Annotated in this window: 48 protein-coding genes (2 of these 48 cut by a window edge); 25 read left to right on the forward strand and 23 right to left on the reverse strand. The window is 73.8% G+C overall.

Annotated elements, in window-relative coordinates:
* The 3 genes in view from ACFYZR_RS28745 to ACFYZR_RS28755 are tightly spaced (at most 38 nt apart) and all read right to left on the reverse strand, a layout consistent with a single transcriptional unit that may run on beyond the window.
* Positions 1 to 270, reverse strand: the 5' portion of a protein-coding gene (locus tag ACFYZR_RS28745; protein WP_391915365.1) for a pyridoxal-dependent decarboxylase. 2583 nt of this gene lie to the left of the window's left edge; the window shows 270 of its 2853 coding nt (coding positions 1-270); it begins with the start codon at positions 268 to 270; its stop codon lies off the left edge, out of view.
* Complete coding sequence (locus ACFYZR_RS28750) at positions 254 to 1072, reverse strand: hypothetical protein (protein ID WP_391915368.1); 819 nt, start codon at positions 1070 to 1072, stop codon at positions 254 to 256. Before ACFYZR_RS28750 ends, ACFYZR_RS28745 begins: the two co-directional genes overlap by 17 nt.
* Positions 1073 to 1110: 38 nt before the next feature.
* Complete coding sequence (locus tag ACFYZR_RS28755) at positions 1111 to 2550, reverse strand: pyridoxal phosphate-dependent decarboxylase family protein (protein ID WP_391915371.1); 1440 nt, start codon at positions 2548 to 2550, stop codon at positions 1111 to 1113.
* A gap of 213 nt (positions 2551 to 2763) precedes the next feature.
* Between ACFYZR_RS28755 and ACFYZR_RS28760 the strand changes: the two genes are divergently transcribed.
* From ACFYZR_RS28760 to ACFYZR_RS28800, 9 genes are all read left to right on the forward strand, one after another.
* A complete protein-coding gene (locus ACFYZR_RS28760; protein ID WP_391915374.1) occupies positions 2764 to 3843 on the forward strand; it encodes a trypsin-like serine protease in 1080 nt (359 codons plus the stop codon).
* A gap of 304 nt (positions 3844 to 4147) precedes the next feature.
* Positions 4148 to 6511 (forward strand): nitrate- and nitrite sensing domain-containing protein, encoded by a 2364-nt coding sequence (locus tag ACFYZR_RS28765; protein WP_391915376.1) that lies wholly within the window; start codon positions 4148 to 4150, stop codon positions 6509 to 6511.
* Entirely contained in the window at positions 6508 to 6912 is a 405-nt protein-coding gene (locus ACFYZR_RS28770) for a roadblock/LC7 domain-containing protein (protein ID WP_391915379.1), read from the forward strand. Before ACFYZR_RS28765 ends, ACFYZR_RS28770 begins: the two co-directional genes overlap by 4 nt.
* Positions 6912 to 7280 carry a DUF742 domain-containing protein gene (locus tag ACFYZR_RS28775; RefSeq protein ID WP_391915382.1) on the forward strand — a complete coding sequence of 123 codons (369 nt, stop codon included), beginning with the start codon at positions 6912 to 6914 and terminating at the stop codon, positions 7278 to 7280. Before ACFYZR_RS28770 ends, ACFYZR_RS28775 begins: the two co-directional genes overlap by 1 nt.
* Positions 7267 to 7872 (forward strand): ATP/GTP-binding protein, encoded by a 606-nt coding sequence (locus ACFYZR_RS28780; RefSeq protein ID WP_391915385.1) that lies wholly within the window; start codon positions 7267 to 7269, stop codon positions 7870 to 7872. Before ACFYZR_RS28775 ends, ACFYZR_RS28780 begins: the two co-directional genes overlap by 14 nt.
* A 145-nt stretch (positions 7873 to 8017) precedes the next feature.
* Positions 8018 to 8425 (forward strand): hypothetical protein, encoded by a 408-nt coding sequence (locus ACFYZR_RS28785; protein WP_391915388.1) that lies wholly within the window; start codon positions 8018 to 8020, stop codon positions 8423 to 8425.
* The gene (locus ACFYZR_RS28790) at positions 8422 to 9171 is read left to right on the forward strand and encodes a hypothetical protein (RefSeq protein WP_391915391.1); all 750 of its coding nucleotides are present in this window, start codon (positions 8422 to 8424) and stop codon (positions 9169 to 9171) included. Before ACFYZR_RS28785 ends, ACFYZR_RS28790 begins: the two co-directional genes overlap by 4 nt.
* Positions 9168 to 10301 carry a catalase family protein gene (locus tag ACFYZR_RS28795; protein WP_391915393.1) on the forward strand — a complete coding sequence of 378 codons (1134 nt, stop codon included), beginning with the start codon at positions 9168 to 9170 and terminating at the stop codon, positions 10299 to 10301. The genes ACFYZR_RS28790 and ACFYZR_RS28795 overlap by 4 nt, the downstream gene beginning before the upstream one ends.
* 56 nt (positions 10302 to 10357) lie before the next feature.
* Complete coding sequence (locus ACFYZR_RS28800; protein WP_391915396.1) at positions 10358 to 10915, forward strand: hypothetical protein; 558 nt, start codon at positions 10358 to 10360, stop codon at positions 10913 to 10915.
* Positions 10916 to 10975: 60 nt separating this feature from the next.
* Here ACFYZR_RS28800 and ACFYZR_RS28805 read toward each other — a convergent pair whose 3' ends face one another.
* The 3 genes from ACFYZR_RS28805 to ACFYZR_RS28815 all read right to left on the reverse strand — a co-directional run bounded on the left by ACFYZR_RS28805 (position 10976) and on the right by ACFYZR_RS28815 (position 13346).
* Complete coding sequence (locus tag ACFYZR_RS28805; protein WP_391915398.1) at positions 10976 to 11536, reverse strand: LysM peptidoglycan-binding domain-containing protein; 561 nt, start codon at positions 11534 to 11536, stop codon at positions 10976 to 10978.
* A gap of 255 nt (positions 11537 to 11791) precedes the next feature.
* Positions 11792 to 12937, reverse strand: coding sequence for a HEAT repeat domain-containing protein (locus ACFYZR_RS28810; RefSeq protein ID WP_391915401.1), 1146 nt, complete (start codon positions 12935 to 12937; stop codon positions 11792 to 11794).
* A gap of 34 nt (positions 12938 to 12971) precedes the next feature.
* A complete protein-coding gene (locus ACFYZR_RS28815) occupies positions 12972 to 13346 on the reverse strand; it encodes a hypothetical protein (protein ID WP_391915404.1) in 375 nt (124 codons plus the stop codon).
* A 285-nt stretch (positions 13347 to 13631) separates the two neighbouring features.
* Here ACFYZR_RS28815 and ACFYZR_RS28820 point away from each other — a divergent pair, with 285 nt between their 5' ends.
* The gene (locus ACFYZR_RS28820) at positions 13632 to 14030 is read left to right on the forward strand and encodes a hypothetical protein (RefSeq protein WP_391915406.1); all 399 of its coding nucleotides are present in this window, start codon (positions 13632 to 13634) and stop codon (positions 14028 to 14030) included.
* 406 nt (positions 14031 to 14436) lie between these two features.
* Here ACFYZR_RS28820 and ACFYZR_RS28825 read toward each other — a convergent pair whose 3' ends face one another.
* Entirely contained in the window at positions 14437 to 15318 is an 882-nt protein-coding gene (locus tag ACFYZR_RS28825; protein WP_391915408.1) for an SDR family NAD(P)-dependent oxidoreductase, read from the reverse strand.
* Between the two features lie 58 nt (positions 15319 to 15376).
* Here ACFYZR_RS28825 and ACFYZR_RS28830 point away from each other — a divergent pair, with 58 nt between their 5' ends.
* Positions 15377 to 16048, forward strand: a complete 672-nt coding sequence (locus ACFYZR_RS28830) for a TetR/AcrR family transcriptional regulator (RefSeq protein ID WP_391915410.1) — start codon at positions 15377 to 15379, stop codon at positions 16046 to 16048.
* Positions 16049 to 16267: 219 nt separating this feature from the next.
* On the opposite strand, the gene ACFYZR_RS28835 is transcribed toward ACFYZR_RS28830, so the two are convergent.
* From ACFYZR_RS28835 to ACFYZR_RS28845, 3 genes are all read right to left on the reverse strand, one after another.
* A complete protein-coding gene (locus tag ACFYZR_RS28835; RefSeq protein WP_391915412.1) occupies positions 16268 to 17248 on the reverse strand; it encodes a tectonin domain-containing protein in 981 nt (326 codons plus the stop codon).
* A 152-nt stretch (positions 17249 to 17400) separates the two neighbouring features.
* Positions 17401 to 18657, reverse strand: coding sequence for a hypothetical protein (locus tag ACFYZR_RS28840; RefSeq protein ID WP_391915414.1), 1257 nt, complete (start codon positions 18655 to 18657; stop codon positions 17401 to 17403).
* A gap of 83 nt (positions 18658 to 18740) precedes the next feature.
* Complete coding sequence (locus tag ACFYZR_RS28845) at positions 18741 to 19628, reverse strand: universal stress protein (RefSeq protein WP_391915549.1); 888 nt, start codon at positions 19626 to 19628, stop codon at positions 18741 to 18743.
* Between the two features lie 277 nt (positions 19629 to 19905).
* Here ACFYZR_RS28845 and ftsH point away from each other — a divergent pair, with 277 nt between their 5' ends.
* Complete coding sequence (gene ftsH / locus ACFYZR_RS28850; RefSeq protein ID WP_391915417.1) at positions 19906 to 21711, forward strand: ATP-dependent zinc metalloprotease FtsH; 1806 nt, start codon at positions 19906 to 19908, stop codon at positions 21709 to 21711.
* A gap of 23 nt (positions 21712 to 21734) precedes the next feature.
* Here the strand turns inward: ftsH and ACFYZR_RS28855 are convergent, their stop codons facing one another.
* Entirely contained in the window at positions 21735 to 22604 is an 870-nt protein-coding gene (locus ACFYZR_RS28855) for a universal stress protein (protein WP_391915420.1), read from the reverse strand.
* A gap of 197 nt (positions 22605 to 22801) precedes the next feature.
* Here ACFYZR_RS28855 and ACFYZR_RS28860 point away from each other — a divergent pair, with 197 nt between their 5' ends.
* The gene (locus tag ACFYZR_RS28860) at positions 22802 to 25756 is read left to right on the forward strand and encodes a BTAD domain-containing putative transcriptional regulator (RefSeq protein WP_391915422.1); all 2955 of its coding nucleotides are present in this window, start codon (positions 22802 to 22804) and stop codon (positions 25754 to 25756) included.
* A 23-nt stretch (positions 25757 to 25779) separates the two neighbouring features.
* Here ACFYZR_RS28860 and ACFYZR_RS28865 read toward each other — a convergent pair whose 3' ends face one another.
* The 6 genes from ACFYZR_RS28865 to ACFYZR_RS28890 form a co-directional block, all read right to left on the reverse strand.
* Positions 25780 to 26007 carry a hypothetical protein gene (locus ACFYZR_RS28865; RefSeq protein ID WP_391915425.1) on the reverse strand — a complete coding sequence of 76 codons (228 nt, stop codon included), beginning with the start codon at positions 26005 to 26007 and terminating at the stop codon, positions 25780 to 25782.
* Between the two features lie 100 nt (positions 26008 to 26107).
* On the reverse strand, positions 26108 to 26335 hold the full coding sequence (locus tag ACFYZR_RS28870) for a hypothetical protein (RefSeq protein ID WP_391915427.1): 228 nt from the start codon (positions 26333 to 26335) through the stop codon (positions 26108 to 26110).
* A complete protein-coding gene (locus ACFYZR_RS28875) occupies positions 26332 to 27312 on the reverse strand; it encodes a JmjC domain-containing protein (protein ID WP_391915430.1) in 981 nt (326 codons plus the stop codon). The genes ACFYZR_RS28870 and ACFYZR_RS28875 overlap by 4 nt, the downstream gene beginning before the upstream one ends.
* Positions 27313 to 27346: 34 nt before the next feature.
* Complete coding sequence (locus tag ACFYZR_RS28880; RefSeq protein WP_391915433.1) at positions 27347 to 28639, reverse strand: lanthionine synthetase C family protein; 1293 nt, start codon at positions 28637 to 28639, stop codon at positions 27347 to 27349.
* A 20-nt stretch (positions 28640 to 28659) separates the two neighbouring features.
* Positions 28660 to 31848, reverse strand: a complete 3189-nt coding sequence (locus ACFYZR_RS28885) for a lantibiotic dehydratase (RefSeq protein ID WP_391915435.1) — start codon at positions 31846 to 31848, stop codon at positions 28660 to 28662.
* A 96-nt stretch (positions 31849 to 31944) separates the two neighbouring features.
* The gene (locus ACFYZR_RS28890; protein ID WP_391915437.1) at positions 31945 to 32073 is read right to left on the reverse strand and encodes a hypothetical protein; all 129 of its coding nucleotides are present in this window, start codon (positions 32071 to 32073) and stop codon (positions 31945 to 31947) included.
* A gap of 257 nt (positions 32074 to 32330) precedes the next feature.
* Between ACFYZR_RS28890 and ACFYZR_RS28895 the strand changes: the two genes are divergently transcribed.
* On the forward strand, positions 32331 to 32882 hold the full coding sequence (locus ACFYZR_RS28895) for a hypothetical protein (protein WP_391915440.1): 552 nt from the start codon (positions 32331 to 32333) through the stop codon (positions 32880 to 32882).
* 19 nt (positions 32883 to 32901) lie between these two features.
* Here the strand turns inward: ACFYZR_RS28895 and ACFYZR_RS28900 are convergent, their stop codons facing one another.
* Complete coding sequence (locus ACFYZR_RS28900) at positions 32902 to 34143, reverse strand: hypothetical protein (RefSeq protein WP_391915442.1); 1242 nt, start codon at positions 34141 to 34143, stop codon at positions 32902 to 32904.
* Positions 34131 to 34991 carry an alpha/beta fold hydrolase gene (locus tag ACFYZR_RS28905; protein WP_391915444.1) on the reverse strand — a complete coding sequence of 287 codons (861 nt, stop codon included), beginning with the start codon at positions 34989 to 34991 and terminating at the stop codon, positions 34131 to 34133. Before ACFYZR_RS28905 ends, ACFYZR_RS28900 begins: the two co-directional genes overlap by 13 nt.
* A 171-nt stretch (positions 34992 to 35162) precedes the next feature.
* Here ACFYZR_RS28905 and ACFYZR_RS28910 point away from each other — a divergent pair, with 171 nt between their 5' ends.
* The 8 genes from ACFYZR_RS28910 to ACFYZR_RS28945 all read left to right on the forward strand — a co-directional run bounded on the left by ACFYZR_RS28910 (position 35163) and on the right by ACFYZR_RS28945 (position 51240).
* Positions 35163 to 36032 carry a universal stress protein gene (locus ACFYZR_RS28910; RefSeq protein WP_391915446.1) on the forward strand — a complete coding sequence of 290 codons (870 nt, stop codon included), beginning with the start codon at positions 35163 to 35165 and terminating at the stop codon, positions 36030 to 36032.
* A gap of 124 nt (positions 36033 to 36156) precedes the next feature.
* Complete coding sequence (locus ACFYZR_RS28915; RefSeq protein ID WP_391915552.1) at positions 36157 to 43023, forward strand: SDR family oxidoreductase; 6867 nt, start codon at positions 36157 to 36159, stop codon at positions 43021 to 43023.
* Positions 43011 to 47597, forward strand: coding sequence for a beta-ketoacyl synthase N-terminal-like domain-containing protein (locus ACFYZR_RS28920; protein WP_391915449.1), 4587 nt, complete (start codon positions 43011 to 43013; stop codon positions 47595 to 47597). Before ACFYZR_RS28915 ends, ACFYZR_RS28920 begins: the two co-directional genes overlap by 13 nt.
* On the forward strand, positions 47594 to 47893 hold the full coding sequence (locus ACFYZR_RS28925) for an acyl carrier protein (protein ID WP_391915451.1): 300 nt from the start codon (positions 47594 to 47596) through the stop codon (positions 47891 to 47893). Before ACFYZR_RS28920 ends, ACFYZR_RS28925 begins: the two co-directional genes overlap by 4 nt.
* Positions 47890 to 48687 (forward strand): alpha/beta fold hydrolase, encoded by a 798-nt coding sequence (locus tag ACFYZR_RS28930; RefSeq protein ID WP_391915455.1) that lies wholly within the window; start codon positions 47890 to 47892, stop codon positions 48685 to 48687. The genes ACFYZR_RS28925 and ACFYZR_RS28930 overlap by 4 nt, the downstream gene beginning before the upstream one ends.
* Complete coding sequence (locus ACFYZR_RS28935) at positions 48684 to 49889, forward strand: glycosyltransferase (protein WP_391915458.1); 1206 nt, start codon at positions 48684 to 48686, stop codon at positions 49887 to 49889. The genes ACFYZR_RS28930 and ACFYZR_RS28935 overlap by 4 nt, the downstream gene beginning before the upstream one ends.
* 5 nt (positions 49890 to 49894) lie before the next feature.
* Positions 49895 to 50965, forward strand: coding sequence for a class I SAM-dependent methyltransferase (locus tag ACFYZR_RS28940; RefSeq protein WP_391915460.1), 1071 nt, complete (start codon positions 49895 to 49897; stop codon positions 50963 to 50965).
* A gap of 107 nt (positions 50966 to 51072) precedes the next feature.
* Entirely contained in the window at positions 51073 to 51240 is a 168-nt protein-coding gene (locus ACFYZR_RS28945; RefSeq protein ID WP_391915462.1) for a hypothetical protein, read from the forward strand.
* Positions 51241 to 51334: 94 nt separating this feature from the next.
* On the opposite strand, the gene ACFYZR_RS28950 is transcribed toward ACFYZR_RS28945, so the two are convergent.
* Complete coding sequence (locus ACFYZR_RS28950; protein ID WP_391915465.1) at positions 51335 to 51790, reverse strand: hypothetical protein; 456 nt, start codon at positions 51788 to 51790, stop codon at positions 51335 to 51337.
* Between the two features lie 28 nt (positions 51791 to 51818).
* A complete protein-coding gene (gene ctaD / locus ACFYZR_RS28955; RefSeq protein WP_391915467.1) occupies positions 51819 to 53483 on the reverse strand; it encodes a cytochrome c oxidase subunit I in 1665 nt (554 codons plus the stop codon).
* Positions 53484 to 53797: 314 nt separating this feature from the next.
* Here ctaD and ACFYZR_RS28960 point away from each other — a divergent pair, with 314 nt between their 5' ends.
* Entirely contained in the window at positions 53798 to 54223 is a 426-nt protein-coding gene (locus ACFYZR_RS28960) for a pyridoxamine 5'-phosphate oxidase family protein (RefSeq protein WP_391915469.1), read from the forward strand.
* Here the strand turns inward: ACFYZR_RS28960 and ACFYZR_RS28965 are convergent.
* A complete protein-coding gene (locus ACFYZR_RS28965; protein ID WP_391915471.1) occupies positions 54186 to 54326 on the reverse strand; it encodes a hypothetical protein in 141 nt (46 codons plus the stop codon). The genes ACFYZR_RS28960 and ACFYZR_RS28965 overlap by 38 nt on opposite strands.
* Positions 54327 to 54416: 90 nt before the next feature.
* Complete coding sequence (locus ACFYZR_RS28970; RefSeq protein ID WP_391915473.1) at positions 54417 to 54983, reverse strand: TetR/AcrR family transcriptional regulator; 567 nt, start codon at positions 54981 to 54983, stop codon at positions 54417 to 54419.
* 124 nt (positions 54984 to 55107) lie between these two features.
* Here ACFYZR_RS28970 and ACFYZR_RS28975 point away from each other — a divergent pair, with 124 nt between their 5' ends.
* Together ACFYZR_RS28975 and ACFYZR_RS28980 are read left to right on the forward strand one after the other, a co-directional pair.
* On the forward strand, positions 55108 to 56058 hold the full coding sequence (locus tag ACFYZR_RS28975; RefSeq protein ID WP_391915476.1) for an SDR family oxidoreductase: 951 nt from the start codon (positions 55108 to 55110) through the stop codon (positions 56056 to 56058).
* Between the two features lie 123 nt (positions 56059 to 56181).
* Positions 56182 to 57122, forward strand: partial view of a dynamin family protein gene (locus ACFYZR_RS28980; protein ID WP_391915478.1) — the 5' end (the start) only. Its footprint extends 1207 nt past the window's final position; only the first 941 of its 2148 coding nucleotides appear in the window; the start codon lies at positions 56182 to 56184; its stop codon lies beyond the right edge, outside the window.

Genomic DNA, 57122 nt, shown 5'->3' on the forward strand with positions numbered 1-57122 from the left:
AGCGAAGGACACGCAGACACGGCGTGGATCGGGCGGGCACGGCCGTCGGCCGGGCACGGGGTCCCGCAAGGGCTGCCAGGCGGAGACCGGCTCGTGCCGGAGCCAGGCGGGCGCAGGCTGGAACGAGGCGCTCACGGCGGGGCAGTGGTCGAGCCACACGACCTCGTCGACCAGACCGGCCAGCAGCCGCAGACCGGTCCCCGCGGCTACGCCCTCGATGTCCCCCACGGCCCGCGACGCGGGGCTCGTCCACTCACTCGCATGCCGCACGGCCGCTCCTCCGCCGGGTGGTGTGCCGAGACAGGAGCGAGGCACCGTCCGGCACGCAGCGCTCACAGATCGCCGCGTGCGCCTTCCGGTTCCGTCGCTGTGCCGCCCGCAGCAGAGCCTCCTCGTCACGGATCACGGCGAGGAAGGGCGCCGGCGCCGGCAGATTTCCGAGCGCGGTCCTGAGGGCGCGCGTCCGCTCGGTCATGACGCGATGCTCCTGATTGAGCACTCCGGAGAAGCCCGGTGCGGCGAACGGCGGCTCCATCGTGGGCCGTACGTCGTTCGCGTAGACGGAGGCGGGGAAGTCCGAGGCGTAGGCCATGGCGGCGGTGGCCGCGTCGTACAGCGTCCGCAACCGCTCCAGGCCGTGGCGGACGGACACCCACCGTGCCGCGCCCACCGCGGCCAAGGTGTCGTCGAGGGTGCTGTTCATGGTGGTCAGCAGGAGGTGGAAGAGCTGATGGCCGAGTTTCCAGCGGCGCAGCGCGTCGCCGGGGCCGTCGGCGGCGGCCTGGCCGCCGGCCGGCTCGCCGTCGCCCGGCGCCGGGTGCAGCCACGCGGCCAGCGTGGCGTGGGAGGTGTGCAACAGGCCGGTCAGGACCGCGGCACGCTGGGAGTCGTCCAGACCGGTGTGCGGAAGGTCGGCGAGGACGGCTTCCTGGAGCCGTAGCACGCCGCACGTCCAGGACGCCAGGTCCGGCGCCTGCCGCGCGATGTGGAAGTACCGGTCGTAATCGGCGGTCGTGGCGGCCGCCTCCCGGACGGGGACGCGCGAGTCGGTGGCCAGGGTCAGCGGGTCCAATGGGGCCGGCGGTGCGGGCCTCCGTGGCATTCCACTGTTCATGGGCGGCACCTCCGAGGAGCGGGCCACGATGCCTTGGCCAGCTGCTCCACCCGCTGGTGGAGGCGCTCCAGATACAGCTCGCTCTCCGGTTTCATCAGCGCGCTGCGCAACACACGGGTGTGGTCGCTGTCCGCGACGGCATCGGCGCGGCGGGCGGTGAACGCGCCGGCGGTGACACGGGCGACGCTGAGGAAGACGGGATCCGCCTCGGCGTTCATCCCCTGGTGCAGTACCTCCTCGCTCGCCATGCCGACACGGGACAGGCGAGGCGGCGAACTCCCCGGAGCGGCCGGGTAGTACGTCACGATGTCGAGTTCGGGAGGCTGGTACGGATCCAGGTACGGAGAGGCGCTGATCAGCTCGGTCCAGCGGACGGCGGCCCGACGCCCGGCGGCGAGCACCGCCCCGAGCCCGTCAGGGGTGAGCGGCAGCAGCTTCAGCGTCAGCCACAGAGCGGCGGCGGCCGCGCCGGAGCGGGAACACTCGAGGCTGATCTCCCCCAGATGGAGTCGGCGGGACGTGAAGTACGTGTAGGGCGAGTCGTGCCGGAAGTACCGGGCGACGTCCGGGTCCCCGAACAGCACTGCCCCACAACCGTAGGGCTGTAGACCGTGCTTGTGCGGATCGATCGCCACCGAATCGCACTGCGCGATCGCCCGCAGAGCGTCCCCGGTCTCCGGCGCGACGTGCGCCTGATTCCCATCGGCCGGCAGTCCATCGGCCGACAGCCCATCGGCCAGCAGCCGGAAGAAGCCGCCGTAAGCGGCGTCGGCATGGACGCGCACCCCGTACCGGCGCGCCAGCGGGACGATGCGGTGCAGCGGATCGACGGCACCCAGCGCCGTCGTGCCCGTGGTGGCGACGACCGTGCCGGCGACCCCGGTGGACAGCAGCCGCTCCAGCCCGGCCGTGTCCATGCGCCCACGATCGTCCACCGGCACCGTGTACACGGGGACGCCCAGCAGATGACACATCCGGGCGTGGGTGTAGTGCGCCTCGGCGCTGACGGCCACCCCCGTGCCGGGACGGCTCTCACGGGCGACGAACAGGGCTTCGAGGTTCGCCTGGGTGCCGCTGCTGGTCAGATGCCCCAGGTGGGCCGTGAAACCGGCCATCTCCGCGAGCTGCTCCACCACCTCCTCCTCCAACACGGAGGTCGCCGGACCGCCGTCCAGCGCGTGGTTGTTGGAGTTGACCAGCATGGCGGCCGCATAGCCGGCGACCGCCACCGGGTGCGGCGGCTTGAGCATCTGCCCCGCGTAGCAGGGGTGGAAGAAGGGGTAACTGCCGCGCAGCCGGGCGGTCAGCTCCTCGAACGCCACCTCACAGGCCGCTTCGTCGACCTCCATCGCGGTATGCGTCGCGAACTCGCCGTACGTTCGCGCCCATTCCCGGAAGGTTTCGACGCCCCGCCCGAGCCAGTACCCCAGCTCCATACCTACCCCCGACCCCGACCCCGGCCCCAATGACCCGATCACCGTAGCGGCGGAAAATCACCCCATCACGACAATCATCGGTAATCACCTGAAAGAGGCGATGGGGCCGCTGCGCCGAGGCCGGTCGTTCAGCGACCCGTCAATCGCGTGTTGAACACGTCCACCTACGGTCCGGGCACCACCACCCGCACCCGTAGATGGATGGAGCATCCGTTGCGCAGACATGCCGTCACGCTGGCGCTCGCCACAGCCGGTCTGGCCGCCGTTCTCCCCACGGCCCAGGTGTACGCCGACACCTCGACCCCGACCACACGTCCCGCCGCGTCCGCGCCGCGCGCGGCGGACGGCGGTGCCCAGGCCCTGGCCACGGTCACCGACGCCCAGCAGCGCGCCTTCTGGACCGAACACGAAAAGAACGGCACCTTCCGCCAGTTCACGGGGAAGATGCCGGACTGGAAGCCGACGGCCGAGCCGCCGCGGGCGAAGGAGCAGGGTGCCGGGCAGGCCGTGAAGGCACCCGCCGTCGCGCCACAGCAGAACGGGAAGAGCCGGTTCGCGGCCGGCTCCCCGGGCGAGAACCTGCTGCGCGCCACCACCGGCCGCATCCGGATCGCCTGGCCCGACGAGAAGGACCCCAACCTCTGGTGGGTCGGCGCGTGCACCGGCAATGTGGTCACCAGCTACAGCAAGGACGTCGTCGCCACGGCGCGCCACTGCATTCCCCACGACGACCAGGGGCGCGTCAACTCCAAGGCGACGTACGAGTTCACCCCGGGCTACTCCAAGGACGCCGACGGCACCGAGCACGCCCCGTACGGCAAGTGGACCTTCCGCTCCGTCGGTGTCGTCAGTGACAGCGCCGGCCGGCAGACCAGCGACACCGCGTTCCTCGCGCTCAACACCCAGAACGGCACCCACGTCCAGGACAAGGTCGGCGCCTCCGGCTACCGGTTCGGGACCACCTCCCTGCCGAGCCGGGTGGTGATGGCAGGCATACCCGCCAATTCCAACCAGTTCCACACCTGTGTGAAGGAGCCCTACTGGGGTCCGGACAACCCGCCGCAGATCCTGGGCCGTGGCGGGCCCTGCACCGGTGACAGCGATCTCTCCGGCGGCGCGAGCGGTGGCCCCCTCCTCGACGGCGACACCTTCGACAGCGGCGGTCCCGTCCAGATCGGCGACTTCTCCGGCAGCCTCGGGGACGACGCGGCCGCCGCGGTGTGGCGCGACGAGGCCTTCGCCGTCTTCCGTTCCGTGCAGGGCGGCGGCACGGGTGGTGGGAAGCTCCGGTAGCGGGGCGCGACGCGTGTAGTTCACGCGAGCGGGTCCGGCCCCGGCCGGACCCGCTTTCGGGCACAGTCGGCAATCGTCGCAAACAGCCATGAGCGTCTCTTGAGCGCCTTTACCAATCCTGTGCGCAACCTCCACCGACCTGACTGAAACTTGGCTGGTTATGATCGGCACTCACTTCGAAACGGTCGGCTGTGTTTGACGAGGACTGATGACTCCCACAGGATCCGAAGGCCCGGGCGAACCGGTGGGCGAGCCGGTCGGCGAGTCGGCGGGCGAGCCGGCGCGAAGAAGCCGACGACGGGTCGTGCGCCTGCGTACCCTGCTCGTCTGGCTCGCGGTGGTGCCCACCGTGGCGATGGGCGTCCAGGTCCTCATCAGCTCCGACCGGTCGGTCCAGGAGTCCCGGCACCTGCGCAAGGACGTGGTGGCCGGCCGGCAGACCGGCGTACCCCTGTACCAGCTCATGACCAGGCTTCAGGAGGAGCGCGCGATCACCGCCGCCTGGTGGTCGGGCACCCCCGTGCCCGCGGCCGATGTGCGTGACCGCCGGGCCGAGACCGACCGGGCCGTGACCGTGTTCCTGAAGTCTTCGGACCCCGACCAGCTCCACTCCGACCGGGCGAAGGACCGCCTCCGCGACGTCGCCGGGCGACTGGCCGACCTGGGCGCCCAGCGCGAACGCGCCGACGCGCGCCACGGCAGCCCGGACGACACCGTCGACTACTACACCGACGTGATCAGCGGAACGATCCGTTGCTTCGGAGACTTCAACCACGTCGACGACGGCGCGCTCACACAGGAGACGACATCGCTCGTGGCCCTGTTCTCGGCGGCGGAGGTGGTGGCTCGCGAGGACGCCATCCTCGCGCTGGCGGGCCCCTCCGGAAAGCTGACGTCCGCCAGGTTCGGTGAATTCGTCCAAGCCGTCGGCGCGAGCGACTACCTGTACGACACGGTCACCCTCGATCTGCCCCTCGACGACCAGGACGCCCTCCAGCGGATCCTCACCTCGAACGCCTGGCAGACCAAGTCCCGCATCGAGAAGGCGGTCGTCTCCGAACACCGGGACGTCCCCTCCGGCGTCGTGCTGCCGCCGGACGTCAGCGACTGGCGGGCGGCCTACGCCACCTTCTCCGCCCAGCTGAACACCCTCGACGAGAGCGAGCTGCGGGAGCTGCTCGCCCACGCCGACGACCGGGCGGCGGAGCTGGAGAACCAGGTCGTCCTCCTGGTGGCCGCCAGTGGCGCCGCCCTCCTGCTGGTCGTCGCCGTCGTGGTCTTCACCACGCGTTCGGTCCTGCGCCGCCTGCGCCGTCTCCACGACCGCACGGTCGCGGTCGCCGAGAAGACCCTGCCGGACGTCGTGGACCGCCTCCAGCGCGGAGAGGCCGTCGGCACCGACGCACTGCCGCAGCCCAGGGGCGATCAGGACGAGGTCGGACGGATCAGCGACGCCTTCGCCCACGTCGTCGCCGTGTCCGTCGAGGGACACCGCAAGCTCGCCGACGAGCGCGAGGGCTTCAGCGTGTTCGCGTCCGGCATCGCCGCACGGACCGGGAACCTGGTCAGCCGGCAGCTCGCCCTCACCGAGCACATCCAGGACGCCTTCGGCCAGGACGAGGCGCTCCTCGCCGAGCTCATGAGGTCCGATCAGCTCACGGTGGGCATGCGGCGGCAGATCGAGAACCTGCTCATCCTGGCGGGCGGCGAGATCCCCGACCCGCACATGGAGCCCATGCGCATCGCCGACCTGCTGCGGGAGGCGGCCGCCGAGGTCGAGGACTTCCGGCGCATCGACCGGCACGCCATGGACGAGACCAGTGTCGAAGCCGGTGTGATCAGCCAGCTCAGCCACCTCCTGGCAGAGCTGCTGGACAACGCCACCCGCTTCTCCCCGCCGACGGCGAGGGTCGCCATCCGGGCCGAACTGGTCGGTGACGGCCTCTGCGTCGAGGTCGAGGACCGCGGCCCACGGGTGACCACCGAGCGGTACGAGGAGATGAACGGCCGGCTCCACTCGGCCCCGCCGTACTCCGTGCTGGCCAGCAACGCCCACCGGCTCGGCCTGTTCGTGGTCGGCCACCTCGCCGACCAGCTCGGGGCGACGGTCACACTGCGCCGCTCGGCGTTCGGCGGAACGTCCGCCGTGGTGATCGTCCCGGGTGAGCACCTCGTGCCGACCCGGAAGGGCACCGCGGTGGACGGGCCGGCCAAGGAGTCCGCCGAGCCGGTCGAGGAGTCCGTGCCCGTGCCGCGGCCCGCCGAGGAGCTGCGGCCGAAGCTCGTCGCACGGCAGCGGGCCGGTGAGCCGGCGGACGACCCCGCTCCCGTGGACCACCCCGCTCCCGGCGCTGCGGGACTGCCGCGCCGCCGGCGGAAGGAACAGGCGCGGCAGGCCGGGAACACGGCGCCGGAGGTGCCAGCGGCAGCACAGACACCGCAGACACCGCAGACACCGTCCCGGTCCGGCTCCGGGGACGCCCCCGGCCGGCCGGCCCTCCCCGAGCGCGTCCCCCAGACCCATATGACCCAGCGGCTCCGCGAGCCGCGTGCGGCCGAACCCGTGGGCCAGGACGCCGCCACACCCGAAGAGGTGGCCGACGCCTGGGCGGACTACGAAGACAGCACCAGGCAAGTGGAACTCGAGCTCCGACAGGACCAGCCATGACGACGACACAGAACGATGCGATCTACAGCATCCTGGACAACAACCTGAGCAGGATCGCGGGGATCCAGGGAGCCGTGCTCCTCTCCAACGACGGGCTCAAACTCAGCGCCTACATGCTGGAGCGGGACCAGGCCGAGAGGGTCGCCGCGGCGGCCTCCGGCATCGCCTCCACCATGAAGGCCATCTCGCGGGAGATCGACGGCGGCGGAGTGATCCGCCAGCTCGTCGAGATGGACGAGCGGTACCTGTGCATCGTCGGGTGCGGATCGGGCAGCACGCTGATCGTGGTGGCCTCCCGCAAGGCCCGCCTCGGCGAACTGGGCGGTGAGACGGTCCGCGCCGCGCAGGCGCTCGGCGAGTGGCTGGGCACCCCCGAGCGCTCCCAGGCGCCCACCGCGTAATGACGGCCGCCCCCCAGCCCGGACGGCGCCGCCGGACGCGGCTGTACGCCCTCACCGACGGGCGTACCGCCGCGTCCCGGCACGGCCTGACGATGGACACCGTGATCACGGCGACCGCCGACGCGGGCCACGGTCACGGCGGTCTGCCCACCGAGTGGCAGGAGATCCTCGCCATGTGCCCGCCGCCGAGCGGACGGGCCGTCGCCGAGATCGCCGCCCGGATGCGGATGCGTCTGACTCCCATGGTGGTCCTCCTCGGCGAGCTCCTGGAGCGCGGCCTGATCCGCCACCGGCCGCCGCTGGACGCCTCCGAGACCTCCAATGTCCACCTGCTCATGAAAATCAGGGACAACCTTGCCCGGCTATGACCCCGCCCATGACACCGCCGCCGCACCGGAGGCGTCCCCCGTCAAGATCCTCATAGCCGGGGGCTTCGGAGTCGGCAAGACGACTCTGGTCGAGGCGATCTCCGAGATCGATCCGCTGCGCACCGAGGAGCGGCTGACGTCCGCCGGCGTCGGCGTCGACGACCTCGACGGCATCGAGGGCAAGACGGCGACCACCGTCGCGATGGACTTCGGCCGCCTCACCCTCACCGACGCCGGAGTGGTCCTGTACCTCTTCGGCACGCCGGGCCAGGAACGCTTCTGGTTCATGTGGGACGACCTGCTGAACGGGGCGCTCGGGGCGATCGTCCTGGTCGACACCCGGAGGCTGGACCGCGGCTTCGCCGCCATCGACTTCTTCGAGAACCGCGGACTGCCGTTCGTCGTCGGCGCGAACTGCTTCGACGGCGAGCAGGCGTACACCGCCGAGGAGATCAGGGCGGCCCTCCACCTGAGGGACCCGGACACCCCCGTCCTCCTGCTCGACGCCCGCTCCCGCGAGGACGTCCGCGGCTGCCTGCTCTCGCTGCTGGAGCGAGTCATCGCCCGGGCGCGCGTCACCGCGCTTGTCTGACGACAGTCGGCCGGCGTCACCATCGCGACACGGTGCGGGGATTCCCGCCGGGACCGACACCCACGGTGCATAGTATGTCCGTATTTATGAAATGCGGAGGAGGTCCCCGGATGCTTGCCGCCACCCGGCAGTCCGACCCGCGAGGGTGAGCGGACTCGGCCAGGGCGCGGGGCCGGTGACGGCGCCGGCCCTGGAACTGGACGACATCCAGGGCACCGTGCTGCGGCGTCGCCCGGACGACTACCACGGCGTCTACCTGCTGTACCGGATCGAGGACCCGGCCGCGACGAAACGGTCGCTGCGCGAGGTCCTGCCGAAGGTCACCAGCGCGGTGGACTGGGAGCGGCCCCGCCCGTTCACCCTCAACATCGCCTTCACTTATCGGGGGCTGGCCCGGCTGGGTGTGCCGCAGGACTCGCTCGCCTCCTTCTCCGAGGAGTTCCGGGCCGGCATGGCCGCCCGCAAGGAGGTGCTCGGCGACCTCGGCGCCAATGACCCCGGCCACTGGGTCCCCCCCCGTTGGGCGGCCCCGATGTCCACATCGGGGTCATGATCATCGCGCGAGCCCCCGAAGGGCTGCGCGAGCCGGTGGACGCGGCCGGGCGCCTGGCCGGGGTGAGCCTGGTCTACCGACTGGACATCGGCGTCCCGGTCACCGGGCGCGAGCACTTCGGGTTCCGGGACGGCATCTCCGGCCCGTATCTGGTCGGCAGCGCCGATCAGCCGCTGCCGGGTCAGGACGCCGTCCAGCCGGGCGAGTTCGTCTTCGGCTACCCGGACGAGTCGGGGACGCCGCCCAAGGGGCCCGCCCCGGACGTGCTCGGCCGCAACGGCTGCTATCTGGCATTCCGGCAGTTGCACACCGACGTCGCCGGGTTCCGCCGGTACGTGCGCGACAACGCCCGCTCGCCCGAGGACGACGGCGTGGAGCGCGGGATCATCTTCGTCTTCATGGGCGCCAGCCTGTCCCGTCAGTTCGAGTTCGTGCAGCAGGTGTGGCTCAACGACGGTGACTTCGCGGGCCTCGGCACCGAGCGGGACCCGCTGGTCGGCGACAGCGACGGGAGCGGCGTGCACGTCATCCCGGCCACGCCGGTCCGCCGCCGGCTCACCGGGCTGCCCCGGTTCGTGACCGTGCGCGGTGGCGAGTACTGCTTCCTGCCCGGCCCCACCGCGCTCGAGTGGCTCGCCACGCTGCCCGACCCGGCCGGGGAACCGTCCACCACGCAACCCTCCACGCAACCCACCTCGCAACCCTCGTCGAGACCGGAGGACGCCCCGTGGCGCCATCCAGGATGACCTTCACCCCTGTGCGGTACTCACCCGACGTCGTGCCGCCGGAACCGGACTTCGACCGTCACCTGCGGCAGGTCATCGACGTCATCGAGGAGTTCGAGAAGGGCTCGGTGGCGGGCGAGGGCGAGAACCGCGCGGTCCGCTTCGCCCACGCGAAGGCGTACGGACTGGTACGCGGCACGTTCGAGATCCTCGACGGCGTCCCGCCCGAGTACGCCCAGGGCGTCTACGGCAGGCCCGGGACGCACGACGCGCTCGTCCGCTACTCCAACGGGCTGTCCCATCTGGGCGCCGACCGGATGCTCGGCAACGTCGTGGGCATGGCCACCAAGGTCTTCGGGGTGGACTCCTCCACCACCCTGCCGGACGAGGCCACGAGCCACACCATGGACTTCAACATGATCAACGGGCCGGTCTTCTTCTGCAATACCGCCGCCCACTACACCTTCCTGGCGAAACTCTTCATCGATCTGCCGAAGTACCGCCTCGACGGCCGTCGGGGCAACCACCGGATGTACTACGACTGGGTCACCGGGTACGGCACGCTGCCGCCGGAGGAGTGGGCCTGGGACGAGCTCGGTGCGATGCTGCGGCTGGGTGCGCGGGCCCGCTGGCAGAACCTCCTCCTCAGCTCGTTCTTCTCCATGGGCGCGGTGCGCCACGGCGACTACATCGCCAAACTGCGCGTCCGCCCGACGGACGGGTCGGCGGCCGGCGTACGGGCCCGCGACCTCGACCCGGCGAGCGGGGACGAGGTCTTCCGGCCCGCCCTGGTCGGCGAGCTCGCCCGGTCCTCGTACGAGTTCGACTTCCAGGTGCAGCTGTGCGCGTCCCTGGAGACCATGCCCGTCGACGACCTCACCGTCGAATGGGAGGAACACGAGTCCCCGTTCGTGACGGTCGCCAGACTCCGCTTCCCCCGCCAGGACATCGGCGCCGAGGAGAACCTCGCCGCCGCCGACGCCCTCTCGTTCACTCCGTGGCGCTGCCCTCCGGAGCACGTACCGATCGGCGCGATCCAGACCGTCCGCAAGGAGGTGTACCGGCACTCGTCCGTGTTGCGGCACGAGTTGAACGGCCAGCACCGCGCCGAACCGGCCACGGCGGCCGACGTGCTTCCCGACCGGTCCTGACGTCTCCTGATGTCTCCTGACGTCCTCCTGTCGAATCCTGCCGAAAGGGAACCCAGATGTACGACTTCGACCCGTCGACCTACCGGCCGATCTCCCCGGACGTACCGGTCGAGGAGATCGCCGAGCACTTCCAGCACCCGCGCACACAGACCGACGGTGTCGGCCTGCGAGCGGTGAACCGTTCCGAGTTCACCCTGCTCGCACCCGTCATCCAGCCCACCGGGCCCGCCGTCTTCCGGGAGCGCGCGGAGAAGGCCTGCATCGAGGCGCCCTACTGGGAGAGCCGCCTCGGGACGGTCCACGACCTCCGTGTCGCGCTCGTCGACGACGGCCGACAGGTCCTCTTCTGCGCGACCTACAGCGACGAATTCAAGCCCTACGTCGTCGACGTCATCCGCTTCGCCACCCCCTGGATCGACTACATGTTCACCGACGTCGCGGTCGGCTACCCGGGCCTGGCCTCCGACGACGCGATCCCCTACATCGCGAAGTACCAGGTACAGGCCGACGTCTGGTACGGCGGCCCGAACCCGGAAGCCAGTCCCAGGGACATCGCCAAGAGCCTTGCGGTGGCCGCCGCGCTCGACAAGCTGCTGGACGCCGTCCAGGCCTGACGACCCCCACTTCATGGCAGGCCGTGGCAGGTCATGGCAGGCCGGACCGGCAGCCCGGGATCACGGAATCGTGAGCACCTGGCCGACGTCCACCACGTCCGGGTCGTCGATGCCGCTGGCGGCGGCGATGTCGCGGTAGCGGTTGCCGTCGCCGTAGAAGCGTTCGGCGACGGCCCACAGGGTGTCGCCGGGTTCGACGGTGTAGGTGCGCGCCTCGAGGGTGGGCGGGGGCACGGGCACGTCGTCGGTGACGGGGTCCGTGGCCGGTTCGTCGACGACGAGGGGGTTGTCCGTGTCGGTGTCGGACGCCCACAGGGGGATGTCGTCCTTGGAGTACAGCACCACGTTGCGGTCGGCCTGCACGATCAGCCGGTCGGCGTCCTTGCCGTCGGTGTCGGTGGCCCACACCGGGCCGTCGTCGGTGTAGAGCACGAAGTTGCCGTCTTCCTGGAGCACGGCTTGCCGGACTTCCTGCTCGTGGGTGCCGGTCGCCCACACGACGCCGCCGCCCGGCTCGGAGAGCACCAGGTTGCCGTCGGTCTGCAGCGTCAGCGTGTAGGCGCCGCCCTGCAGGGACTGGCCGAGACCGAGTTCCTCGCCCACGTACAGCGTGTCACCCATGAACGTTCCTTTCGGAGAAGGGGATTCGCTTCGTCGCGCGTCGTCGCCTCGTGCATCGACAGCGGGGAACCGCACTCGCCGTCGTCCGCCGTCGTCCCGCCATCGTCCGCGAACGTTACCGCTCGCTGCGAGGCGGTCCGCAGGCATCGCGCGCAGTTCACCGATTCGTGGACCGCCCTCTCCTCCGACCGTCCATGAGCAGCCCCGCAGTATGCGGTATATGGACCGCTCGAACCTGCACCGGAGACAGGCCTTTCAGAAACCCTCCTGTTCCCGCCGTCGACGGCGGGCCCACACGCTGTACAGCTCCCAGTGGTACGACGAGTCCTCGCCGAGGCCTTCATAGAGGCGCAGCACGTCGTCGGCGCGCGGGTCGTCGCTCATGCCGAGTCCGAATGCCGCTGTGACCCGTACGTCCTCCTCCTCGTCGCTCAAGCAAGCGGCAAGGGTGTCCAGGCGCAGGGGGCCGGCAGGGGTGTGGGCCACGGTGATGTCCGGATGGCCGGCGGGCACGGCTCCCAGGACCTGGCACGCGGAGCGGCGGACCGCGGGCACCTCATCACGCGCGCGTTCCACGACGGCCGCCACAGCCTCCTCGTCCCCGGCGTTCACCGGGAACGACAGCCCACTGACCGCCCCCGCGCGCACGTGGGGATCGGCGTGGCGCGTCAGCGCCGTCAGCAGTGGCACGGCCCGGGCGCTGGTGCCCGAGAGGCCGTTGGCGAGGACCCGCAGCACACGGGAGTCTTCCTCCCGTGCCGCCCAGGACAGGAAGAGATTCCCCAACGGTCCGTCGAAGGGGAAGTCGTCGCTCTCGTCGAAGAGGTCTATGCAGTACAGCACGTCGGCGCCGAAGCGCCGCTCCAGGGGATCCGGACTGTCGGCGAGGGCGGCTGCCGCGTTCCAGACGGCATTCGGATCCGTGGGAGTGCGCAGTTGCCGCTGCCACAGCACAGACGTGGTCTCCAGCCACACCACGTGCTCGACGTCCCCCTCGGCCAGCGCACGGTGCTTCAGCTCCTCGAAGGAGGGCGCGATCCCGTACTTCGACTCCAGGTAGGTGAGGATCGCGGCATGCCCGGTGCGGACTTTGAGGCCTCCAAGGGACAACTCATGCGACACCCAGTCGCCATCATGTCGCACGGCCATCCGTTCCGCCGGTCCCGTCACCCCGGATCTGCGCCGCAGTTCGGCTTCGGCCCCTGCCTCGCACCAGTATCGTGCGAGGTCCAGGGCTCGCCGTCCCTCTGTACCCGGCCCCGGTCCGTACGGGACCGGGTGGTTCGTGACGAACTCGTAGTCACCGCGGTCGACCGCGAGCAGCAGGGGCGACGCGCCCTCCGCCTGGTCGTGGAGCCGACTCTTCGACTGGCCGGAATCGGTCGATTGTTCGCTTGACATGTCGAAAGCGGCTTACTCGCCCAAGGTGGGGCGGTCAGACGAACAGACGTACCTTCGTCTCGATCGGCTGTGGCGCGCGGTCCTCCGTCACGCAGCGCAGCGCCTCTCGTGCCGCGAGGGCGCCCAGTTCGAGGAACACCTGGTCGCAGGAGTCGGTCCAGTGCCAGATCAGGTCGCGCACGACGACGCGAGCGCTCACCGGTCCCGCGCAACCGGTCTCCGGGGTGGGGGAGGCCAGCCCCTCCAGCACGCCTTGGACGAGCGCTCGCTCGTACTCCGCCATACGCTCCGGCCGGGGGTCGCGGGCGAACTCGCAGAAGGACTCCTCGCCTTCGAGCAGTGGCTCGAAGTCGAGCTCCGCCCGTCCGAAGGTCGGCACGCACGCGCCGAGCGTCTGACGGGAATACACCTTCACTCCTCGGACCGGACGAGAGAGTCCGGTGAACTGTGCGGCATCCATGAGCGGCACCGTATGCGGCGGTCGTGCGGAGACGCCACCGCGTTTCCCACGGACGGGAGCGTTCGGAATGCGGGTTCCACGCTGCCGGCCCGCGCCGGCCGGCGACCTTGGCGGCGGGAATGGCGGGAATGGCGGGGATGCCGGGGGTGGCGAACGGGTGACGTGTCCGGGAGCCGCTCCGGCTCGTTCTTGCCGCAAAGACCTGTCTTGCCGGAATTGACTGAAGGAGTCCGGATGCGACGAGTCCTCGCGCTGACCGTCCTGACCGCGGCCGCGCTGAGCGCGGGCGCCACCGGCCCGGGCGCCGTCGCCCATGCGGAGGACGGGGTGGGTGTCGGCATGGCCGGCGCGGGCATCGACCCGGAAACGGTGACCGCGACGGCGGACAACGCCCTGCGGAAGACGACAGCGGAACTGGGCCGCGTGGCGGGCGGCGATCTCGGGAGGACCCTGCCCGCGCTCGGTCGAGCGGGTGGCGGCACCCTGAGCGGGACGACATCCGGCGTCCAGCGGTTCATCGGAGGGACGGCGGGATCGGCGGGACAGTCCATCGGGCGCGCCATGACCACGGGGGCGAGGCGCGGCCTGCCGGAGGGAAGCCTCCCGGAGCCGGGCTCGGTCCCCGGATACTGAGCCGGGCCGGCGCTCCGCCGGGCCCCCGGCGGGCCCAGCGGGCGGGCCGCGTCGGCTTCTACGCGGGCCGGGCCGCGCCGCACCAGCCGCCGGTCCGGGGCGCGGTCGTGGTGGAAGAGACCGGCGGTCGCGGTGGCGTCCAGGGACGAGCGCAGGGACGAACGGCCGAGCTCGTCGCGCCGTATCCGGGGGATGTGTTCCCGCATCGGTTCGGTCGTGCCGGGCCGCAGGACGAGGGAGCGGGCCGCCGGGTTGCCCGTGGTGCCACCAGGCCGCTCATCGAGTGCGCGACGAGAACGGCCTCGTAGTGAGGCTTGAGGGCGTCCGCGACATCGGGCGGCGGCTCCGGCGTCACCACCCGGTGGCCATGCGCGCCGAGGTGCGTGCCCACCTCGTTCCGGTCGGATTATGCGGCGCGGCCGGTCTGTTCGGTGTCGGCCGGGAACCCGACGGGGTATTCCGCGCCGAAGTCGGCGGAGACGGAGACTGCCTGCCAGGCCCCGGCCTCGGCGATCTGCTGCCGTGAGTATTCGAGTGCCATTCGGGCCGCGGTCGCGCCCAGGGGCAGGTGAGTGGGGAGGTGGTCGCGCTTGACCACGCGTACCAGGATCTCTGCGGCACGGTCCGGGTCGCCGGCGGCCAGGCCGCGGCCGGCACGGTTGTGGAAGGCGCCGACGGTCTCCTGGTACTCCGGCGGGACGTCCTGGACGTCCATGGAGGCGCCGGCCCAGTCGGTGGCGAAGCCGCTGGGCTCGACCACCATGTAACGGATGCCGAATGGCGTGGTCTCGGTGGCGAGTACGCGGGTGAGGCCGTCGATGGCGAACTTGGCCGCCTGGTAGGAGCCCAGGCCGGGGCTGCCGCCGACCCGGCCGCCGATGGAGGAGAACTGGACGACGACGCCCCCGCCCTGCGCCTTGAGCAGAGGCAGGGCGGCCTTCGAGACGTTGTACACGCCCCAGAAGTTCGTCTCGAACTGGCGGCGGAAATCGTCCTCCGGAGCGGTCTCCACCGGGGCGAGGTTCGCGTAGCCGGCGTTGTTGACGACCACGTCGACGCGGCCGAAGCGGTCCCGGGCGGCGCCGAGCGCGGCGGCGGCCGCGGCGGGGTCGGTCACGTCGAGCGCGACCGGGAGGACCTTGTCGCCGAACCGCTCGACCAGGCCGGCGATCTGTTCCGGCCTGCGGGCGGTGGCGACGACCTGGTCGCCCGCCTGCAGGGCGGCGAGGGTGAGGGAGCGGCCGAAGCCGCGGGAGGAGCCGGTGATGAACCACGTCTGGGTTGCCATACAGATAGCAAAACACGGTTGCGTTAATAGTGCAACCTGGTTGCGTTAGGATGCGCGTATGGCCACCCGCAGTCAGTCCACAAGAGCCCGGAGTCCCGAGGCCAAGCGCGCCCGCGAGGCCGCGATCCTCGACGCGGCGGCCCGGCTGGCCATGACGAGCGGCATCCGGGCGGTGACCTTGACCGACATCGCGGTAGAGGTCGGCATGCACAAGTCGGCGATGCTCCGCTACTTCGAGACCCGGGAGGAGATCTTCCTCCGCCTGGCCGCCGCCGGGTGGATGGAGTGGTCGCGCGCGGTCCGCGAGCGGCTCGACGGTGCGACGCCCGGCACGGACCGGCACGCCGTCGCCGGTCTGCTGGCCGAGTCGCTGGTGGCGCGGCCCCTGTTCTGCGACCTGCTGGCCCATACGCCGATGAACCTCGAGCGCAACGTCTCGCTGGAGAGCGTCCGGTGCTTCAAGCTGACGGCCATCGCCGAGGTCGGGGCCGTGGGCGAGGCACTGTGCCGGGTCGTCCCGCTGAGCCCGGCACAGGCCGGCGACGTCGTCGCCACGGCCACGGCGATGGCGGGAGCGCTGTGGCAGATGGCCGCCCCGGGAACCGAACTGCGCCGCCTCTACGAGTCGGACCCGGATCTCGCCCACGCCGTCGTCGACGTCGCCCCTCGGCTGACCGGCATCCTGGGCGCGATGCTCCGGGGCTACGACGCCGGCAGCGAAGCCGGGTAGGCGAAGGTGTCACTCTCCGCTCCGTGAACGTGCCGCCGACGAGGTCGGCTCCGGCTCCGCCCGGGGTGAAGTGAGCCCACGGCGGCCGCATGCCCCGTGCGCAAGGCGGGTCAGCGCGTGCACCGGCAATGTGGTCACCGGTGACAGCGGGGCCGGCCGCCGGCGACACGGGTCGCGTGGCGGACGGCCCCCTGGGGCTCAGGCGGGTGTGCCGGCTCCTCAGGGTCGCAGGGCGCCGTCGAACTGCGCCCATCCGGACCAGCCGTTGCCGGTGGGAATCTGCCAGCGGTGGAAGACGGCACCGCCCCGGTTGACACCGAAGAGCTCGATGCGGCCGTCCATGTTGGTGGTGGCGGCCACCTGGGTCAGGGCACCGTCGAACTGTGCCCAGGGCGACCACGGTCCGGCGGCCGGGACGGTCTGCCAGCGGTGGAACACCGCGTCACCGGAGTTGGCGCCGAAGATCTCCAGCCGGCCGTCCGCGTTGCGGGCGGCGGCGATGGAGGTGAGGTTGCCGTCCAATTGTTCCCACCCGGACCAGGAGCCGCGGATGGACGTCTGATAGCGGTGGTAGATGTACCCCGCGCTGTTCACGCCGAAGACCTCGACCCGGCCGTCCGCGTTGGTGGCGGCGGCCACCTGGGTCAGGGCGCCGTCGAACTGCTCCCAGGCCGACCACGAGCCGCCGATGGAGGTCTGCGAGCGGTGGTAGATCCCACCGGCGCTGTTGGTCCCGAAGAGCTCGATGCGGCCCTCCGCGTTGCGGGCGGCGGCGATGGAGGTGAGGTTGCCGTCCAGTTGCTCCCACCCGGACCAGGGGCCTCCGGCAGCGATGGTCTGCCAGCGGTGGAAGATGTTCCCGGCGCCGTTGACACCGAACAGTTCCATCCGGCCGTCGGCGTTGGTCTCGGCGGCCACCGCGCGCAAGGCGCCGTCGAACTGTGCCCAGGGCGACCAGTCGCCGGTGGCGCCCTTGGTCTCGTAGCGGTGGAAGACGGCGTCACCGCTGTTGGTTCCGAAGAGTTCGAGCCGGCCGTCCACGTTGCGGGCCGCGGCGACGGAGGAACCGAAGACGATCGCGGCCGTACGGTCGGCGGAGCCGGCCGCCGTGGCGACGCCCGGTGCGGCGACGGTCGGTGCGGCGACCACGAGCACCAGGGCGCCGAACAGTTGAAGAGCGCGTCTGTACCTCTTGCCCATGCGACTGTCCTTTCCTGACCGAGGAACGGAACACCCACGGGATCGGGGCACGCGCACCGTATAACGGTGCCGCGGCTCCTGCACAGCCGGACCGACAGTGCTTTCCAGCCGATCGACGGGGCGGTGAACGCCTCGCCGCTCGGGGCCGGTGCTCAGTGCGGGTCGCCCTCGATCCGGCCGGTCAGGGCCCGGGCGGCGGGTAGGAGTGCCCGCCGCCGCGTGGCGGGCAGGACGAGCAGGAGGGACAGCCCCAGGTAGACCCAGCTCAGCACCAGCCGGGCGTTCTCGCCCGGCAGCGCGAACTGCACGCCGAACAGGACGAAGAGCAAAGCCGCCTTCCACGGCAGGAACCGCAGGTCGAGCAGGAGCACCACCGCCAGGACGGTCTGCGCCGCCGTCAGGAAGACCTCGTCCACCTGACGTTCCACCAGGGGCAGCGCCGCCCCTCCGCCGCCCGCCAGGTACGCCAGCGGGAGACAGCCGACCAGCAGCGTCCACTGGTTGACCTTGCTGGAGAGCAGCGCGCCGAGTCCGTCGTCGCCGCGCAGCCGCCAGGCGAAGACCACGGCGACGATCAGTTCGGGGGCCTCGGAGGCCAGTGGCGCCAGCCATTGCACGAGCAGGAAGCGGTCGATGCCCAACGACGCCCCGGCCTCGACGAGCGAGGTCGCGAACGGCTCGGCGCAGGAGAAGACCACCCCGGCCGCGACGGCGAAGACCAGCACCGTGACGGTCTTGCGCGCACCGCCCGGCAGCAGGGCCAGCCGGGCGGGCACACCGATCAGCTCCTCCTCGTCCGTCTCGCCGCACCGGCTGATCCGGAACAGGTAGTACGCGTACCAGGCGATCAGCACGACAGCCAGGAGCCAGGAGATCTCCCTGGTCAGCGGCATCACAAAGGCCACCAGCGCCGCCGCGCCGAGGAACGCCACGTCGATCAGCCGGTGCGCGCGCAGCCCGATCCCCGGCGGAACGCGCCGCCTGCGCGCGGCGAACCAGGCGGCCAGGGCCACGAGGGGCCAGCCGACGCCCACCAGCAGCCGGTTGGCGCCGGTCATGTTGGCCGCCGCGTACGCCGTGTACTCGGGGCGACTGCCCGCGGTGTAGGCGAAGTACAGGTCGACGGCGTATTCCGGCAGCACCGCGATGAACGCCAGCAGGGCGAGCGCGAGCGGCCCGGAGATGTCCACCCGCGCGGTCTCCGCCGCCCACATGAGCAGCACCGCCGCCGACAGGACACCCAGGCCGAAGACCACGATCCCCGCCACCGGGCCCGGCTCGGTACCGGTGAGGCGCATCACGACCGCGGGCGCCGCCCCGGCGCACGCCCCGGCCGCGCGCAGCAGGGTCGCGAGGCCTCCCGGCGGCACGGCCGGGGGGCCTGTCGCCGTCGGCCGGATGTCAGACATTCGTGGTACTCCCTCCTGCACGGCCCCGCCGCCACGCGTCCCGCACCGCGGATGCCTGCCCGCCCGGGCGAAGCGGCCCGCGCTCACTCCGGGGCGGGCGGGTGCGGGACGGCGATGACGGGGCACCGCGCGTGGTGGAGCACGCCCTGGCTCACGGAGCCGAGGACCATGCCGGTGAAGCCGCCGTGGCCCCGGGTGCCCACCACCAGGCCCAGGGCCTGGGCGGACGCCTTGGTCAGCGTCTCGACGGGGTGGCCGGTCAGGAGTTCTTGCCGGAGTTCCACTCCGGGGTGCGTCGCGGTGCGGCCGGCCACCGTCTCGGAGAGCAGACGTTCGCACGCCTGCCGCGAGGCCTCCTCGTCCAGCACCTCGAAGCGCCCCGGCCACCACGCGTACACCGCCCGCAGCGCGGCGCCGTGCAGGGCGGCCTCCTCGAAGGCGAAGTCGAGGGCCGCGGCGGAGTGGGCACTGCCGTCCACCCCGACGACGAAGTACGGCGGCTGCTGTGCGCTGTGCTCCGGCTCGGGCACGACCACCACCGGGCAGGACGCGTGGGCCATCAGGGGCAGGGCTACCGAAGCGCTGCCGAACGCCTCCTCCACCCGGCTCAGGTGCTGCGCTCCCACCACCAGGACGGCGGCGTCCCGCGCCTGCTCGCGCAGCACCCACACCGGGTCACCCTCGGCCAGCACCCCGGACACCTCCAGCCGCGGCTGCCGGGTCTCGCCGAACGCCGCCGCCTCCTGGAGCACATGCTCCCCGGCCGCATGGAGGGCCTCGTTCCATTCCTCCCAGGACGGCCGGACCTCGCGCTTGCGGTAGCCGCGCGTAGGCGTTCCCTCGGCGTGGACCAGGCGGAGCGGTACCCGGCGCCGTGCCGCCTCGTCGGCCGCCCAGGCGAGTGCCATGCGCTTGGCGGGGTCGGGGTCGACGCCGACGACGACCGGTCGGCGGTCCGCGGACGAGACCATGTGCATCTCCCAGCCGGTCGTGGTTTCCGGGGCTGTCACCCATACTGGTGCAGCGGCGTGGCCCCTGCATGCCGGGCGGAAGAGGCCAGGCCAGAGGCCGACCGCCGTGGAAGTACCTCTCGTAGGGGAGGAGCAGGCGGTGATCACTCGAATTCGGCTGCCGCACCGGCACCGGGCGCCTCCGGCACGGCCCCGGCCGCCGGGGGAGCCACCCAGGCCGCAGCCCGGGCAGCAGCCCCAGCCCCCGACGCCTCCCGCGTCGCCATGGCGGCGCTGGATGGTGCCCCTGATCCTGCTGAACCTCTTCCTGGTGGTCCTGCTGGCCCGAGGACTCTCCGGCCCCGCCGCCGCACAGCTCTCGTACAGCGACTTCGTCGGCAAGGTGGACGCCGGCCAGGTGCGGACGGTGGACGTCGGCGACAAGGGAACCGTGGAGGGCACGCTCAAGAACGGGAAGAAGTTCACCACGCAACTTCCCACGGCCCTGGGCAACGGCGGCCTCGAACAGCGACTCCAGGCCCAGCACGTGACGATCACGGCCACGCGCAGCGGCGGCAGCGTCTGGACGTCCGTGCTGGTGGGCCTGCTGCCCTTCCTCGTCCTGATCGGCATCCTCATGTGGAGCATCCGCAGGACGGCGGGCTCCCTCACCGGCGGCATCAGCGCCATCGGCCGCTCCCGGGCGAAGATCATCGAGGCCGAGCGGCCGACCACGGGCTTCGACGACGTCGCCGGGTACGACGGAGTGAAACAGGAGATCGGCGAGGTCGTGGACTTCCTGCGCAACCCCGGCCGCTACGCCGCCGCCGGGGCCAAGGGGCCGCGCGGCGTCATCATGGTCGGGCCCCCGGGCACCGGCAAGACACTCTTCGCCCGTGCCGTGGCGGGCGAGGCGGACGTACCGTTCCTCTCGGTGACCGGCTCGGGCTTCGTCGAGATGTTCGTGGGAGTCGGCGCCTCACGCGTACGCGACCTCTTCGACGAGGCCCGCAAACGAGCGCCGTCGATCATCTTCATCGACGAGATCGACGCCGTGGGCGGACGCCGCGGCGGAGGCACCCGGCTCGGCGGCAACGACGAAAGGGAACAGACCCTCAATCAGCTCCTCGCCGAGATGGACGGCTTCGACCAGAGCAGCGGCATCGTCGTCCTGGCCGCCACCAACCGCCCCGACGCCCTCGACCCCGCCCTGCTGCGCCCCGGCCGCTTCGACCGGCAGGTCACCGTCCCCCTGCCCAACCAGAACGAACGGGCCGCGATCCTCGCGGTCCACGCCCGGGGGAAGACGCTCGCCCAGGACGTCGACCTGGGCACCGTCGCCCGCGCCACACCCGGGTTCTCCGGAGCGGACCTCGCCAACCTCGTCAACGAGGCGGCCATCAACGCCGTACGCGCGGACCGCGCCGTCATCACGGCCCACGACGTCGACACCGCCCGGGACCGGGTGCTGCTGGGACGCCGCGAGACCTCCAACGCCCTCCTCCCCGAGGAGCGCCACTCGGTCGCGGTCCACGAATCCGGGCACGCCCTCGTCGCCGCCTTGTGCGAACACGCCGACCCGGTCGCCAAGGTGACCATCCTGCCCGCCGGTGTGACGCTCGGCGTCACCGAGCAACTCCCCGAGGCCGAACGGCACCTCTACAACGAGAGCTACCTCACCGACCTCCTGGCCGTCCGGCTCGGCGGCCGCGCCGCGGAACTCGTCGTCTTCGGCGAGGGCTCCACGGGCGCGGCGAACGACCTGGCGGGCGCCACCCAGATCGCCACCCGCATGGTCAGGGAGTTCGGCCTCTCCCCGGCCCTCGGCCCGGTCGGCTACGCCTCGGGCACGCCGCAGTTCCTCGGCGAGACCCCGCCGGAGGACCTGCTGCGCCGCCCCTACTCCGAGCAGACCCAGCGGATCGTCGACGAGGAGGTGGCCCGGATGATCCGCCGCTCCGAGGACAGGGCCCTGACCCTGCTGCGCGACCACCGGGCCGCCCTGGACCGGCTGGCCGCGCTGCTCGTCGGCCATGAGACAGTCGACGGGTCCGTGGTGCTGGACGTCCTGCGGGAGGAGAACACCCCGCCGGACGACGGGTGAGCCCACCCCGATGACCGTCCTGGTCAGTGATGCGGTACCACCGCCACCGGGCAGGCCGCCCGGTGCAGCGCGGTGTGGTTGACCCGGCCGAGCTGCAGGCCGAACCGGCCCTGCCGCCTGGTCGCGCCGAGTACGAGCAGGTCGGCGTCGGCCGCCGGATCGAGCAGCATCCGGTGCGGGGGCCCTTCCAGCACGGTGCGGGTGACCGACACCTCCGGGTACTCGGCCATGGCCTCCTCCAGCACCTCGTCCAGGATGGCGGTGGCCTGCTCCTCGTAGGCCTGGGCGGTGGAGTCGAGCACGATCAGGGGGTCCGCCGACGGCGGGGGGCTGCGCCAGGTCCGTACGGCCTGGAGCTCGCACCCGCGGGCCCCGGCCTCGCGCAGGGCGAACCGCACGGCCGTGGCGGCCTCGTCCGCCTCTCCCACGCCGACGACGACCCGGTCGCCCATGCCCTTGACGTTGCGCTCCTCGCCGCGAACCACGACGACCGGGCAGTCGGCACGTCCCGCCACCGCGAGGCTCACGGAGCCCAGCAGGAACGAGGCGACAGCGCCCCGCCCGGACGAACCCGTCACCAGAACCGCCGCGTGGCGCGACTCCTCCACCAGCGTCGTCACCGCTTCGTCCGGCAAGGTCACGGCGTCCACCCGCAGCTCCGGGGAGAGCCGCCGGGCCCGCTCCTCGGACGAGGCGATGATGTGCTGGTCCGCCAGTTCCTCCTCCGGTCGTTGACCGGTGAACGACGGCGCCGACCCCTCGTAGCGTTCCCACAGCGACGCGTGGACCACGCGCAAGGGGAGCCGTAGGCGGGCGGCCTCCGCCACGGCCCAGTCCAGGGCGGCGAGGCTGCCGTCCGACCCGTCGACGCCCACGACCACAGGACGCTCCATCGCGCTCACCGCCTCATCCGCCTCATCCGGCATATCGGGCCGTGGGCCGGCCCGTGTCGTCGACCCTCGCTACCACCATCTCCCGTCGGCGCCCGCGCGGCATGTTCGTACATGTGAACCACCTGGTTACCATGTCCCAGCTTTGTCTGGCTTGTGCCGGTGGTGGGGGGACTGTGGAATTTTCTGTGCTCGGAGCCGTGGGCATCCGTGATGGTGAGTCCGTCGTGCCGTGCGGGCCGCCGCAGCAGCAGGCGGCCCTCGCGATGCTGGCGCTCCGCCGGGGTCACGCCGTGCCGCTGCACGAGCTGGTGAGCGGGGTGTGGGGCGATACGGCCCCGGACTCGGCGGTGATGATCGTGCGCACCTATGTGTGGCGGCTGCGCAAGCTGCTGACCTCGGCCGGCTGCGATCCGCAGGCGCTGGCCAGGGTGGGCGACGGCTACCGGCTCGCGGAGGAACCGCTGTCGGTGGACGCCTCCCGGGCCGAGCACCTGGCGGCAGAGGCGGCGCGGGCGCGCGGGGCCGAGAAGTACGACGAGTGCGCCGCGCTGCTGACGAAGGCCGTGTCCCTGTGGCGGGGCGAGCCTCTGGCGGGGGTGCCCGGGCCGTTCGCCGACCGGCAGCGCTCCCGGCTCTCCGAGCTGCGGCTGACCCTGCTGGAGGAGCGTTTCGACCTGGATCTGCTGCTGGGCCGGCACGCCCAGGCGGTACCGGAGCTGACCGCGCTCATCCGGGAAGAACCGTTGCGGGAGCGGCCGTACGGATTCCTGATGCGGGCGCTGTACGCCGCCGGGCGGCAAGCCGACGCCCTGGCGGTGTTCGGCAAGGCCCGCGAGGTGCTGGCGCACGAACTGGGCCTGGATCCCGGGCCCGAACTGCGCACCCTCCACGAGCGGATCCTGGCCTGCGCCCCGGACCTCGTTCCCGCGGCGGCCCCGGTGACGGCCGTGGCACGGGCGGCGCGCCCCCAGCAGACCGGTGCGGCGGCCGGAGTGGCCGGGCCGGCGGACTTCGCCCGCCCTGCCCAGCTCCCGGCCGACATCTCCGACTTCAGCGGCCGGGACGAGGCGGTCGCCGAGCTGTGCCGGGCCCTCACCGACCCGGACCGCACCGCCCTCGCGGTCGCCTCCGTCAGCGGGATGGGCGGCATCGGCAAGAGCACCCTGGCCCTGCGGGTGGCGCACCAGGTCAAGGGGGAGTTCCCGGACGGGCAGCTGTACGCCGATCTGCGCGGCTCGGGAACGGACGCGGCCGACCCCGGCACCATTTTGGTGAGTTTCCTGACCGCGCTCGGGGTTTCCCGGCGGAAGGTCCCCGGCTCGCTGGAGGACCGGTCCCGGATGTTCCGCACCCTTCTCGACGACCGCAGGGTGCTGTTGCTGCTCGACAACGCCCGCGACGCCGCCCAGGTCAGACCGTTGCTGCCGGGAGCGGCCCGCTGCGCGGTGGTGGTGACCAGCCGGGCACGCCCGGTGGGTGTGCCGTCCGGCGCCCATGTCCGGCTGGAGGAGTTCAGTACCGGGGAGGCGCTCTCCCTGGTGCGGCGCATCGTGGGCGAGTCCCGTATCGCCCCGGAGGAGGAGGCCGCGCTGGCGCTGGTCATCGCCTGTGCGTGTCTGCCCCTGGCGGTACGGATCGTGGCCACCCGGCTGTCGTCCCGGCCGGGCTGGACGGTGACGCACCTGGTGGCCCGGCTCACCGACGAGCGGCGACGGCTGGCCGAACTGCGCGCCGACGACCTCGCGGTGGCCGCCGCCTTCGAGCTCGGATACCGCCAGCTGACCGACCGGCAGGCGACGGCGTTCCGGTCGCTGGCGTCGGTCGCCTGGCCGCACATCGGGCTGGGCGCGGCCTCCGCCGCGCTGGGCCTGGCCGAGGCGGAGGCGGAGGACCTGCTGGAGCCGTTGGTCGACGCCGCGCTGCTGGAGTCACCGGCACCGGGCCGCTACCGCTACCACGACCTGGTACGGGACTTCGCCCGGCAGCTGCCCCCGCCCACCGGGACGGCCCTCGAAGGCCCCGCCGTGGAGCGGCGGCTGCTCGACCACCTGCTGGAGATGGCGGGGGAGGCGTTCAGATGGATGGTGCCCGGTGATCCCGTGCACAGCACCATCGCCGCCGGTGCCGTCCGGCCGGACGGCCCGCGCTTCACAGGCCTCGCCGAGGCCCGGGAATGGGTGATCACCGAATTCGACTGTGCCCTTCACGCGGTCCAGTTGCTCGTCAGACGGTGGGAGGCCGCCGAGCCGGAGCCGCTCACGGAGGCCGCCGACATCCTGGTGGCCCTGAGCTCGTTCGGCCAGGACATCCCCTACCCGCAGATGGCCGTCGCCGCCGAGGCGCTGGCGGAGGCCGCCGCCCTGGCGGGCAACCACCGCGCGGCCGGCCGCGCCCACTTCATCCGCGGCAACGCCGCGATCCAGGAGACCCGGCTGACACGGGCCCGTACCCACGCCCAGCTGGCCGCCGAGTTCTGCCGCCGGGCCGGCGACCGGGCCATCCTCCAGCAGGCGTACAACGACCTGGGGGTGATAGCCCAGTTCGAACAGCGCTACGACGACGCGGCCGGCTTCTTCGACGAGGCGCTCGTGCTGGCCCGGGAATGGGGGCAGCGGTCGGGCGAGCTGATCACCACGCTCAACGCCGCGCTGGCCCGGATCCGCGGCCAACGGGCCGAGGAGGCGCTGCCCGCCTGCGAGGAGGCGCTGAGCGCCCTGCGCGGGATGGCGGACCAGCACGGCGTGGCCCACGCCCTGTGCGTGCGCGGCCAGGCCCTCCACGAACTGGGCCGGTACCAGGAGGCGCTGGACGGCTACCGGGAGTGCCTGGACGTCTGCGCGGCGGCGGGAATCCCGGGCCAGCAGGCGCAGGCGTGGTACCGCTGCGCCGAGACCCTGCGCGTCATGGGCGACGTCGAGCGGGCGCTGGAGGCGGCGGACCGGGCGGTGGCCCACTACCGGACCGTACCCGGCCGCGATCGTGACCGGGGCTACGCGCTGTGGACCCAGGCCCGCGTCTCGCTCGACGCGGGGTACCACGGACGGGCGCTGGCCCAGGCCGGTGAGGCGCTGGAGGTCTTCACCCGCACCGCGCTGCCCGAGGCCGCGCAGGTGCGCGCGCTCATCGACGGCATACGGCCCGCGCCGGTGTAGCGCGGGCCGCGGCCGCCGGGCCCTCACGCCTTGGTGTTGTACTCGGTCTGGTCGTGGTCGCCGCGGCGGTGGCCGTCGCCCCCTTCGGTGTAGGTGAAGTGGGTGACGGGGGAGTCGGCGGAGGTCCGTGCGGCGCCGCCGGAGCTGCCGGTGGCGGACGCCAGGGGCCCGGCGAGGGCCAGCGAGGCGACCAGGGCGGCCGGGGCGAGAAGGGCTGCACGGCGCTTGCGGGACACGGAGGTGCGCGACACGGGAGGTTCCTGTCTGTCGGTGGGGCGTTGCGATGCGCTGATTCTGCGTGTCGTCCATCTACGTTCGATATACGGAGGCTTGTCACCGAGGGTGAGGAAGTCAGCCCTTCCCTCCGGGGCCCTCCCAGGGGGCCTCGGGCTCCAGGGCGCCGGCGAGCCGGATCCTCGTGGCTTCGACCATCCCCAGCGCGCCCCAGCCGGTGGTGCCGGTGTACATGTAGCGCAGGGCCGGGCCGTTCTCGGTGAGGCACTCGACGACCACGACCGCGCGCAGCGCGTGGTGGTCCGAGGGCAGTGGGGGCAGACCGAGCCCGTACACGTCGCTCACGGGTTTCCCTCCTCCCGCACCACCGCGGTCGCGGGGGAGCCGTGCGGTGTGCCGAGGCGCGCGGCCAGTGCGGCGATGCCCGGATCGGAGCCGAGCCCGGGGATCGCGCCCTCGGCGAGTTGCGCGCGGCGCGCGTGGTCCACCACGGCCGCGGCGGTCAGCTCCGGAAGCCGGGTACGGAACCGGTCGAGCAGCGTTTCGGCGGCCGTGTGGAGGTCGTCGTCGCCCAGTGGGCGGCCGGGCACCGGCAGCGAGTCGAGCAGCAGGCGTTGCAGGGAGGCGAAGAGCTGCTGGGTGCCGACCTCGCGGATCGTGAGCGAGAGGTGGGAGGAGAGCCCCTCGCCGCCCACCGCCTCATGGGCGAAGCCACGGGGGATGTAGAGCACCTCCCCGGGGCCGAGGGTGCCGGTCAGCAGGGCCGGGCCGCCGTCGTCGGTGACCTCGCCCGGCGCCCAGTCGGGGCCGGTGGGGCCGCCGCGCACGGTCCAGTGCTTGCTGCCGGTGTGCTGGAGCAGCAGGACGTCGGCGTCGTCACGGTGGAGGTCGAAGCCCTGGGCCCCGGGTGGGGTGACGAAGAAGAACGCCTCGACCCGGCGGCCGAGTTCGGCCTCCAGCCCGCGGGTCAGCGCGCGGGTGGCGGGGTGCCAGTGCTCGGCGTTGCGCAGCACGAGGGTGGCGCCTTCGGCGAGCAGCTCGCGTACGCGGTCGGGGTCGGCGTATCCGGGGGTGGTGACCCCCGCGACGGCGCGTGCCCGGGTGTAGCGGGAGGAGTGCACCGGGTCGCCCGCCCGGGCGAGTTCGAGGTGGGGAACGCGCAGGAGTCCGCCCGCGACGGCGGTGTCGATCTCCTCGAGGGTGAGCGGGGCGGTCGGCCCGGTGCCGGGCGCGGGCCGGAAGACGGCCGGCGTGGTGCGCCAGTACCGGTTCAGGAAGGCGTCCGTGTCGCCCACCCAGCGGGTGAGTTCCTCCCGGTGCATGGATCTCTTCTCTCTGTCGGGTTTCGTCTGGTCGTCAGGCCAGCAGCAGCGCGCGGTCCCAGCGGGTGGCCGGGGCGGTGTCCGTGGCGAAGGTGTGCAGGGCGAGCGCCGCACCGGCCGCGCCGGTGAGGAAGCCGCCCGGATGCTCCTCGGGCGGGCGTTCGCCCGGGGCGTCGGCGAAGCCGAACGGCCGGTCCTCGTCGACGAGGTCCAGCAGACGGGCGGCCAGCCCCGGGAGGTGTCCGGCGAGTTCCGGGTCGCCGCCGTCGCGGGCGACGCGCCAGGTGGTCTGGAGCAGCCCGGCCACCCCGTGGCAGAGCCCGGCCTCGGCCGCCGGCTCCGCCTCCCCCGACACGGCGCGGGTCAGCGCGGCACGCAGCGCCTCCACGCCGGCCTCCTGCCAGCGGGGGACGCCCAGGGCGAGGCCCGCGAGCTGGAGGGCGCGGGCGATGCCCGGGGCGCCGTAGCACCAGGACGGCCGTCCGGGCCGCGACCGCGCGGGTCCCGCGGTCAGCTGGCCGGGCCACCAGGGGCCCGCGGTGTCCGTACGGCTCCGCGCGAGGAGCCACTCGGCGAAACCGGTGATGGTGGCCCGCTGCCCCGGCACCCGTACCCCCTGCCGCCAGGCGAGGGCCAGCAGGGCGAGGGGGCCGGGGAGGCCGTGGGCCATGCCCAGGTTGGCGTGCCCCCGTGCCGGGGCCACCGGCCGGTACGAGTCCCCGTCGAGCGCCACCCACCAGCCGGGCAGCAGCCGGCCGTCCGCGCGCACCGGCCGGGCGAGCGACGTCAACGCCCCTACCAGGCGCGCGACGGCGGCTTCGGCCGGGCCGCCGAGCTCCAGCAGGTGCGCGCCGAGGCCGGCCTGCCCACTGATCACGTCGTACGCGGTGAAGGCGGTGCAGCCGAGGCGCTCACTGAGGCGTCGTTCCTCGCGCCCGGCCCGGGAGACCGCCAGCTCGGCGACCCGGTCCCCGAGCCGGGCCCGGGCCGTGCTCCGCGCGCCCGGCCCCTCCGCCGCCGCCCGGTGGAGGGCGAACGACAGGGCGGCCACGGGCCCGTACAGCCCCTGCGGCCCGGGGGCCGTCGCCCGTGCGGCAAGCGCGGCGCCGTGCCGCAGCCACTCGTGGGCGGCGGCCCGGTGCGCCGGATCGGTGCGGGCCAGCTCGGCGTGGAGCAGGGCGACGCCCGGTGCGCCGTCGCTGAGGCTCGCCGCGCGGAAGGCGGACACGTCCCGGGCCGTTTCGGCGGCGGGGTCGGCCAGCCGCCGTGCGACGGTCGCCACGACGTCCGCGGCCCGCCGGCGCAGCGCGTCCACCGGTGTGTCCACCGGCACGTGCACCGGCCGGTTCACCGGGCCGCCCGGAGGCGTTCCCGGCGGCTGCGCAGCGCCGCGGCGGCCAGCGCGAAGGAGCGTTCCTCGGCGGCACGGTCGATGCCGGTGAGCCGGTTGTGGTGCATGTGCAGGAGGGAGCCCAACGGTCCCGTACCGGCGCCGAGTTCCCGCAGGAGCGTCCCGTACGCGCTCAGGGCGGGGGCGCGGCGTTCCCAGCACGCGAGCAGCGCCGGGCCGCCGGGCAGGGCGCGCAGCCGCTGCCAGTCGCCGAACGGGTCGATCAGCTCCCGCGCCAGGTCCTTGGCGGCACGTGAGGGCCCGTCCGCCCCGGCGGGTACCGGGCGGTCGAGCAGGTACCGGACGCCCTCCGTGGTGCCCGCGACACGGCAGGCCAGGTCGACGTGGCCGAGCGCGCTCAGCACCGTCCTGTCCAGGGCCAGTTCACGGCTGTCGAGCAGCTCGACCTGTTCCCGGCAGGCGAGGCTGTCGGCGTGGAAGGCGCGTTCGGCGGCGGCCGCGGCGGCGGGTCCTCCGTAGCGCTCGAGTTCGGGATCGTAGGTGTCCAGCACCAGCCTGTCCCCGAGTCCCCCGGCGGCGAGCCCGTCGCACCAGGTCCGCAGCCGGGGCAGCAAGGAGCCCGTGAGAACGGCCGCATCGCCGTGGAAGCGCAGCCTCAGATGGGGGTCCGGGTCGCGGTAACGGAGGTAGAACCAGCGGTCCACCTCACCGGGCAGCCCCTCCAGCAGCCGGGGCAACCGCCGGGCGAGGATCTCGTCCTGGCGCTCGGCCGAGCAGTACACCTTGGCGTACAGCCACCGCGATCCGGGGGAGTGGGCGACGCGGACGCGGCGGGGCTCGGGGACGGGCACGGGCCGCACCGGGCCGTCCGGCACCGCGACCGCCCGGATCATGGGGAAGGCGATCTCGTTGACCCGGCCGGACCGCTCGGTGCCCTCGGCCAGCCAGCCGAAACCATGGCCGCAGTCCGCCGGCGGTTCCTGAAGGACGCCGCCCGGGCGGCGCAGCCATTCGTCGCGCAGCAGGGCGCGGTGGAAGGGGCGGCGCAGGTCGAGGGCGACGCGGTTGTCCCCGGTGACGCTCTCCACCCGGTCGGGCACCCGCCAGCGGGACCGCCACGCGTCGAAGAGCCGCTCCCAGTCGCCGGGCGCGGTGGCCCGGTCGGAGAGCGCGGGATCCGTCGGCCGCCAGCGGGCCAGAGCGAGCACGGTGCGCCCGCGCCGGACCCGGGGCAGGTACGGCAGATCGTCCGCGGCCCCCCAGCGCCAGCGCGGCCAGGCCGGGAGGCCGTTCTGGGTCACCTCGTGGAGGAAGCGGGCCGCGTTCGGCGCGTGCCACACCGTCGCGAGCATGCTGGGGACGACCGGCACGACCTCCTTGCCGAGCCGGGGCGCGACCACGGCGAGCCGGTGCACGTCGGCGACGACGGCCAGGTCGGACACGCCGAGGTCCGTCCCGTCGGTGCGGTCGGCGAACGCGCCGAGCGTGATGGTGTGCGGCAGGCGGCGTGGCACCAGCGCCACGTTGGCGGTCGCGCCGCGCGGCGGCGGAAACCTCAGCTGCGCGGCGACGGCGCCGGGCGCGACCCCGGGCACCTGCCGCACCAGCTCGGTGACGTGGCCGTCGTCGGCGCCCAGCACGAACCCGAAGCGCCCCGCGTGCGCTCCGGCCGTACGCGCCCCACCGGTGACCACCAGCCGGAAGTCACCGCCGGCCAGCGCCTCGGGGGTGTCGGCGAGCAGTTGCGCCAGGATCTCGAAGGACGGCGGAGGCGCCGGCGCGTCCCCGGCGCCGGCGGTCAGCCGCTCCAGAAGCGCGTCGTCCAGGACGATCTCCCGCTCGCCGTTGACGGACGCCTCCTGCGCGAGCTCGGTCAGCAGCCGGTCCTGATCCTTCTCCCGCTGCTCCCGGGGGTCCGCCGGCCCCGGGTGCGGGATCCGCGAGGTGACGGGCAGCCGGTACCCGGCCGGACCGCCGAGGCCGATGTCCGGATCGAGGACCTCCTTGAGCGGTACGGCGCGCCCGGCCCCGTACCGTTCGAGGAAGTCGAGGTGGTACTGGCGCAGATGGGCCGGGCCCGGCCGGGCCGCGGCCAGCCGCCACAGGGCCTCGGCCGCCCGTTCCGCCTCGGCGCGCACGGCGGGCGGCAGCCGGACCGCGACATCGAGGCCCAGGTCGACCTGGAGGAGGTGGTCCGAAGGATGGAGGGCGGCCATCCGGCGGGCGGCGGACTCTCGGGCCTCACGACCGCCGCCGAGCGGAGCCGCGGCGTAGGCGGCCAGTTCCTCGTGGACCGCCGACAGTTCGTCGGCGAGCCGGGCCACGGGGCCGGGGAGCGGCCCGGCCGTGCGGTCCCGGGCGACCAGCAGGTCCAGGACATGGCCGAGCGGATCCGGGCCGTCCAGCGGCGGGCGGAGCTCCGTCAGCAGCACTTCCGAACCGATGAGGTCGACAAGGTGCCGCTCCACGGTGGCGGCCGGCGCTCCGGGGTAGGCGGCGAGGAGGTCGGCGACGAGATCCTCGAACGGCACGGGCAGCGCGGCACGCCGCAGGACGTGGCGCACCACCGCGCCGGCCCGTACCGACACCTCCTGGGCGGCCGGGCGGGTGCCCGCCCCGGGGGCGGGGAGGTACGGGACGACCAGCCGGTCGCCCCGTACGAAGCTCAGGTCGTTGACGGTGACGCGCAGCGGTCGCAGTACGGCCGGCTCGCGCTCCAGCCGCGCCACCACCTCGGACAGCCAGCCCATGTCGGGCCGCACCGCCTTGCGGTGACGCCCACCCCAGCCGGCCCCGACCGCCCCGGGCTCCTCGGCGAAGCCGATGACGGCGACCCCCGCCATGGTGCCGAAGGGCGTGGCCCGGCCGGACATCCGCAGCCGGTAGCGCGCCGACGCCCGCACCGCGCGACGCAGTTGCTTGAGACGGACCGGCTCCCCGGCGAGCACGGCGTCGAGGGTCCGGCTCAGGGAAGGACTCGCCAGCGAGACCGCCTCCACGAACCGGGGATCGGCCGCGGCGGCGCACAGCCGGTCCCGCAGTTCCGCCTCGCCGTCGCCGGGCTCCTCGGAGCCGTCGAACGGCTCCGGAGGCCGGATCGCGGCGCGGAACAGCAGGGTGTCCGCGCAACGGAACGTCGACGGACCGGGGATGTCACTGCCCGGTTGGGCCGTGGGTGCCGCCACGGGGAGCCTCCAGAGTGGTGCGGGGGAACGAACGAGGCGGCCCTTGGGGGCCGGGCCGCCTCGCTCGTGGATCCTCTTCGGACGCAGGACCGACCGTCAGATGGTGGTCTTGCAGGAGAACGGCCAGGAGCCGGTCGCGGCCTCGGCCACCGCGGCCTGCTCGTCCTCGCCGGTGGCGGCGATCTCGATGATGTCCAGCTCGAACAGCTCGTCGAAGTTGTTCATGATGACTCCATTCATTTCCTGTGCGATGCGCCCCCGTCTCCGGTGGCGGCCCCGGGCTTCTTCCCGGCGACTGACATCAACGTACGGAGCGCTTTTCTACGGCGGATATACGCCGGATCGACGTGGAAACCACGCCGGATCCCCTCGTCCCCGCCCCGCGCCCGCGCCTCTACGGGCGCCTGCCCGTGAACGGGACGCACCGCGGTCACTCCCGCGCGCCCGTGTCGCGGGTGTCCGGGCAGGGGATGCCACGGACCATGACCGTTGAGAGATCACGCCCGCGTTCGCGTACCCGTGCCCTGGCGGCGGCGATCGCCGCCCTCGCTCTGGCGGCGACGCCCATGACGTCCGCCTCGGCGCAGAGCCAGGACCGGCGGTCGGCCCTCCTGCAGTGCCAGGGCACCGAGTCCGTCTCCTACAGCCCCGGAGTCACCCTCCAGCCGCGACACTTCGACGTCACCACCCAAGGACGGTTCGTGTCGTGCGTCGACGTGGGAGGGAAGGTGAGCAGCGGGTCGTACCACGAGACGTTCAGCCTGTTCGCAGGCTGCAATGACCTCCTTGAGGGCTTCACGGCACAGCGGACCTTCCGCTGGAGCACCGGCGACACGAGCGTCGCCGACATCAGCGGCAGCAGCACGGAGGCGGCGGGACAGGTCGTCACCACGATCACCGGCAAGGTCGTCAAGGGCCGGTTCAAGGGCCGGACCGCGGTCGAGGTCATCGTCCTCCCGCAACCGGGCGTGCTCCAGTGCCTCACCACCGGCTTCACGGGCGCGACGGGGGTGACGACGCTCACGATCACCTGAAACGGGCCGGACCGCCTCCTCACCGGGCGAAGATCCTGGCCACCACGGAGGCGACCGGCTCACCTCCGAGGATCTCCCGCAACTCCCGTACGCCGTCCCGCCGCCGCGCCGAGGTGAGCGAGAGGTACCGCTCGACGCGTTCGTTGAAGGAACGCCGGAACGCGGCATAGAGGCCTTCGTCTGTCCGTATCCGGCCCGCGATCCGCACCAGGGCCGCGGTGCCGGCGAAGTCCTCCTCCGGTACGTCGTCGTACGGCACGACGTCCGAGAACCGGTTGGCGGTCCGTCCGAAGAGCGTGCCGCCGAGACGCCGCACGGTGAAGACGTGGGCGTAGTGCTGCTCGTGCAGCGCCAGCGGCAGCCGGTCCAGGGCCAGCGCCTCGTGGAGCGCGGTCAGCCCGGGTGCCATCAGATACGCGGGGGTGTTCGCCGCCTGCCGCAGCACCTCGTGCTGAGGCAGGCAGCGAAAGGTGGTCTCCCGCCCGGCGGACGAGACGGTCCGCTCCCGCTCTCCGGCCCGTCCGGCGAAGGGGCCGCCGCAGACCAGTACGTGCCGGAACCGCGGCCAGTCGCGTGGCAGGTCCTCGAGCAGGCGGCCCAGCAGCAACAGATAGTCGTTGTTCGACTCGAAATCCAGCAGGAAGTTCCTGAAGCCACCGACATTGACCAGCAGGTCGTACTCCGGGGACGTCGTACCAGTCGTACTCGGCGCGTCCGGCAGGCCCGTGTGATCGATGATCGCGCCGGTCAGGTGCACGGCGGGCCCCGGTCCGAGCGCGGCGAACTCGGCGAGGCGCGCGCCGATTCCCGGAAAGTTCTGCACGACGCTGTCGGTGGCGAGCAGATGCGCCGCCACGACGCGCTCGTGCGGGGAGAGTTCACGTAAGTGGGCGTCGGCCGCCGCGAAACCGGAACGTGGCAGACCCTCGCACAGGTCACGGATCCGGGCCAGCGGCCGCCTGAGCTGCCAGAAGCCGAACAGGCTGTCCACCATGACCACCGGCCGTCGCGCCACCACGGCCCGCAGGGCCAGGTCCGCGTCCATCGCCGACACCACGTGATCGCCGGCCTCCAGGAGCGCGTCGACGGCCCCGGACACCGGCCGGATGTCGTCGAAGGCGTCCGGGTTGGCCCGTGCGAAGGACGCCGCCACACCGTCACCCACGAACACCCGCTCGTGACCGGCGAGCAGCCTTGAGACCGCGGCGAGTTCGGAGACCGGGCCGAACCCGCAGTTCTGCGCCCCCATCACGATACGCATGCCCGCGCCCCCGGACCTCCGGCACCGTCCAGGTCCGCGCCGCCGCCCGCCGGCCGGGCGGCGAAGACCTCGACGAGGCGTTCCGCGAACGCCCCGGGCCGTCCGGCGTATCCGGCGTGGCCGCCCGGGAACAGCACGGGCCGGTGCCCCAGCCGGCGCGCCAGGACCACCGCCGGGCGGTGGACGACATACGTACGCGAATCATGGCCGCCCGCCATCGTGACCCGGTCCGCCACCGCCGCGAGCGCGGCGGGGTCGGGCACGAACCGCGTGGCGGGACGCAGGACATGCGCCAGGAAGAACGCGGTGTTGTCGCGCTCCTCGGGCAGCGCCGGCGCGGGACGGCCGCCGAAGAGCGCACTGAACCTGTGCAGCGCCGGCGCCACGCCCTCGCGGTGGAACGTCCGGAGGACGTCGTCGACGAGCGCGTGGTGCTCCGCGGCGTCCGGCAGCAGGCCCAGGGCGGGCGGCTCGTGCGCCACCACCGCCCGCACCCGGCCCGGATGGCGGGATGTGAGCTCCAGCCCCACGAGCGCGCCCATACAGCTGCCGAACACGCGGACCGGCTCGCCCGCCGGGAACAGCCGCGCCAGCAGCCGGGACGCGTCGTCCGCGTGCACCTCGATCCGCTGGTCCACCGGCGGCCCGTCGAGCGCACTGCGGGAGTTGCCGCGCGGGTCGTAGCTGACGACGCGGAAGCGCGTGGCCAGCACGACGGCCAAGCCCTCGAACACGGCCGCGTCGCTGTCGCCACCGGCGATGAGCAGCAGGGGCGGCCCCGCACCCCGGACCTCGTAGTACAGCCGCGCGCCCGGCACCGCGAGCGTCCCGGTCGTGAGCGTGTCCATCGCACTCCAGGTGAGGACCGACACCGATGCCGGACCCCCGGCACGAGCCACTCATACCCCGGGCCCCGTACGTCGAGTCCCCTACCGCCGGCCGCCCCGTGGCGCGGTGCCGGTGGAGGCCGCACGCTGGAGGCAGAGAGCAGACCGGGACAGACCGGAGGGAGTCTCCGGATGGATGGAAGCCGGCAGGCCGTCCTCGCGGAGGTCACCGACCAGTCCCTCGGTGAGCACGCCGTGCGCTGGGCGGCGGACGAGGCGGCCCTCCGGCACCTCCCCTTGCGACTGCTGCACGTCCGGACGGGGGTCGCGAGCACCCTGCCGGACACGGAGCCCGGAAGCCGGGCCCACTCCTGGGCGACGCACCTCCACGCGCGGGGAGAGGCGCTGCTGCGCGAAGCACGCGACCAGGCGCTGCGCCACCACCCCGGGCTGGAGATCGGCACGGAGCTGGCCTCCGGGCGGCCCGCACGGGTCATGCGGGAAGCCGCCCGGTCCGCGAGCCTCGTCGTACTGCCCACACCGCGCCACGCCGTGTCGGACTCGCTCTTCGCGCCCCGGGACGAGGCCGACGCCCTGACCGGTCACCCGGCCTGTCCGGTCGTGCTCGTGCGGGAACCGCTCCCCGGTGTGCCGGACGACGCGCCCGTGGCCGTCGGGGCGGACGGCTCGGCCTCGGCGGCGGTCGCCGTCGGCCTGGCCTTCGAGGAGGCGTCCCTGCGCGGGGTCGGCCTGGTCGCGATCCTGGTCCGCAAGCCCCGGGACGCGGGGAGGGCCGATGCCCTGGAGGAGGCCCGGGCGGACCTCTCGGAGTCGCTGGCGAGGCACCGGGAGCGGTACCCGGGCGTCGAGGTCCGGCAGGACGTCCTCGCCGGCGATCCCGCGGCGATGCTCGCCTCGGCCTCCCGCCACGCGCGCTGCCTGGTGGTCGGCACGCGCAGAAGAAGCGGACTCAAGGAAGCGCTGCTCGCCTCGACCAGCCGTACCCTGATCCACGGCACCGACTGCCCGCTGATCATCGCGCCGCCCCCGTCGGCTCGCTGACGTGTCGTGAGGCCGCGGGGCGCGGGCGAACCGGCGGGCGCTCGCCACCGCCGCGCATCCCCCCGACTGCGGCGCGCGCCCCGCCGAACGCCCTTTCCGCCGGGCGATCTTCCGTGCCACGGTGATGAGGGTCGACCAGTCGTGCGCGTGGTGGGGAGCTGCCTCCGTGGTGCATACCGTCATCGGTGTCAGTCCCTTCGGTGAACCCGACGCGCGTATCGCGGCCGCCGTCTGCGCGGCCGGCGGGCTCGGGGTGCTCGACCTCGGACGCGGCGACCGCCGGGCCCGGGAGGCGCTGGACCTGCTGCGCCGGTGGGCGCCCGGCGCCTTCGGGGTGCGGGTCCCGGACGGGTGCGCGCTGCGGCCGGAGGAGATGTACGGCCCGGACGTCGCGACGGGGCCGCGCACGGTGCTCCTGGCGCCCGGCGTGCGCCCGCCCGTGAGCCCGGGGCGGCGGATGACCGTGCTCGCCGAGGTACGTTCGCTGGCCGAGGCGCGCGCCGCGGTACGGGCCGGGGCCGACGGTGTCGTCGGCCGCGGCAGCGAATGCGGCGGACCGGCCGGTGAACTCTCGACATATGTACTGCTGCAACAGCTCCTGGCGGCAACGGACTTGGACGTCCCCGTGTGGGCCTGCGGCGGGATTGGGCCCCGGACGGCCGCCGCGGCCGTGATCGCCGGAGCCGCCGGGGTCGTACTCGACGTACAACTGGCCCTGCTGGCGGAGGCGGGCACCCCGCCCTGGCTCGCCCGCCTGCTGCGCTCGTCGGACGGCACCGGGACCACGGTGCTCGACGGACAGCGCGTGCTGGACCCCGCGCGCCCCGGCCTCCCGGCCGAGGCGCGCGGGCGCCTCGTGCCGTTCGGGCAGGACGCGTTCCTCGCGCAGAGATTCGCCCGGGACCACCGGACCGTGGCCGACGCCGTACGGTCCCTGCGCGCCGGCGTGGACGAGGCGCTCCGCGCCCCCGGCGCACCACGGCTGCTGCGCCCCGGCTCGGCCATGAGCCGGGCGCTGGGCACCGCGCTCCCGGTCGTGCAGGGGCCGATGACACGCGTCAGCGACCAGCCGCGGTTCGCGACCGCGGTGGCGGACGAGGGCGGCCTTCCCATCGTCGCGCTCGCCCTGGCGGGCCCCGACAGCACCCGGTCGCTCCTCGCGGAGACGGGGCACGCGCTCGGCGAACGGCCCTGGGGCGTCGGCATCCTGGGCTTCGCGCCGGAACCGGTGCGCGCCGCGCAACTGGAGGCCGTACGGGAGCTGCGCCCCTCCCACGCCGTCATCGCCGGCGGCCACCCGGCGCAGGCGGCGGCGCTGGAGGCGCTCGGTGTCCGTACGTTCCTCCAGGCCCCGTCACCAGGACTGCTCGGCCAGTTCCTGGCCGCGGGCGCGCGGCGCTTCGTCTTCGAAGGAGCCGAGTGCGGCGGGCACATCGGGCCGCGGAACGCCTTCCCGCTGTGGGAGGCACAACTCGGCGTCCTCGCGGACTTCCTGGACAGCCGGAAGGACGACGGGCCGGCGGACGTCGAGGTGCTGTTCGCCGGCGGGGTCCACGACGCGCGGTCGGCGGCCATGGTGGCGGCCCTGTCCTCGGGGCTCGCCGGGCGCGGGGTGGCGGTCGGGCTGCTGATGGGCACGGCGTACCTCTTCTGCCGTGAGGCGGTGGAGTGCGGTGCGGTGCGGCCGCTCTTCCAGCGCACCGTCGCCGCGGCCGAGCGCACGGTCCTGCTCGACACCGCCCCGGGGCACGTCGTCCGCTGCGCCCCGAGCCCGTTCGCCGACGCCTTCGCCGCGCACAAGGAGGAGCTGCGCCGGCAGGGGATCTCTGGACGGGAGGCGTGGGACCGGCTGGAGCGGCTCAACGCCGGGCGGCTGCGCGTCGCCAGCAAGGGCCTTGAGCGGGTGGGCGAGGCGTTGCGGGAAGTCGACGAGCGGCGGCAGTCGGAGGAGGGCCTCTTCATGGCCGGGGAAGTGGCGGTGCTGCGCCAGGCCGTCACCACTGTGGCCGAGCTGCACCGGGACGTGACGGACGGCGCGGCGGACTTCTACGAGCGCGTGGCAGCAGCCGGGGACGAGCCCCGCACGGTGGCCCCGCAAGCGGCGGCCGCGCACACGGAGGACAACCCCCCTGCCCCGCCGCCGCTGGACGTCGCCATCGTCGGGATGGCCTGCATGTTCCCCGGCGCACCCGACCTGCCGGCGTTCTGGGCCAACGTCCTCGGCGGTGCGGACGCCGTCACCGAAGTGCCCGCGTCGCGCTGGGACCCGGCGCTGCACCACGGCGAGGGCGCCCCGGCCGGGGACGTCTCGGCGTCCAAGTGGGGCGGATTCCTGCCGGGCATCGCCTTCGACCCCCTCCGCTACGGCATCCCGCCCTCCTCGCTCGCCTCCGTCGAGCCGGTGCAGCTGCTGGCCCTGGAAGCGGCCCGGCGGGCCCTGGCGGACGCCGGGTACGAGCACCGGCCGTTCCCGCGCGACCGTACGTGCGTCGTCTTCGGCGCGGAGGCGGGCAGCGATCTGTCGCACGCGATCACCCTGCGGACCGTCCTGCCGTCCTATCTGGGCGGCCGGCTCCCCGAGGAGCTGGAGGACCGGCTGCCGCGGCTGACCGAGGACTCGTTCCCGGGGATGCTGGCCAATGTCGTCTCGGGCCGGATCGCCAACCGGCTCGGGCTCGGCGGGGCCAACTTCACGGTCGACGCGGCCTGCGCCTCCTCGTTGGCCGCGCTCGACGCCGCGTGCAAGGAACTGGTGACGGGCGCCGCGGACGTCGCCCTGTGCGGGGGCGCCGACCTCCACAACGGGATCAACGACTACCTGCTCTTCTCGTCGGTGCACGCGTTGTCCCCCACGGGCCGCTGCCGTACGTTCGACGCCGGCGCGGACGGCATCGCGCTGGGCGAGGGCGTCGCGTGCCTGGTGCTGAAACGGCTGGCGGACGCGCGCCGGGCCGGGGACCGGGTCTACGCGGTGATCAAGGGAGTCGGGTCGTCCAGCGACGGCCGGTCGCTCGGGCTGACCGCGCCGCGGCCGGAGGGCCAGCGCACGGCCCTGGAACGGGCGTACGCGCAGGCCCGGATCTCCCCGGCCCGCGTCGGCCTGCTGGAGGCGCACGGCACCGGCACGGCGGTCGGCGACCGTACCGAACTGGGCGTGCTCTCGGAGGTGTTCACGACGGCCGGCGCGGAGCCGGGCGGGTGCGTGGCCGGTTCGGTGAAGTCGCAGATCGGCCACACCAAATGCGCCGCGGGCATGGCCGGATTGATCAAGACGGCGCTGGCGCTGCACACCGGCGTGCGGCCGCCGACGCTGCACCTGCGGCGGCCCGACCCGGCGTGGCGGCCGGACAGCAGCCCGTTCGCCTTCCACGACCGGGCGCTGCCCTGGGCGGCGGAGCCGGCCGCCGAGCGCGTGGCCGGGGTCAGCGCCTTCGGCTTCGGCGGCACCAACTACCACGTGGTGCTGGAGGGGAGCGGCGACGTGCCGCCGCGCCGGTCCGCCGGCGCCTGGCCGGCGGAGCTGTTCCTCTTCCGCGGCGAGGCGGCGATCGAGGACCTGCTGCGGCTGGCGGAGACGAACGAGTCCCGCGCGGTCCGCGCCCCGGACGGCACGGAGGCGGTCTGGCGGCCGTGGCGGCTGCGCGACCTGGCACTGACGGCGGCGCGCCGGGCGGCGGACGCGGCGTCCGGGCCGGTGACCGCCGCGGTGGTCGCGTCGTCCCCGGCCGAGCTGCCGGGGCTGCTGAGGGCCGCGCTGGCGGGACGTCCGGGCCTGGGCGTCCTCCTGCCCGGGCCCGAACGGGTCACGGGAGAGCTGGCGTTCCTCTTCCCGGGGCAGGGCAGCCAGCGGCCCGGCATGCTGGCCGACCTGTTCGTCGCGTTCCCGGAGACACGGCGGCATCTGCGCGGCGCGCCGGTGGCCCGGATGTTCCCGCCGGCCGCGTTCGGGCCCGACGAGCACGAGGCGCGGCGGCGCCGGCTCGCCGACACGCGCCGCGCGCAGCCGGCCCTCGGCGCGGCCTGCCTGGCCGTCCACGACGTACTGGCCGAGCTCGGGCTGCGTCCCGCGATGGCGTCGGGGCATTCGTACGGGGAGCTCGTGGCGCTGTGCGCGGCCGGCGCGTTCCCCGCCGGCGCCCTGCCGGAGCTGAGCGCGCTGCGGGCCGGGGCCATGGCCGAGGCGGCGGGGGACGAGCCGGGCACCATGGCGGCCGTGACGGCGGGAGCGGCCGCGGTGGAGGCCGTGCTGGAGGGGGCCGGGCTGACCGGCCGGGTGGTGGTCGCCGCCCGTAACTCCCCGGCCCAGACGGTGGTCTCGGGCCCGGAGGAGGCGGTGCGGCTCGGGGCGGCGGCGCTGGAGGACGCGGGCTTCGGGGTCCGCCGGCTCGATGTGGCGTGCGCCTTCCACAGCCCGGTGATGGCGGGGGCGGCGGCCGCCTTCGACGCGGTGCTCGCCGAACACGCCCTGCGGGCACCGGAGTTCCCGGTGTGGTCCAACGAGACGGCGGCCCCGTACCCGGCCGACGCGGCCGGTGTGCGGGCCCGGCTGACCGGGCAGATCACGGCGCCGGTGCGGTTCGCCGAGCAGATCGAGGCGATGTACGGGGCCGGCGCCCGGGTCTTCGTCGAGGCGGGCCCGGGCACGGCGCTCACCGGGCTCGTCCGCGCCACCCTCGGCGACCGCCCGCATCTGGCCGTCCCCTTCGAGCCGCACGCCGACGCCGGGCTGCGCGGGCACCTGGAGTCGCTGGCCCGGCTGGCCGTCTCCGGCGGCGTACCGGTCGACGCGGCGGCCCTGTTCGCGGGCCGGGACGCGGTCGAGGCCGATCCGGAGCGCCCGCCGGAGCGACCGGGGTGGATCGTGGACGGCCATCTGGTCCGGACGGCGGAGGGCGCGTTCCCGCCGGGAGCGCTGAGGCCCGCGCGGCCCATCGGTTCCAGCACGGAGCTGACGGCGGCCGCCGGGCGCGCCGCGGCGGACACGGGGGCCGGTGCGGGCGAGGCGCTGCTGAGGGAGTTCCTGCGCGGCAGCCGGGAGGCGGTCGCGGCGCAACGGGACGTGCTGCTGGCGTACTTGGGCGATCGCCGAGGCGACGCCGCGCGGCCCGCGCCGGTGCCTGTGCCCGCGCCTGTACCGCTGCCTGTCGAGGCTGCCGCCCCCGCCGCATCAGGGCACCGGCCCGCCCCCGCACCCGAGCGGCCCGACGTGCTCCGCACCGTGCTCTCGGTCATCAGTGAACGGACCGGCTATCCGAGGGAGATGATCGAGCCCCACCTCGATCTGGAGGCCGATCTCAGTGTGGACTCGATCAAGCGGACGGAGATCGCGAGCGAGCTCGTGCAGCGGCTGGCCCGGGCCGGGCTGGCACTTCCGGCACCGGCCGACCTGGACGTGGAGGCCCTGGCCCGGGCCCGCAGCGCGGCGGCGATCGCCGAATGGCTGACGGCGCGCGCGGGTGAGCGGCCCGGATCACAGGAACGCGGAGGTACGCCCTCATCGGGTCCGGCGGACCCCGTCGGTACGGCCGGTACCGCTCCCCGGCGGTACGTCCTGTGTTCCGTGCCCCTGGACGACGCGCCGGCCGTGGACGGTGCCACGATGCTGCGGGGCAGCCGCTTCCTCGTCCTCGGCGGCGAGAACGACCCCTTGACGCGGGCCCTCGCCGAGCGGCTGGGGAAACTGGAGGCGCACGTCACGCCGGCCGGCGGCGACACGGCCGAGGACTCCGTCCCGCCGGACGGGGTGATCCACCTCGTCGGTTCCGACGAGGAGAGCGTCCTGCCCGACACCTTCCCCCGGTACCAGGAGCTGCTGCGGAGCGGGCCGCGCTGGCTGCTCTGCGTACGCCGGGCGGACCCCGGCGACCGGGGCGACGCCGGGCTGGGCGGCTTCTTCCGAACCGTGGCGCGCGAATACCCGGGGACGGTCGCCCGCGTCCTGTCCGTCCCCCGGGAACGGCCCGCCGCCGCGGTCGTCGACGCGGTCGTCGGGGAGCTGCTCGCACCGGACCGCGCGCCCGTGGTCGAGCGCGCCGAGCGCGGCCGCCTGTCCGTCGCCGAGCCCAGGGAGGCCGCGCTGGACCCGCTCGTCGCCGACGGGCCGGCCGTCGCCGAGCGCGCGGCCGGCCGCCTCGGGCTCGGCCCGGAATCCGTCGTGCTGTTCGCGGGCGGCGCGCGCGGGATCGCCTCGCGCTTCGCCGTCGCCCTCGCCTCGGCCTCCGGCTGCCGGATGGAACTGCTCGGCCGTACCGGCGGGACCGACGCCGCCGAGCCGCCGGGGACGGCGGGCGCCGCCGACCGGGCCGCGCTCCGAGCGGCGCTGGCCGCCCACGGCCGCCTCGGCCCGGCGGAGATCGAACGTGAGGCGGGCCTGATCCTGGCCCGTCGCCAGATCGCCGTGACCCTCGACCGCGTCCGCGCCGCCGGCGGACGGGCCGACTACCGCACCGTCGACCTGCGGGACGCCGAGGCCGTCGAACAGGCCGTCAAGGAGACCCACGCCCGCCACGGACGGATCGACGGCGTGGTGCACGCCGCCGGGATCGTCGAGGACAAGCTCGTCGCCGGCAAGGACCCGGCCTCGTTCCGCCGGGTGTACGAGACGAAGACGGAAGGGGCCCGCGCGCTGTTCACCGCGCTGCGCCGGATCCCCGAACCGCCGTGCTTCGCCGTGCTGTTCGGATCCGTCGCGGCCGTGTCCGGCAACCGCGGCCAGGCCGACTACGCCGCCGCCAACGACGCCCTCGCCGTCCTGGGCCGGCGGTGGCGGCGGGCCACGGGCGCCCGGGCCCTCACGGTGCACTGGGGGCCGTGGGCCCCCGACGGCGACCACGGCGGGATGGTGGGCCCGGAGCTCGCCCGTGAGTACGCGCGCCGCGGCATCGGCCTGATCGGCCCGCAGGAGGGCCTCACGGCCCTGCTCCACGAACTGGCCTGGGGCGACGACGACACCGACGAGGTCGTCCACGCCGCCCCGGGATGGCAGCCGTGACAGCGGGCCGGACCCCGGTGGCCATCGTCGGCATGGCCGTGACCCTGCCCGGCGCGGACGGCCTCGAACGGTACTGGCACAACCTCGTCACCGGCGCCGACGCCGTCTCCGAGGTCCCCGAGGGCCGCTGGGACCAGGAGGCGTACGGGCCGGACGCCATCTACTGCCGGCGCGGCGGGTTCGTCGACGACCGGCTGGCCGGCTTCGACCCGGCCGCGTTCGGCATCATGCCCGGCGCCGTCCCGGCCACCGAACCCGACCAGCTCATCGCCCTGCACACGGCCGCCGCCGCGCTCGCGGACGCCGGCGGCCTGGCCGCGACCGACCGGGCACGGGCCGGGGTGGTGCTGGGCCGCGGCGGCTATCTGACGGCCGGGCTGGCCCGCCTCGACCAGCGGGTGCGCACGGCCGGGCAACTGGTCCGCACACTGCGGGAGCTGCTGCCCGAGCTCGGCGAGCAGCGGCTGGCACGGGTCCGCGCCGCGTTCGAGGAGGCGCTCGGGCCGGACGACCCCGGCGCGGTCATCGGGCTCGTGCCCCACTTCACGGCGTCCCGCATCGCCAACCGCCTGGACCTGCGCGGCCCCGCGTACACGGTCGACGCGGCCTGCGCCTCGTCGCTCCTGGCGGTGCAGCAGGCCGTCACGGAACTGGCCGCCGGGCGCTGCGACGTGATGCTCGCCGGAGGCGTCCACCACTGCCACGACGTGACGCTGTGGTCCGTCTTCGCCCGGCTCGGAGCGCTGTCCCCGACGCAGCGGATCCGTCCCTTCCACCGGGAGGCGGACGGGGTGCTCATGGGCGAGGGAACGGGCGTCGTCGTCCTCAAACGGCTGACGGACGCGGTGAGCGCGGGCGACCGGGTGTACGCGGTGGTGCGCGGGGTCGGGGTGGCCGGTGACGGGCGCACCGCGAGCCTGGTGACACCGGACCCGGACGGCCAGGCGCGGGCGGTGCGGCTCGCCTGGCAGACGGCGGGCGTGGACCCCCGCGCCCCGGGCGCGATCGGCCTGCTGGAGGCGCACGGCACCGGCACACCGCAGGGGGACGCCGCCGAGATCGCCACGCTGCGCCGGGTCTTCGGCACGCCGGGCGGCGCGGCCGCCCCCGACGCGGTGATCGGCTCGGTCAAGTCGATGATCGGCCACACCATGCCGGCGGCGGGGGCGGCGGGCCTGGTCAAGGCCGCGCTGGCCCTCCACCGGCGGACGCTCCTGCCCACCCTCCACTGCGAGGACCCCCACCCGGACCTGCTCGCCACCCGCTTCCGCCCGGCCGCCGAGGCTCGGCCCTGGGAGGCGGAGACCCGGCGCGCCGGGGTCAACGCCTTCGGCTTCGGCGGGATCAACGCCCACGTGGTGCTGGAGGAGTTCCGCCCGCCACCCGGTCCGGCACGCGGCACCGTCCCCCCGCGCGCCGGTGCGGCGGCCACGGAGGTGACCGAGCCCGAACCGGTCCTGCGCCTCGCCGCGGCCACGCCCGAGGAGCTGTGCGCGCTGCTCGACGCCGACGACGCGCGGCTGCGCACCCTGTCCGCGAGCCCGGCCACGGGCGGGGGTGGCGCGCGGCTGGTGGTGGCCGGGCCGTCCGCCGAGCGGCTCGCCCTGGCCCGGAAGGTGGTCGCGCGCGGCCGGGCGTGGGGCGGACGGCGCGACGTGTGGTTCGCGCCCCGGCCGCTGCTCGGGCCGGTCGGCGGCGGGCGCACCGCCTTCCTCTTTCCCGGCCTGGAAGCGCGTTTCACGGACCGGGACGACGACCTCGCCCGCCACTTCGGGCTGCCCCGCCCGGGCTGGACGACGGCCCGGGTCGGCGACGTGGCGGCGCACGGCGCGGCCGTCGTGGACGGCGGGCGGCTGCTGGCCGCAGTGCTGCGACGGTGCGGCATCGGGGCCGAGGCCCTGGCCGGCCACAGCGTCGGCGAATGGGCGGCGATGGGCGTCGGCGGCATCTTCGCCGACGGCGAGGTGGAGGGGTTCCTGCGGACGTTCGACCCCGGGACGTTGCGGGTGCCGGACCTGGTCTATGCGACCTTCGGGGCACCCGCCGGCCGGGTGGCGGCGGCCCTGGCCGGGGTGCCGGAGGTCGTGCTCTCCCACGACAACGCGCCCCACCAGTCGGTCGTCTGCGGCCCGGCGCGGCACGTCGCGACCGTCACCGAGCGACTGCGCGGCGAGGGCGTGCCGGGCCGGGAACTGCCCTTCGCCTCGGGCTTCCACACGCCCATGCTGGCGCCGTACCTCGGGCCGATCCGGGAGACGATGGAGCGCTTCACCCTCCACCGGGCCACGGTGCCGGTGTGGTCGGGCACGACCTGCTCCCCCTTCCCGGACGACCCCACGGCGGTAAGGGACTTGTTCATACGTCACCTGCTGGAGCCCGTCCGCTTCCGGGGACTCGTCGAAGCCCTCCACGCCGCCGGCTTCCGGGCCTTCGTCCAGGCCGGCCAGGGGCAGCTGCCCGCCCTGGTGGGGGACACGCTCGGCGAGCGCGAGCACCTGGCGGTCACGGCGGCGCACGAGCGCCGGGGCGCTCTGGCGCAGCTGCACCGGGCCGTGGCCGGACTGTGGGCGTTCGGAGCGGAACCGGACTTCCGGGCCCTGCCCAGCGGCGTGCGAGCGGGCGCAGGAGCGGGCGTACGGGCGGATGTACGGCTGCCGTTGGACGCCGGTCCTGTATCCCTGAAGCCCGCGACACGGGACCGGCTGCGCACGGCCCTGCGCGGATCGCTCGGCGGATCGTTTGCCAGGCCGGACCGGTTGGACGCGGTGGCCGGGCGTTTCCCCGAGGCGGGGGAGCTGCGGGACCTGCTGGCCGAGACGGCCGACGCCGCGGCGGCCGCCTTCGCGGCCCTGGAGACCCCCCACCGTGTGGTGGTGCCCGCTCCGCGCGCGGTGGACGGCCCGACGCCCGGATCGGTGTCCGGTCCGGCCCCCGGTCCGGCGTCCAGTGCCGCGTCCGGCCCGGCCGGCGACCGGCCGGGCGCCGGGGCCGGGCGGGAGGTGGCCGCCGCCCGCCGCAGCTCGGTACGGGTGGACCTGGACACCATGCCGTACCTGGTGGACCACTGCTTCTTCGCCCAGCGGCCCGGCTGGCCCGACATCGGCGACCGCTGGCCCGTCGTGCCCGCCACGACGCTCGTACGGCACATGACCGACGCGGTGGCGGCGGCCGGGGGCGACACACCGGTGGCCGTCCGGGACGCCCGGTTCCTCGAATGGCTCGCCGCCGTGCCGCCGGTCGACGTACCCGTGACCGTGACCCCCGCCGGGCACCGGGCGGACCGGTGGAACGTCGAGCTCGGCCGGTACGCGCGCGCCGCCGTCGAGACCGCGCCCCGGTATCCGGCGCCCCCCGCCCCCTGGCCCGTACCGGCCGGCGAATCCGCCCCGGCGGTCTCGGCCCGGCGGATGTACGACGAGCGATGGATGTTCCACGGCCCGCTCTTCCGCGGCGTCACCGCCGTCACCGCGCTCGGCGACCGGCACCTGCGCGGCGTGCTCACCGCCCCGCCCGCCCCCGGCGCACTGCTCGACAACGCGGGGCAGCTGCTGGGCTACTGGCTGATGGCCACCCGCTCGGAGCGCACCGTCGTGCTGCCGGCCGGGATCCGCGGCATCCGCTACCACGGCCCGGAACCGGCCCCCGGCGAGCGCGTCGACTGCCACATCCGCGTCACCTCTCTCACGGAGACGCTGCTTGCGGCCGACATCCAGCTCGGTCGCGGCGGCACGGTGTGGTGCGAGATCCATGGCTGGGAGGACCGCCGGTTCGACTCGCCGGCCGTCACCGAGGGCATCCGGCGGCGGCCCGGGCACAGCACCGTCTCCCTGCTGCACGACGGGGGCTGGCACCTGGTCTTCGACCACTGGCCCGACCCCGCCTCACGCGAGCTGACGGTGCGCAACCTGATGGGCGGCGCCGAGCGCCGGGCCTACGCGGACCAGCCGCCGCGTCGCAGACGGCAATGGCTGCTCGGCCGGATCGCCGCCAAGGACGCCGTCCGCCACCACCTGTGGCAGCACGGCGCCGGACCGGTCTTCCCGGCCGAGATCCGCGTCCGCAACGACACCGCCGGACGGCCGCACCCGGAGGGGGTGCACGGCCGGGAACTCCCGCCGCTCGGTCTGTCGCTCGCCCACTGCCAGGAGGCGGCGGTCGCTCTCGTCCGTCCCGCCGGCGCCGCGCCCGTCGGCATCGACATCGAGGAGATCACCGAACGGCCGGCGGCCACCCGTGACGCCGTCCTCGCCGAGGACGAACAGGAGCTCTTCGAGCGGCTCGGCGGCGGGCCGCGGGCCCTGTCCCGCATCTGGGCGGCCAAGGAGGCCGCGGCCAAGGCGGAAGGCACCGGGCTGCGGGGCCGGCCGCGCGACTTCCGGGTGCGCGTGGACGAGGGCGGCCGGTCGACCGTGCGCGCGCCTTCCGGCCGTTCGCACTCCGTGTCCTTCGCCGAGACGGCCAACCCCTCCGGCCTGCCTTCCCGGCGGTACGTCGTCGCCTGGACCGAGGACAGGGCCCGGACCGGGGACGGGGCCGGCGACCACCGTCAGCAGCAGGAGGAGAGCACAGCATGACCACCACCCCCACCCCCGACGTGGACGAGGCCGAGGTCCTCACCGCACTCACCGAGGCCCTGTCCGCCGTGCTCGACCCGGTCGAGCTGGAGGCCACGCCCCTCACCATGGAGACGCGGTTCGTCGAGGACCTGGACCTGGAGTCGATCGACCTGGTGACGCTCACCGGCCTGCTCCGGCGCCGGTACGGCGACCGCGTCGACTTCCCGGGGTTCTTCGCCTCCCTCGAACTGCCGGAGATCATCGGGCTCTCCGTCGGGCAGGTCGTCCGCTACGTCGCCGGGCGCCTGCGATGACGGCGGTCCGCCTCCCGCGGCTGAACGTGACCCGCATGGGGCGGCCCGGCGGGTCCGGCGGCGACACCGTCGTACTGGTGCACGGCATCGCGATGGACAACCTGGCCAGCTACTACTTCACCGTCGCCCCCGCCTGCGCGGCCGCAGGGCACCAGGTGGTGATGTACGACCAGCGCGGCCACGGCCGCAGCGAGCGCCCCGCCAGCGGCTACCGTCTGGAGGACTTCACCGGCGACCTCGCCGCCCTCCTCGACGGCCTGCGCACGGCCGGCGACGTCCACCTCGTCGGGACCTCCTTCGGCGGCACCGTCGCCCTCGACTACGCGCTCCACCACCCGGGGCGGCTCGCCAGCGTCCTCGTCGTCGAGTCGGAACCGCCCACCGCCGCCTGGGCGGCGAAGCTCGGCGGCATCCTCGCGGACGCCGCCCGGCGGCTCCGCGACGAGCGGGCCCTGCCCTGGCTCGCGGAGCACTACGGCGGGCACGAGGCCAGGCTGGGCCGCCGCTCCTGCCCGTTGCTGCACGGGACCACGGCCGCCGAGGACATCGCGGCCAGCCGTATCCCCGACGAGGACCGCTGGCGCACCCTCGACGTGCCGGTCCTCGCCGTCTACGGCGGTGCCTCCGACCTCGCCGGGACGGCACCCTGGCTGGAGTCCCTGCTTCCCGACTGCCGCACCGTGCGCGTCGAGGGCCACGGCCACTCCGTTCTCGTCGAGGCCCCACGGACGGTCGCCGGAATCCTGGTCGACTGGATCGGCTCGGGGCACCGGGCCGGGACGGCCGGGGTATGAGCGGCCCGGAAGCGAGGCGCTTCCTCTTCGTCGTGCCGCCGCTCGTGGGACACATCAATCCGGCCGCCGGCGTCGCGGCCGAACTCGCCGGACGCGGCCACCGGGTGGGCTGGGCCGGCTGCCCCGCGCTCATCAGGGAGTGGGCGGGGCCCGACGCTCTGACGTACCCCTGCGCGACCCTCCGCGAGGTGCGCAGACCGCCCGCACTGCGGGGCTTCGCGGCGCTGCGCTTCCTTTGGGAGGACTTTCTGGGGCCGCTCGCCACGGCCATGGCACCCGGAGTGAGCGAGGCCGTCGAAGCCTTCCGCCCGGACGTGATCGTCGCCGATCAGCAGGCGCTGGCCGGCGCCCTGACCGCCGAACGGCTCGGCACCCCCTGGGCCACCTCGGCCACGACCTCCGCCGAGTTCTCCGCAGCGCTCACCGCAACGCCCAAGGTCGAGGAGTGGATCGCCGGGCTGCTCGGCGGCCTGCGCGACGCCCTCGGCGACCCGGAGCGCACCCATGACCCGCGCTTCTCGCCGTACCTCGTCCTGGCCTTCACCACCACGGCACTGGCGGGCGAGCCCCCCGCCCACCGGCCGCAGACCCGCTACGTGGGACCTGCTCCGGCCACCGGTCCTGCCATCGGCGCCGCCGGGGCCGGCTTCCCCTGGGCGTGGCTGGACCCGGGCCGCGCCACCGTACTGGTCTCCCTCGGCACCGCCAACGCCGATACCGGTGCCCGTTTCCTCGCCGAGTGCGCAGCGGCCGTACGCGCGCGGGCCCGTACCGCCCAGGCGGTGATCGCCGACCCGGGCGGGGCACTCACCGGGATGTCCGACGGCGATGTGCTGACCGCGCCCCGGCTGCCGCAACTGGCCCTGATGCGGCGGGCGTCGGCCGTCGTCTGTCATGCCGGGCACAACACCGTCGCGGAGTCCCTGTGGCACGGGGTGCCCCTGGTCGTCGCGCCGATCCGGGACGACCAGCCCGTGGTCGCCGCCCAGGTCGCGGCGGCGGGCGCCGGGATCCGGGTGCGCTTCGGGCGCGGCGACCGCCACACCGTCGGGGCCGCGCTCGACGGCGTCCTCACCGATCCCCGGTACCGGGCGGCCGCCCGCCGCGTCCGCGACTCCTTCCACGCGGCCGGAGGCGGCCGGGCCGCGGCCGCACACCTCGAACGACTGGCGGCTCGCGCCGCACGACCGGAGAGACGGTGAACACCATGGACCGACGCGCCGAGGCCGCCCGCCTCCGCCCCGCCTACCAGCGCGAACTCGCCCTGGGCACGGAGCGCTTCCACCACCCCCGCAGCGCCGAGTGCCCCTGGTGCGGATCACCCCGGCTGCGCAGGCGGCTGCGCACCGTCGATCTGCTCCAGCGCAAGCCGGGCACCTTCGTCGTCGACCAGTGCCGCGACTGCGCGCACTCCTTCCAGAACCCCCGGCTCACGCCCGACGGTCTGGACTTCTACTACCGGGACTTCTACGACGGCTTCAGCGGCGAATCCGTGAAAGGCTTCGCCGACGCCGGATTCACCCGCAAGCGCTATATCGCCGCCGCCCGCTCTGTCCTCCCGTTCTGCCGCCCGGAACGCTGGCTGGACGTCGGCACCAGCAAGGGCCACTTCCCGCAGATCGCCCGGGACATCCACCCGTCCACCGTCTTCGACGGCCTGGACATCGGCGAGGGCGTGGAGGAAGCCGAGCGCCTCGGCCGCGTCACCGAAGGGCACCGGGGCCATCTCGTGGACCTCGCACCCAAGCTGACGGGCCGCTACGACGTGGTCAGCATGTTCCACTGCCTCGAACACACCCCTGACCCGCGCGGGGAGCTCGCGGCCGCTCTCGCCGTCCTCGCACCCGGCGGCCATCTGGTGATCGAGGTACCCGATCCCGAATGCCTCTCGAGAAGGTTCCTCGGCCGCTGGTGGATGCCGTACTTCCAGCCCCAGCACCTGCACCTGATGCCGCTGGCCAACCTGCGCGGCGCACTGGAGTCGCTGGGCTGCACCGTCGTGGCCGTCGACCGGCGGGAGCCCCACATCCCCCTCGACCTGTCCGGCGCGGTCCTCTTCGCCTTGAACCGGTTCCTGCCCCGGGACGACGCCCCCTGGCATCCCGCCCCGCCCGGCCCGCTCCGGCGGGCGCTGCGCCCCGCCCTCTTCTGGGCGGCCGTCCCCCTGCTGGTCGCCACCTTCGCCTTCGAACAGCTCACGGCCCCGCTCGTCCGCCGCACCCGGCTCTCCAACGCGTACCGGGTGGTCGCGCGCACGGGAGCCGCCGCCGGCGGCTGACCCGCCCGGCCCGGCCCCGTCTCCCCGCCGCGCCGAGCGCGCGAGCGCCGCCTAGCCTGGGGACGGGAGGGTCTCGAGCCAGGGCGCAGACAAGGAGCGGCGCGGTCATGGAGCGCAGCAGCAAGCACGGTCCCAAGAAGGACGACGAGCTGAAGAAGGCGACGCGGCACCAGGCCCGCACGGGCCGCATGACGCGGACGGAGGAGTGGCGGGAACCCGAAGCGCTCGAACACGACGAGGACTCGCCCCGCAAGCAGAAGCCTCCGAAGGAGTGAGCCGGCCCCGGCCCGCCCGCGTCGCGGACGCACGTGCCGGGCAGGCGACACCGGCGGAATCGCCGAGCCCGCGCTCCCTGGCATCGGGGTGACGTCAGGCGCGGCCGGACGCGGCCATCCACAGGAGGGCCGTGCCGGCGGACGCGAGCACCACCGCGGACAGACACCAGGCGACGGCCAGGCGTGCCGCGCGGCCCCGGGGGCCGTACCCCGGGGGTGCGGCGGGCGTGGGTCCGGCCAGTTCGGACCAGGCGCGGGCGGTGGTCCTCAGCTCGCGTCGCCGCAGCGCGCCGCCCACCGCGTACAGACATCCGGCGGCCGTCACGCCCGTCGCCACGGCGGCGCCCGTGGCCGGCCCCGGAACCCCGGTCAGGAGCAGCGGGACGGCGCCCGCGCAGGCGCTCCATCCGGTGAGGCACCCGGCCGCCGAGACGCGCCGGAAGAACGGCCGGTCGGCGCCGGCCCGCAGCTCCGCCACGGCCGGCAGGTACCAGACGGTGCCGGCGACGGTGAGCGCCGTCGCGGCCAGGGCCAGGACCAGGTTCGACATCTCTCTTCCTCTCCGGGGCGCGACGGGGTCAGGCGTGCGAGGCGACGTCCGGGTGGTGGAGGTCGAACGCCGGGGATTCGGAGCGGATCCGCGGCAGCGTGGTGAAGTTGTGCCGCGGCGGCGGGCAGGAGGTCGCCCACTCCAGCGAGCGGCCGTAGCCCCACGGGTCGTCGGCCTCGACCTTCTTGCCGTACTTGGCGGTCTTCCAGATGTTGTAGAAGAACGGCAGGATCGACAGGCCCAGCAGGAACGAGCCGATGGACGAGACGGTGTTCAGTACCGTGAAACCGTCGGAGGCGAGATAGTCCGCGTAGCGGCGCGGCATGCCCTGCGCGCCCAGCCAGTGCTGCACCAGGAACGTGGTGTGAAAGCCCACCGTGAGGGTCCAGAAGGTGATCTTGCCGAGCCGCTCGTCGAGCATCTTGCCGGTGAACTTCGGCCACCAGAAGTGGAATCCGGCGAACATGGCGTACACCACGGTGCCGAAGAGCGTGTAGTGGAAGTGGGCCACGACGAAATACGTGTCGGAGACGTGGAAATCGAGCGGCGGTGCCGCGAGGATCACGCCCGTCAGCCCACCGAAGACGAATGTGAGAAGGAAACCGGTGACCCAGAGCATCGGGGTCTCGAAGGACAGCGAGCCCTTCCACATGGTGCCGATCCAGTTGAAGAACTTCACACCGGTCGGGACCGCGATCAGGAAGGTCATGAAGGAGAAGAACGGCAGGAGCACGCCACCGGTGACATACATGTGGTGCGCCCACACGGTGACCGAAAGACCGGCGATGGAAATCGTCGCCGCGATCAGGCCCCAGTAGCCGAACATCGGCTTCCGGGAGAACACCGGAATGACCTCGGAGACGATGCCGAAGAACGGCAGGGCCAGTACGTACACCTCGGGATGGCCGAAGAACCAGAACAGGTGCTGCCAGAGCAGCGCGCCGCCGTTGGCGGAGTCGAAGACGTGCGAGCCGAACTTCCGGTCCATCTCCAGGGCGAGCAGGGCCGCGGCCAGCACGGGGAACACGAGCAGGATGAGCACGGCGGTCAGCAGCACGTTCCAGGTGAAGATCGGCATACGGAACATCGTCATGCCCGGCGCGCGCATGCCCACGATGGTGGTGATGAAATTGACCGCGCCCAGAATGCTGCCGAATCCCGACAGCGCCACACCCAGGATCCACATGTCGGCGCCGACACCGGGGGAGTGGGTCGCGTCCGACAGCGGCGCGTACGCGAACCAGCCGAAGTCCGCGGCCCCCTGCGGTGTGAGGAACCCGGCCGCCGCTATCAGCGAGCCGAAGAGGAAGAGCCAGAAGGCGAGCATGTTCAGCCGCGGGAACGCCACGTCGGGCGCGCCGATCTGCAAGGGCATCAGCCAGTTGGCGAACCCTGTGAACAACGGCATCGCGAACAGCAGCAGCATGACCGAACCGTGCATGGTGAAGGCCTGGTTGAACTGCTCGTTCGTCAGGAGCTGCGTCCCCGGCCGGGCCAGCTCGGCGCGCATCAGCAGGGCCATCAGTCCGCCGATGACGAAGAAGGCGAACGCCGACACCAGATAGAGCGTCCCGATCCTCTTGTGGTCCGTGGTGGTCAGCCAGTCCACCACCGAGCCCCGGGGACTCCGGGCGGACTCGGCGTCGGCTACCACCGGCGCGCGCCGCTCCTCGGTCCTCTCGTCCGCTCCCATGCCGATACCGTCCACGGACCACCAACTCCACACGATTTCAGGACAATGACGGGATCATGGTCGGCTGCCCCGCCGGTCGGCCGACAGGGCCGTGGGCCCCGACGTGCGCGGCCCCACCGGCCCCCGGGACAGGGCCCATCAGTCCCTCCGCCGCGCGCCGCCGGCGCCCGCCGACGCGTTCCGGCCACCGGGCCGCCGGCCCCTCGGGCCGCTCACCACCCACAGAGCACCCGCCCGGCCGCACACCCCGAGGGGTCCCGGTAGGGGACCGTTCAGCCCTAGGAACCCGCTCGGCGGGTATGTCTACTGAGGGCATGGCCCGTATCACAGAACCGCTTCCCCGGTACGAGGCGCTCAGGCTGCTGAAGGGCGCGAAGATCGGCCGACTGGTCTTCAGCCATCAGGCGCTGCCCGCCGTCCGTCCCGTCAACCACGTCCTCCTCGACGACCGCGTCATCATCCGCGCCCACACCGGCGCCGCGCTCCTCGGCCCCGCACGCGACGGAGCGGTGGTGGCGTACGAGGCCGACGAGTTCGACACCGAGCGGCGCACCGGATGGAGCGTGGTGGTGACGGGCGAGGCCCGCCTCGTACGGGATCCGGCCCTCCAGCAGCGCTATCGGGCCGCGCTCGAACCGTGGATCGGCGCCGACATGACCCATACGGTCAGCATCAGCCTCGATCTGGTCACGGGCTGCCGCATCAGTTCACGGCCGACAGATGGGCGGCCGGAGCGCTGACCGTGGGGTGGGCGAGGACGGCCTCGATCCAGCCGGAAGAGCGGGGCGAGGCAGCGGTCCTCTCCACCGGCTGGGCCCTCCCGGTGGTGGTCAGCGCTGTCACGTCAGCAGGATGCCAGACCGTCCGTGCGCGAGCGCGGTGGAGGGCGGGGCCGCCGTCGTGATGGCCTGATCGGCCCGCCGCCGCTTCCGTTCAGGCGCCCGCCGTCACCGCCTTGAGCTCGTCGAGCGACTCGCGGATGAACCGTGACAGGGGACGGCGGCCGGTCGAGGCGGTCCAGCGCTCGAACGCGACCTTGAAGACGGCGACGCCCGTCTCGGCGGCGAGGGTCGCCGCCGGCTCCCCGACGCCCCGTAGGCGCAGCGCGTCGGCGGCGGTCGCGGCCAGGGACGCGAGCTTGATCAGCTCGCGTTCCCGGAGCTCCGCGTTGGCGGCGATGACGGCCTGGCGCCGTCGTGCGTAGGCGTGGCGCTCGTCGAACTCGGCGGCGACGGACTCCAGCGCCGCACCCATCGCCGGCATCGGCGCCACGGCCTCCGGGAGGCTGGCGAGGGTGCTCGCGATGAGCTCCCGCAGCGCGCCCGAACCACCGAACAGGACCTCGCGCTTGTCGGCGTAGTGCCGGAAGAACGTCCGCTCCGTCAGGCCCGCCCGCTGGGCGATCCCGGCCACGGTGGTCTGCTCGTACCCCCGCTCGGTGAACAGCTCCATGGCGGCCTCCGCGAGCCGGCCACGCGCGTTCGGCTGCCATCTCCCCATGAGCGCATCCTATGCGATGACAGCTCCTGACATCGAGTGCTAACGTCGATGTCAGAGGCTGACATCAGCGTGTCGCCGTCGTGGGCCTGCCCGGCCCGGCGGCCACTCACCAAGGGGTCTTCTCATGCGTGTATTCGTCACCGGCGCCTCCGGCTGGATCGGTTCCGCCGTCGTCCCCGAGCTCATCGGCGCGGGCCACCAGGTCGTCGGGCTCGCCCGTTCCGACGCCTCGGCCGCCGCCCTCACCGCCGCCGGGGCCGAGGTGCGCCGCGGCACCCTCGACGACCTCCACGGCCTGCGGAGCGCGGCCGCCGGGTCGGACGGCGTGATCCACCTCGCCTTCAAGCACGACATCGCCTTCTCGGGGGACTTCGCGGGCGCCGTCGAGGCGGACCGGCGGGCCGTCGAGGCGTTCGGCGCGGCGCTCGCCGGGTCCGGCCGGCCCCTCGTCCTCGCCTCCGGCCTGCTCGGAGTCGCGCCGGGCCGGGTGAGCACCGAGCGGGACGGGCACGACATCGGCCCGGACCCGGCGGCGCACGGGGGCGACGGCCCGCTGGGCCGGCACGCCGTCGCGGAACTGGCGCTCTCGCTCGCCTCCCGCGGTGTCCGCGCCTCCGTCCTGCGCCTGCCGCCGACCGTGCACGGCGAGGGCGACCACGGCTTCATGGCCGCGCTGGTCGGCATCGCCAGGGAGAAGCGGCTGTCCGGCTACATCGGCGACGGCGCCGCCCACTGGCCGGCGGTGCACCGGCTCGACGCCGCCCACCTCTTCCGGCTGGCGCTGGAGAAGGCCCCCGACGGCTCGACGCTGCACGCGGTCGCCGACGAGGCCGTACCGCTGCGCGCCGTCGCCGAAGTGACCGGACGCCACCTCGGCCTGCCCGTGGCCTCCGTCGCCCCCGAGGACGCCGCCGCGCACTTCGGCTGGCTGGCCCCCTTCCTCGCGCTCGACACCCCGGCGTCGAGCGCGCTGACCCGCGAACTGCTGGGGTGGCGGCCGACGCGTCCGGGGCTCCTCGACGACCTGGAGAAGGGGCACTACTTCGACGCCTCGGCCCCCACGAACACGTGGTGACGCGACCGTCCCCGCCCCGGCGCACGCCACGGCGGCGCGCGACCACGCGCTCTCACGCGCCGGGTGGCGAACGTGTGGCTCCGTGCTGGACTGGGTCGCACGACCGTCGAACGGGAGTATGCGATGTTGTCAGCGTCAGGGTCGCCGGCGTCAGGGGGTTCCGATGACTGGACGTTCGGTAGCGGGGCACTGGCGGCCTTCGGTGCCGCCCGGCGGCGGATCCTGGACGCCATCCTCGACGGACGCCGGACAGCCGCCCGGATGATGCCGCAGAACCCCGGACTCCTCCGCATGTTCGACGAGGCGGCGAGGGCCATGGACGACTGCCGGCTCAACCTCGTCGTGCTCGGCGCGGAGGGCGCCGGCAAGTCGACTCTGGTCAACGCGCTCCTCGGGGCACCCGTGACCCCTCAGGAGGGGACCCGGACAGGCACGGTGGTCCCGGTGGTCGTCGAATGGGCGGACACCGACTCCGTCCAGTACTCGGTGGCGCTGGACACGTCACCGGTACAGGAGATCGGCTGTGCCGACTTCGACGCCTTCGGCGACTACGTCCTCGGTGACCGCAACAACGACAACCACAAACGCGTGCTGCGCGGGTACGTCCGGATGCGGAACCCCCTGCTGGAGAATCACGTCCGGCTGATCGACGTGCCGGGCCTCGAAGGTGTGTCCCCTCGTGTCGCCGAGCGACTCCACGAGTTCCTGGGCAAAGAGGCGCACACCGTGATCGGGGTCTGCCGGGACCGCTTCTACGGGCCCCTCGTCAGGGCCACGGACCAGTGGGCCGGCACCGACCTGCGCATCGCCGCGCTGGTGGCGAACTGGTCCTTCGACGCCTGGGTCCAGAACTCCGCCCGCCAGGAAACGTGGATGGAGGAGAGCCGCACGGCGGTACGGCGGGTCATGACCAAGGACTCGGTCGCGCGGGTCGACCCCGCGAACGTCTTCGTGCTCCATCTGCCGACCCTGCTGGGGACGACGCCCCGCGGCCTGCGGGTCGGCGGCCGCCCGCACCGGGCGGAGGCGCGGCGCTTCGTCCGGGCCGTCACCGCCTATATGGC

The sequence above is a fragment of the Streptomyces sp. NPDC001678 genome, from assembly GCF_042892945.1.
Classification (GTDB): domain Bacteria; phylum Actinomycetota; class Actinomycetes; order Streptomycetales; family Streptomycetaceae; genus Streptomyces.

What these genes read in the sequence shown, in the direction of transcription:
- ACFYZR_RS28755 (WP_391915371.1), bottom strand. Translation starts at nt 2,550, where the DNA reads ATGGAGCTGGGGTACTGGCTCGGGCGGGGCGTCGAAACCTTCCGGGAA.
- ACFYZR_RS28770 (WP_391915379.1), top strand. Translation starts at nt 6,508, where the DNA reads ATGACGACGACACAGAACGATGCGATCTACAGCATCCTGGACAACAAC.
- ACFYZR_RS28775 (WP_391915382.1), top strand. Translation starts at nt 6,912, where the DNA reads ATGACGGCCGCCCCCCAGCCCGGACGGCGCCGCCGGACGCGGCTGTAC.
- ACFYZR_RS28790 (WP_391915391.1), top strand. Translation starts at nt 8,422, where the DNA reads ATGATCATCGCGCGAGCCCCCGAAGGGCTGCGCGAGCCGGTGGACGCG.
- ACFYZR_RS28795 (WP_391915393.1), top strand. Translation starts at nt 9,168, where the DNA reads ATGACCTTCACCCCTGTGCGGTACTCACCCGACGTCGTGCCGCCGGAA.
- ACFYZR_RS28800 (WP_391915396.1), top strand. Translation starts at nt 10,358, where the DNA reads ATGTACGACTTCGACCCGTCGACCTACCGGCCGATCTCCCCGGACGTA.
- ACFYZR_RS28805 (WP_391915398.1), bottom strand. Translation starts at nt 11,536, where the DNA reads ATGGGTGACACGCTGTACGTGGGCGAGGAACTCGGTCTCGGCCAGTCC.
- ACFYZR_RS28810 (WP_391915401.1), bottom strand. Translation starts at nt 12,937, where the DNA reads ATGTCAAGCGAACAATCGACCGATTCCGGCCAGTCGAAGAGTCGGCTC.
- ACFYZR_RS28820 (WP_391915406.1), top strand. Translation starts at nt 13,632, where the DNA reads ATGCGACGAGTCCTCGCGCTGACCGTCCTGACCGCGGCCGCGCTGAGC.
- ACFYZR_RS28825 (WP_391915408.1), bottom strand. Translation starts at nt 15,318, where the DNA reads ATGGCAACCCAGACGTGGTTCATCACCGGCTCCTCCCGCGGCTTCGGC.
- ACFYZR_RS28830 (WP_391915410.1), top strand. Translation starts at nt 15,377, where the DNA reads ATGGCCACCCGCAGTCAGTCCACAAGAGCCCGGAGTCCCGAGGCCAAG.
- ACFYZR_RS28835 (WP_391915412.1), bottom strand. Translation starts at nt 17,248, where the DNA reads ATGGGCAAGAGGTACAGACGCGCTCTTCAACTGTTCGGCGCCCTGGTG.
- ACFYZR_RS28840 (WP_391915414.1), bottom strand. Translation starts at nt 18,657, where the DNA reads ATGTCTGACATCCGGCCGACGGCGACAGGCCCCCCGGCCGTGCCGCCG.
- ACFYZR_RS28845 (WP_391915549.1), bottom strand. Translation starts at nt 19,628, where the DNA reads ATGGTCTCGTCCGCGGACCGCCGACCGGTCGTCGTCGGCGTCGACCCC.
- ftsH (WP_391915417.1), top strand. Translation starts at nt 19,906, where the DNA reads ATGGTGCCCCTGATCCTGCTGAACCTCTTCCTGGTGGTCCTGCTGGCC.
- ACFYZR_RS28855 (WP_391915420.1), bottom strand. Translation starts at nt 22,604, where the DNA reads ATGGAGCGTCCTGTGGTCGTGGGCGTCGACGGGTCGGACGGCAGCCTC.
- ACFYZR_RS28875 (WP_391915430.1), bottom strand. Translation starts at nt 27,312, where the DNA reads ATGCACCGGGAGGAACTCACCCGCTGGGTGGGCGACACGGACGCCTTC.
- ACFYZR_RS28890 (WP_391915437.1), bottom strand. Translation starts at nt 32,073, where the DNA reads ATGAACAACTTCGACGAGCTGTTCGAGCTGGACATCATCGAGATCGCC.
- ACFYZR_RS28895 (WP_391915440.1), top strand. Translation starts at nt 32,331, where the DNA reads ATGACCGTTGAGAGATCACGCCCGCGTTCGCGTACCCGTGCCCTGGCG.
- ACFYZR_RS28900 (WP_391915442.1), bottom strand. Translation starts at nt 34,143, where the DNA reads ATGCGTATCGTGATGGGGGCGCAGAACTGCGGGTTCGGCCCGGTCTCC.
- ACFYZR_RS28905 (WP_391915444.1), bottom strand. Translation starts at nt 34,991, where the DNA reads ATGGACACGCTCACGACCGGGACGCTCGCGGTGCCGGGCGCGCGGCTG.
- ACFYZR_RS28910 (WP_391915446.1), top strand. Translation starts at nt 35,163, where the DNA reads ATGGATGGAAGCCGGCAGGCCGTCCTCGCGGAGGTCACCGACCAGTCC.
- ACFYZR_RS28915 (WP_391915552.1), top strand. Translation starts at nt 36,157, where the DNA reads ATGAGGGTCGACCAGTCGTGCGCGTGGTGGGGAGCTGCCTCCGTGGTG.
- ACFYZR_RS28920 (WP_391915449.1), top strand. Translation starts at nt 43,011, where the DNA reads ATGGCAGCCGTGACAGCGGGCCGGACCCCGGTGGCCATCGTCGGCATG.
- ACFYZR_RS28925 (WP_391915451.1), top strand. Translation starts at nt 47,594, where the DNA reads ATGACCACCACCCCCACCCCCGACGTGGACGAGGCCGAGGTCCTCACC.
- ACFYZR_RS28930 (WP_391915455.1), top strand. Translation starts at nt 47,890, where the DNA reads ATGACGGCGGTCCGCCTCCCGCGGCTGAACGTGACCCGCATGGGGCGG.
- ACFYZR_RS28935 (WP_391915458.1), top strand. Translation starts at nt 48,684, where the DNA reads ATGAGCGGCCCGGAAGCGAGGCGCTTCCTCTTCGTCGTGCCGCCGCTC.
- ACFYZR_RS28940 (WP_391915460.1), top strand. Translation starts at nt 49,895, where the DNA reads ATGGACCGACGCGCCGAGGCCGCCCGCCTCCGCCCCGCCTACCAGCGC.
- ACFYZR_RS28945 (WP_391915462.1), top strand. Translation starts at nt 51,073, where the DNA reads ATGGAGCGCAGCAGCAAGCACGGTCCCAAGAAGGACGACGAGCTGAAG.
- ACFYZR_RS28950 (WP_391915465.1), bottom strand. Translation starts at nt 51,790, where the DNA reads ATGTCGAACCTGGTCCTGGCCCTGGCCGCGACGGCGCTCACCGTCGCC.
- ctaD (WP_391915467.1), bottom strand. Translation starts at nt 53,483, where the DNA reads ATGGGAGCGGACGAGAGGACCGAGGAGCGGCGCGCGCCGGTGGTAGCC.
- ACFYZR_RS28960 (WP_391915469.1), top strand. Translation starts at nt 53,798, where the DNA reads ATGGCCCGTATCACAGAACCGCTTCCCCGGTACGAGGCGCTCAGGCTG.
- ACFYZR_RS28970 (WP_391915473.1), bottom strand. Translation starts at nt 54,983, where the DNA reads ATGGGGAGATGGCAGCCGAACGCGCGTGGCCGGCTCGCGGAGGCCGCC.
- ACFYZR_RS28975 (WP_391915476.1), top strand. Translation starts at nt 55,108, where the DNA reads ATGCGTGTATTCGTCACCGGCGCCTCCGGCTGGATCGGTTCCGCCGTC.